Source organism: Microbacterium sp. ZXT2-5 (assembly GCF_055329545.1).
In genome coordinates this window covers 687,942-744,766 of sequence record NZ_JBUZWD010000001.1, presented here as the reverse complement: position 1 = coordinate 744,766, position 56,825 = coordinate 687,942, and the positions used below count along the sequence as shown (strand labels likewise).

Annotated in this window: 51 protein-coding genes (2 of these 51 cut by a window edge); 31 read left to right on the top strand and 20 right to left on the bottom strand. The window is 72.0% G+C overall.

Annotated features, from left to right (window positions below):
• On the top strand, positions 1-450 hold the 3' portion of the coding sequence (gene rarD, locus ACZBH1_RS03260) for an EamA family transporter RarD (protein ID WP_336398333.1). The gene continues 432 nt to the left of window position 1, outside the view; the window shows 450 of its 882 coding nt (coding positions 433-882); the start codon falls outside the window, past its left edge; it ends in the stop codon at positions 448-450.
• 16 nt (positions 451-466) lie between these two features.
• Here rarD and ACZBH1_RS03255 read toward each other — a convergent pair whose 3' ends face one another.
• From ACZBH1_RS03255 to ACZBH1_RS03245, 3 genes are read right to left on the bottom strand one after another with little or no spacing between them, the layout of a single operon-like run.
• A complete protein-coding gene (locus ACZBH1_RS03255; protein WP_336398163.1) occupies positions 467-790 on the bottom strand; it encodes a metal-sensitive transcriptional regulator in 324 nt (107 codons plus the stop codon).
• A gap of 11 nt (positions 791-801) precedes the next feature.
• The gene (locus ACZBH1_RS03250) at positions 802-3,093 is read right to left on the bottom strand and encodes a heavy metal translocating P-type ATPase (protein ID WP_463645496.1); all 2,292 of its coding nucleotides are present in this window, start codon (positions 3,091-3,093) and stop codon (positions 802-804) included.
• The gene (locus ACZBH1_RS03245; RefSeq protein WP_336398165.1) at positions 3,093-3,302 is read right to left on the bottom strand and encodes a heavy-metal-associated domain-containing protein; all 210 of its coding nucleotides are present in this window, start codon (positions 3,300-3,302) and stop codon (positions 3,093-3,095) included. Before ACZBH1_RS03245 ends, ACZBH1_RS03250 begins: the two co-directional genes overlap by 1 nt.
• A gap of 234 nt (positions 3,303-3,536) precedes the next feature.
• Here ACZBH1_RS03245 and ACZBH1_RS03240 point away from each other — a divergent pair, with 234 nt between their 5' ends.
• Complete coding sequence (locus tag ACZBH1_RS03240) at positions 3,537-4,802, top strand: ABC transporter substrate-binding protein (protein ID WP_336398166.1); 1,266 nt, start codon at positions 3,537-3,539, stop codon at positions 4,800-4,802.
• Between the two features lie 150 nt (positions 4,803-4,952).
• Here ACZBH1_RS03240 and ACZBH1_RS03235 read toward each other — a convergent pair whose 3' ends face one another.
• The 4 genes from ACZBH1_RS03235 to ACZBH1_RS03220 form a co-directional block, all read right to left on the bottom strand.
• Complete coding sequence (locus ACZBH1_RS03235) at positions 4,953-5,675, bottom strand: ABC transporter ATP-binding protein (RefSeq protein WP_336398334.1); 723 nt, start codon at positions 5,673-5,675, stop codon at positions 4,953-4,955.
• A 68-nt stretch (positions 5,676-5,743) separates the two neighbouring features.
• Entirely contained in the window at positions 5,744-6,691 is a 948-nt protein-coding gene (locus ACZBH1_RS03230; protein ID WP_336398335.1) for an ABC transporter ATP-binding protein, read from the bottom strand.
• A gap of 97 nt (positions 6,692-6,788) precedes the next feature.
• Positions 6,789-7,766 (bottom strand): branched-chain amino acid ABC transporter permease, encoded by a 978-nt coding sequence (locus tag ACZBH1_RS03225; protein ID WP_336398167.1) that lies wholly within the window; start codon positions 7,764-7,766, stop codon positions 6,789-6,791.
• Between the two features lie 10 nt (positions 7,767-7,776).
• Positions 7,777-9,060, bottom strand: a complete 1,284-nt coding sequence (locus ACZBH1_RS03220) for an ABC transporter permease subunit (protein ID WP_463646651.1) — start codon at positions 9,058-9,060, stop codon at positions 7,777-7,779.
• 378 nt (positions 9,061-9,438) lie between these two features.
• On the opposite strand from ACZBH1_RS03220, the gene guaB reads away from it, so the two are divergent.
• The 12 genes from guaB to ACZBH1_RS03160 all read left to right on the top strand — a co-directional run bounded on the left by guaB (position 9,439) and on the right by ACZBH1_RS03160 (position 22,709).
• Entirely contained in the window at positions 9,439-10,941 is a 1,503-nt protein-coding gene (guaB, locus tag ACZBH1_RS03215) for an IMP dehydrogenase (RefSeq protein WP_378884119.1), read from the top strand.
• Positions 10,942-10,993: 52 nt separating this feature from the next.
• Positions 10,994-11,614 carry a TMEM175 family protein gene (locus ACZBH1_RS03210; RefSeq protein WP_336398170.1) on the top strand — a complete coding sequence of 207 codons (621 nt, stop codon included), beginning with the start codon at positions 10,994-10,996 and terminating at the stop codon, positions 11,612-11,614.
• Between the two features lie 283 nt (positions 11,615-11,897).
• A complete protein-coding gene (locus ACZBH1_RS03205; protein WP_336398171.1) occupies positions 11,898-12,182 on the top strand; it encodes a DUF2277 domain-containing protein in 285 nt (94 codons plus the stop codon).
• Positions 12,183-12,347: 165 nt separating this feature from the next.
• Positions 12,348-14,036 carry an ABC-F family ATP-binding cassette domain-containing protein gene (locus ACZBH1_RS03200; protein WP_336398172.1) on the top strand — a complete coding sequence of 563 codons (1,689 nt, stop codon included), beginning with the start codon at positions 12,348-12,350 and terminating at the stop codon, positions 14,034-14,036.
• A gap of 727 nt (positions 14,037-14,763) precedes the next feature.
• Entirely contained in the window at positions 14,764-15,882 is a 1,119-nt protein-coding gene (locus ACZBH1_RS03195; RefSeq protein ID WP_336398336.1) for a GuaB3 family IMP dehydrogenase-related protein, read from the top strand.
• Between the two features lie 8 nt (positions 15,883-15,890).
• A complete protein-coding gene (locus tag ACZBH1_RS03190; protein WP_463645495.1) occupies positions 15,891-16,925 on the top strand; it encodes an SURF1 family protein in 1,035 nt (344 codons plus the stop codon).
• A 9-nt stretch (positions 16,926-16,934) separates the two neighbouring features.
• Complete coding sequence (locus ACZBH1_RS03185) at positions 16,935-17,456, top strand: DUF3817 domain-containing protein (RefSeq protein ID WP_463645494.1); 522 nt, start codon at positions 16,935-16,937, stop codon at positions 17,454-17,456.
• The gene (gene guaA / locus ACZBH1_RS03180) at positions 17,453-19,036 is read left to right on the top strand and encodes a glutamine-hydrolyzing GMP synthase (RefSeq protein WP_452324135.1); all 1,584 of its coding nucleotides are present in this window, start codon (positions 17,453-17,455) and stop codon (positions 19,034-19,036) included. The genes ACZBH1_RS03185 and guaA overlap by 4 nt, the downstream gene beginning before the upstream one ends.
• 98 nt (positions 19,037-19,134) lie before the next feature.
• Positions 19,135-20,529: a glycosyltransferase gene (locus ACZBH1_RS03175; protein ID WP_463645493.1), complete on the top strand. Its 1,395-nt coding sequence runs from the start codon at positions 19,135-19,137 to the stop codon at positions 20,527-20,529.
• Between the two features lie 146 nt (positions 20,530-20,675).
• Positions 20,676-21,257 (top strand): GNAT family N-acetyltransferase, encoded by a 582-nt coding sequence (locus ACZBH1_RS03170; protein WP_463645492.1) that lies wholly within the window; start codon positions 20,676-20,678, stop codon positions 21,255-21,257.
• Positions 21,258-21,495: 238 nt separating this feature from the next.
• Complete coding sequence (locus ACZBH1_RS03165) at positions 21,496-22,125, top strand: ClpP family protease (RefSeq protein WP_452324138.1); 630 nt, start codon at positions 21,496-21,498, stop codon at positions 22,123-22,125.
• Complete coding sequence (locus tag ACZBH1_RS03160; protein ID WP_336398178.1) at positions 22,122-22,709, top strand: ClpP family protease; 588 nt, start codon at positions 22,122-22,124, stop codon at positions 22,707-22,709. Before ACZBH1_RS03165 ends, ACZBH1_RS03160 begins: the two co-directional genes overlap by 4 nt.
• A gap of 22 nt (positions 22,710-22,731) precedes the next feature.
• Here the strand turns inward: ACZBH1_RS03160 and ligD are convergent, their stop codons facing one another.
• The 4 genes from ligD to ACZBH1_RS03140 form a co-directional block, all read right to left on the bottom strand.
• Positions 22,732-23,976, bottom strand: a complete 1,245-nt coding sequence (ligD, locus tag ACZBH1_RS03155; protein WP_463645491.1) for a non-homologous end-joining DNA ligase — start codon at positions 23,974-23,976, stop codon at positions 22,732-22,734.
• Between the two features lie 73 nt (positions 23,977-24,049).
• Entirely contained in the window at positions 24,050-24,394 is a 345-nt protein-coding gene (locus ACZBH1_RS03150) for a helix-turn-helix domain-containing protein (RefSeq protein WP_463645490.1), read from the bottom strand.
• Positions 24,395-24,545: 151 nt separating this feature from the next.
• Positions 24,546-26,558 (bottom strand): alpha/beta hydrolase, encoded by a 2,013-nt coding sequence (locus ACZBH1_RS03145; protein WP_463645489.1) that lies wholly within the window; start codon positions 26,556-26,558, stop codon positions 24,546-24,548.
• 100 nt (positions 26,559-26,658) lie between these two features.
• Positions 26,659-27,576 carry a Bax inhibitor-1/YccA family protein gene (locus ACZBH1_RS03140; RefSeq protein ID WP_336398182.1) on the bottom strand — a complete coding sequence of 306 codons (918 nt, stop codon included), beginning with the start codon at positions 27,574-27,576 and terminating at the stop codon, positions 26,659-26,661.
• 166 nt (positions 27,577-27,742) lie between these two features.
• Between ACZBH1_RS03140 and ACZBH1_RS03135 the strand changes: the two genes are divergently transcribed.
• On the top strand, positions 27,743-28,753 hold the full coding sequence (locus tag ACZBH1_RS03135; RefSeq protein ID WP_336398183.1) for a glycerophosphodiester phosphodiesterase family protein: 1,011 nt from the start codon (positions 27,743-27,745) through the stop codon (positions 28,751-28,753).
• A 27-nt stretch (positions 28,754-28,780) separates the two neighbouring features.
• Here ACZBH1_RS03135 and ACZBH1_RS03130 read toward each other — a convergent pair whose 3' ends face one another.
• The 3 genes from ACZBH1_RS03130 to ACZBH1_RS03120 form a co-directional block, all read right to left on the bottom strand.
• Positions 28,781-29,557, bottom strand: coding sequence for an alpha/beta fold hydrolase (locus tag ACZBH1_RS03130; RefSeq protein ID WP_463645488.1), 777 nt, complete (start codon positions 29,555-29,557; stop codon positions 28,781-28,783).
• Positions 29,558-29,640: 83 nt separating this feature from the next.
• Positions 29,641-30,807 carry a fatty acid desaturase family protein gene (locus tag ACZBH1_RS03125; protein ID WP_378884148.1) on the bottom strand — a complete coding sequence of 389 codons (1,167 nt, stop codon included), beginning with the start codon at positions 30,805-30,807 and terminating at the stop codon, positions 29,641-29,643.
• Between the two features lie 198 nt (positions 30,808-31,005).
• Positions 31,006-31,209, bottom strand: a complete 204-nt coding sequence (locus tag ACZBH1_RS03120) for a cold-shock protein (protein ID WP_336398338.1) — start codon at positions 31,207-31,209, stop codon at positions 31,006-31,008.
• A 581-nt stretch (positions 31,210-31,790) separates the two neighbouring features.
• On the opposite strand from ACZBH1_RS03120, the gene ACZBH1_RS03115 reads away from it, so the two are divergent.
• Positions 31,791-34,151, top strand: a complete 2,361-nt coding sequence (locus ACZBH1_RS03115; RefSeq protein ID WP_463645487.1) for a glycoside hydrolase family 65 protein — start codon at positions 31,791-31,793, stop codon at positions 34,149-34,151.
• Positions 34,152-34,370: 219 nt separating this feature from the next.
• Complete coding sequence (locus ACZBH1_RS03110; protein WP_463645485.1) at positions 34,371-36,773, top strand: beta-galactosidase; 2,403 nt, start codon at positions 34,371-34,373, stop codon at positions 36,771-36,773.
• A gap of 78 nt (positions 36,774-36,851) precedes the next feature.
• Here the strand turns inward: ACZBH1_RS03110 and ACZBH1_RS03105 are convergent, their stop codons facing one another.
• A complete protein-coding gene (locus ACZBH1_RS03105) occupies positions 36,852-37,868 on the bottom strand; it encodes a LacI family DNA-binding transcriptional regulator (RefSeq protein WP_463645484.1) in 1,017 nt (338 codons plus the stop codon).
• 179 nt (positions 37,869-38,047) lie between these two features.
• Here ACZBH1_RS03105 and ACZBH1_RS03100 point away from each other — a divergent pair, with 179 nt between their 5' ends.
• From ACZBH1_RS03100 to ACZBH1_RS03065, 8 genes are all read left to right on the top strand, one after another.
• Positions 38,048-39,352 carry an ABC transporter substrate-binding protein gene (locus tag ACZBH1_RS03100; RefSeq protein ID WP_463645483.1) on the top strand — a complete coding sequence of 435 codons (1,305 nt, stop codon included), beginning with the start codon at positions 38,048-38,050 and terminating at the stop codon, positions 39,350-39,352.
• Positions 39,353-39,537: 185 nt separating this feature from the next.
• Entirely contained in the window at positions 39,538-40,941 is a 1,404-nt protein-coding gene (locus ACZBH1_RS03095) for a serine/threonine-protein kinase (protein ID WP_463645482.1), read from the top strand.
• A gap of 51 nt (positions 40,942-40,992) precedes the next feature.
• Complete coding sequence (locus tag ACZBH1_RS03090) at positions 40,993-41,670, top strand: response regulator transcription factor (RefSeq protein WP_336398191.1); 678 nt, start codon at positions 40,993-40,995, stop codon at positions 41,668-41,670.
• Positions 41,663-42,964 carry a sensor histidine kinase gene (locus ACZBH1_RS03085; RefSeq protein WP_463645480.1) on the top strand — a complete coding sequence of 434 codons (1,302 nt, stop codon included), beginning with the start codon at positions 41,663-41,665 and terminating at the stop codon, positions 42,962-42,964. The genes ACZBH1_RS03090 and ACZBH1_RS03085 overlap by 8 nt, the downstream gene beginning before the upstream one ends.
• A 56-nt stretch (positions 42,965-43,020) precedes the next feature.
• Positions 43,021-43,833, top strand: a complete 813-nt coding sequence (locus ACZBH1_RS03080; RefSeq protein WP_463645479.1) for a PepSY domain-containing protein — start codon at positions 43,021-43,023, stop codon at positions 43,831-43,833.
• 155 nt (positions 43,834-43,988) lie between these two features.
• A complete protein-coding gene (locus ACZBH1_RS03075; RefSeq protein WP_463645478.1) occupies positions 43,989-44,657 on the top strand; it encodes a hypothetical protein in 669 nt (222 codons plus the stop codon).
• A gap of 83 nt (positions 44,658-44,740) precedes the next feature.
• On the top strand, positions 44,741-45,466 hold the full coding sequence (locus ACZBH1_RS03070; protein WP_463645477.1) for a histidine phosphatase family protein: 726 nt from the start codon (positions 44,741-44,743) through the stop codon (positions 45,464-45,466).
• The gene (locus ACZBH1_RS03065; RefSeq protein ID WP_463645476.1) at positions 45,450-46,289 is read left to right on the top strand and encodes an ADP-dependent NAD(P)H-hydrate dehydratase; all 840 of its coding nucleotides are present in this window, start codon (positions 45,450-45,452) and stop codon (positions 46,287-46,289) included. Before ACZBH1_RS03070 ends, ACZBH1_RS03065 begins: the two co-directional genes overlap by 17 nt.
• A 1-nt stretch (position 46,290) precedes the next feature.
• Here the strand turns inward: ACZBH1_RS03065 and ACZBH1_RS03060 are convergent, their stop codons facing one another.
• Genes ACZBH1_RS03060 through ACZBH1_RS03045 form a run of 4 tightly spaced genes read right to left on the bottom strand, consistent with a single transcriptional unit; the run spans position 46,291 to position 51,473 of the window.
• Positions 46,291-47,733 (bottom strand): MFS transporter, encoded by a 1,443-nt coding sequence (locus ACZBH1_RS03060; RefSeq protein ID WP_463645475.1) that lies wholly within the window; start codon positions 47,731-47,733, stop codon positions 46,291-46,293.
• Entirely contained in the window at positions 47,726-50,239 is a 2,514-nt protein-coding gene (locus ACZBH1_RS03055; RefSeq protein WP_378884183.1) for an ABC transporter permease, read from the bottom strand. The genes ACZBH1_RS03060 and ACZBH1_RS03055 overlap by 8 nt, the downstream gene beginning before the upstream one ends.
• Entirely contained in the window at positions 50,236-50,982 is a 747-nt protein-coding gene (locus tag ACZBH1_RS03050) for an ABC transporter ATP-binding protein (protein ID WP_463645474.1), read from the bottom strand. Before ACZBH1_RS03050 ends, ACZBH1_RS03055 begins: the two co-directional genes overlap by 4 nt.
• A gap of 17 nt (positions 50,983-50,999) precedes the next feature.
• Entirely contained in the window at positions 51,000-51,473 is a 474-nt protein-coding gene (locus tag ACZBH1_RS03045; protein ID WP_463645473.1) for a GNAT family N-acetyltransferase, read from the bottom strand.
• 98 nt (positions 51,474-51,571) lie between these two features.
• Here ACZBH1_RS03045 and ACZBH1_RS03040 point away from each other — a divergent pair, with 98 nt between their 5' ends.
• The 6 genes from ACZBH1_RS03040 to ACZBH1_RS03015 all read left to right on the top strand — a co-directional run bounded on the left by ACZBH1_RS03040 (position 51,572) and on the right by ACZBH1_RS03015 (position 56,450).
• The gene (locus tag ACZBH1_RS03040; protein ID WP_463645472.1) at positions 51,572-52,225 is read left to right on the top strand and encodes a TetR/AcrR family transcriptional regulator; all 654 of its coding nucleotides are present in this window, start codon (positions 51,572-51,574) and stop codon (positions 52,223-52,225) included.
• A 42-nt stretch (positions 52,226-52,267) separates the two neighbouring features.
• A complete protein-coding gene (locus ACZBH1_RS03035; protein WP_463645471.1) occupies positions 52,268-53,296 on the top strand; it encodes an NADPH:quinone reductase in 1,029 nt (342 codons plus the stop codon).
• A 272-nt stretch (positions 53,297-53,568) separates the two neighbouring features.
• On the top strand, positions 53,569-54,141 hold the full coding sequence (locus ACZBH1_RS03030; protein ID WP_463645470.1) for an alternate-type signal peptide domain-containing protein: 573 nt from the start codon (positions 53,569-53,571) through the stop codon (positions 54,139-54,141).
• Between the two features lie 96 nt (positions 54,142-54,237).
• On the top strand, positions 54,238-54,834 hold the full coding sequence (locus ACZBH1_RS03025) for a hypothetical protein (RefSeq protein WP_463645469.1): 597 nt from the start codon (positions 54,238-54,240) through the stop codon (positions 54,832-54,834).
• Positions 54,831-55,751, top strand: coding sequence for a hypothetical protein (locus ACZBH1_RS03020; RefSeq protein WP_463645468.1), 921 nt, complete (start codon positions 54,831-54,833; stop codon positions 55,749-55,751). Before ACZBH1_RS03025 ends, ACZBH1_RS03020 begins: the two co-directional genes overlap by 4 nt.
• Before the next feature lie 27 nt (positions 55,752-55,778).
• Complete coding sequence (locus ACZBH1_RS03015; RefSeq protein ID WP_463645467.1) at positions 55,779-56,450, top strand: signal peptidase I; 672 nt, start codon at positions 55,779-55,781, stop codon at positions 56,448-56,450.
• Positions 56,451-56,523: 73 nt separating this feature from the next.
• Here the strand turns inward: ACZBH1_RS03015 and ACZBH1_RS03010 are convergent, their stop codons facing one another.
• Positions 56,524-56,825: the 3' portion of an HNH endonuclease signature motif containing protein gene (locus ACZBH1_RS03010; protein WP_452324159.1), read on the bottom strand. It continues 1,192 nt past the right edge of the window; 302 of the gene's 1,494 nt are visible here — the last part of the coding sequence; its start codon lies off the right edge, out of view — the gene reads right to left on this strand; it ends in the stop codon at positions 56,524-56,526.

The following is a 56,825-nucleotide window of genomic DNA, read 5'->3' as shown; positions in this document are numbered from 1 at the left end:
TGGATCGCCCTCACCCTCGCGGCGTCGTTCGGCGTGTACGGCCTGGTCAAGAAGAAGGTCGGGCCGTCGGTGGATGCCGTCAGCGGCCTCACCCTCGAGACGCTGTGGCTGACCCCGATCGCGGTGGCGGTCCTCGTGATCGTCGGCGTGACGGAGGGGCTCACGATGGGCGCCGCCGGCTGGCCGCACGCCGTGCTGCTGAGCCTCGCGGGCATCGTCACCGCGATCCCGCTGCTGCTGTTCGCCGCGGGCGCCCGCCGGGTCTCGCTCACGACGATCGGGCTGCTGCAGTTCGTGGCGCCCATCCTGCAGTTCCTCGTGGGGTGGCTGGTGCTCGGGGAGCCGATGCCGCTGGAGCGGTGGATCGGCTTCGGGCTGGTGTGGCTCGCGCTCTCGGTGCTGACGGTCGACTCGATCCTCCACGCCCGGCGCATGCGCGCGGCCGCGTGAGGCCTCGTCGCTCAGCTCAGCGCACGAGGCGTGCGATGGCCTGCGAGGCCTCGGTGATCTTCGCGTCGGCCTCGGGGCCGCCCAGGCGAGCCGCGTCCACGACGCAGTGGCGCAGGTGGTCGTCGAGGAGCCCGACCGCGACGGCCTCGAGCGCCGAGGTCAGGGCGCTGATCTGCGTGAGGATGTCGATGCAGTACTTCTCGTCCTCCACCATCTTGTGGATGCCGCGGGCCTGACCCTCGATGCGCTTCAGGCGGTTGAGGTACTTGTCCTTGTCGGTGATGTAGCCGTGGTGGGAGTGCTCTCCGGCGGGCGAAGGCGCGAGGGTGGTGTCGGTCATGTCGGACTCCTTCAGCGGTGACGGGTGGAGAGGCTCTGGAACCGGCGCAGCCGCAGGCTGTTGCCCACGACGAAGACGCTCGAGAAGGCCATCGCCGCTCCGGCGATCATAGGGTTCAGCAGCCCGAGGGCCGCGAGGGGGATCGCGGCGACGTTGTACGCGAAGGCCCAGAACAGGTTCACCTTGATGGTGCCGAGCGTGGCCCGCGAGAGCCGGATCGCGTCGGCGGCGCTGCGCAGATCGCCGCGGACGAGCGTGATGTCGGATGCCTCGATCGCGGCATCCGTCCCCGTCCCCATCGCGAGTCCCAGGTCTGCCTGAGCGAGGGCGGCAGCGTCGTTGACGCCGTCGCCGACCATCGCGACCACGCGGCCCTCCGCCTGCAGCGCCTCGATGACGGCGACCTTGTCGTGCGGGAGCACCTCGGCGGTGACGCGCTCGATGCCGACCTCGTCGGCGATCGCGCGCGCCGCGGCGGCGTTGTCTCCGGTGAGCAGCACCGGCGTGAGCCCGAGCGCGCGCAGCTGCGCGACGGCCTCGGCGCTCGTCGGCTTCACCTGGTCGGCCACCACGAGGAGTCCTCGCACGGCGCCGTCCGCGGCGACCAGCACGGCGGTGCGCCCGAGCGCCTCGGCGGATGCCTTGGCCGCGGCGACATCGGCGGGCAGCGCGAGCGACCAGTCGGTGAGGAGCGCTTCGCGTCCGACGAGCACGGCGTGGCCGTCCACGACGCCCGAGACGCCCTTCCCCGGCACGTTCTGGAACGCCTCGACGTCGGCGAGCGGTCCGGTCTCATCGGCGGCCGCGCGGGCGATCGCCTGCGCGATCGGGTGCTCGGACGCGTGCTCGAGCGCACCCGCGAGACGGAGGAGCTGAGAGCGACCGGATGCCGCGGCATCCGTCTGCCCCGTCTGCGACGCGACCACCACGTCGACGAGGGCCATCCGGCCGGTCGTGACCGTGCCGGTCTTGTCGAGCACGACGGTGTCGACGGTGCGCGTGGACTCCAGGACCTCGGGCCCCTTGATGAGGATGCCGAGCTGCGCGCCGCGGCCGGTGCCGACGAGCAGCGCGGTGGGGGTGGCGAGCCCGAGCGCGCAGGGGCACGCGATGATCAGCACCGCGACGGCGGCGGTGAAGGCCATGGATGCCGGGGCGCCGGTGAGCAGCCATGCCACGAGCGTGCCGAGCGCGAGCAGCAGCACGACAGGCACGAAGACCCCGGAGATCCGGTCGGCCAGGCGCTGCACCTGCGCCTTGCCGGACTGGGCCTCCTCGACCAGGCGCGCCATCTGGGCGAGCTGCGTGTCGTCGCCCACGCGGGTCGCGCGCACCACGAGCCGCCCGCCGGCGTTGACGGTGGCGCCGACGACCGCGTCGCCGGGCACGACCTCGACGGGCACGGACTCGCCGGTGACCATCGAGGCGTCGACGGCCGACGTCCCCGATGCCACGACGCCGTCGGTTGCGATCTTCTCGCCGGGCCGCACCACGAACTCGTCGCCGACGCGCAGCTCGGCGATCGGCACGCGCACCTCCGTCGCGCCGGCGGCGGTCGGCCGCAGCACGGCGACGTCCTTCGCGCCGATCTCGAGGAGGGCCCGCAGCGCCGCACCCGCGCGCCGCTTCGAGCGCTGCTCGAAGTACCGGCCCGCCAGCACGAAGGTGGTGACGCCCGCGGCGACCTCGAGATAGATGTCGCCCGCTCCGTCGCTCGGGGTGACGGACCACTCGAACGTGTGCGTCATCCCGGGCATGCCGGCGTGCCCCAGGAACAGCGCGTACACCGACCACAGGAAGGCCGCAGACACCCCGAGCGAGATGAGCGTGTCCATGGTCGCTGCGCCGTGGCGGAGGTTGACCCACGCCGCGCGGTGGAAGGGCCACGCGCCCCACACCACGACCGGGGCGGCCAGGGCGAGCGACGCCCACTGCCAGTACGTGAACTGCAGCGGCGGGATCATCGCCATGAGGATCACCGGCACCGACAGCACGATCGATCCGATCAGCCGCTGCCGCAGCGCGCGCAGCTCGGGATCCGCATCCTCGTGCGCGGTCGCGTCCTCCACAGGGGGAGCGGGCACCGCCGCGGTGTAGCCGGTCTTGACGACCTCGTCGATGAGCGTCTGCGCGTCGAGGCCCGAGGGGCCCCGCACGACCGCCTTCTCGGTGGCGTAGTTGACGGATGCCTCGACCCCGTCGAGCCGGTTGAGCCGCTTCTCGATCCGCGAGGCGCAGGACGCGCACGTCATGCCGCCGATCTCGAGCTCGATCCGGGCGGCCGGGGCCGAGGCGGGGGCCATCAGGCGCGGACCGCGGTGTAGCCGGCCTCGTCGACCGCGGCGATGACCGCCTCGTCGGCGAGCTCGGCGGAGGACACGATCTTCAGGGTGCCGGCGGCGGCGCTGACGTGGACGTCCTCGACGCCGGCGAGCTTGGACACCTCGCCGCGCACGGATGCCTCGCAGTGCCCGCAGCTCATGCCCGTCACCTTGTACTCGGCCTCAGTCATAGCTTCCCTCTCTTGGAACCGGTCGGTGATACCCCTGTGGGGTACCGCGATGGCCAGTCTATACCGCTGGGGGGTATGGTGGCGCCGCGGGCCGTTATCGGAACGGAATGCCCCGGTCACACGCGTTACACATCGTTAACGAATGGCAACACTCCGCGCCCTCCGGCGCGGTTAGGTTTATCGCATTGGGTCGGGCGCCCGAGCCGCGCCCACATACATACAGCAAGGAGCAACATGAGCGTCTTCACCCGCTCGCGCAAGGCCACCGTCCTCGGTGGCATCGCGCTCGCCGGCGCCAGCGCCCTCGTCCTCGCCGGTTGCACCGGCGGCGGTGACACCGGCGGAGGCGAGACCAGTGCCCCCAGCGAGGACCGCGAGGAACTCTCGCTGAACATCGGCACGGTCCTTCCGCAGACCGGAGCCCTGGCGTTCCTCGGCCCGCCCGAGGAGGCCGGTGTCGGCCTCGCCGCGGCCGACATCAACGAGGCCGCCAAGAGCATCACGGTCGACGTGGAGTTCGGCGACTCGGGCGACCCCGACAACAAGGCCTACGAGACCACCGTCCCGCGCCTGCTGGGCAACGACGTTCAGGCGCTCATCGGCGCCGCCTCGTCCGGTGTGACCAAGCTGTTCCTCGACCAGGCGGTCGCCGCGGGCGTCATCACGTTCTCCCCGGCCAACACCTCGCCGGACTTCACCACGTGGGACGACGACAACCTCTACTGGCGCACCGCTCCCAGCGACCTGCTCCAGGGTGAGGTGCTCGGCAACCTGATCGCCGAGGACGGCCACCAGAGCCTCGGCATCATCTACCTCAACGACGCGTACGGCACGGGTCTCGAGGCGGCGCTGACCGAGAACTTCGAGGCCGCCGGTGGAGAGGTCGTCGCCAGCCAGGCGTACAACGCGACCGACACCACGTTCGACGCGCAGGTCAGCGCGGTGCTCGCCGAGAGCCCCGACGCGATCGCCGTGATCGGCTTCGTCGAGACCTCGACGATCGTGCCGGCCATCGTGGCGGAGGGCTTCGACGGAGGCAACTTCTACTTCGTCGACGGCAACACCAGCCAGTGGGGCGACGAGATGCCGGTGAGCATCGAGGGCTCGAAGGGCACGCAGCCCGGACCCGCTCTCGAGGACGACTTCATCGAGCGCCTCAACGAGTGGTGGACCGGCGAGGGCAACGAAGAGCTCGCCGACCTCAACTACGCCGCTGAGTCGTACGACGCCGTCGTGCTCCTGGCGCTGGCCGCACTCGCAGCCAACTCCAACGACCCGGCCGACATCGCCGGCAAGCTGCAGGAGGTCTCGGGCGGCAGCGGCGAGGGTGAGAAGTGCACCTCGTTCGAGGAGTGCGCCGACATCATCCTCGACGGCGGCACCGCCGACTACGACGGCTACTCGGGCAACGTCACGTTCGACGAGAACGGCGACCCGACCGAGGCGTCGATCGGCATCTTCGAGTACGGCGCCGACAACACGCACACCCGCATCAACTGATTCGGGTCAGTCGACACCAGAGGGCCCCGGAGCGATCCGGGGCCCTCTGCCGTTGTCGCCCCAGTGGCCGGGATGCCGCGCGCACACGAAGAAGTGGAGCGGATGCCTCTCTCCGAGGCATCCGCTCCGATTCTTGGTGCAGGTGCGGGGTCAGTGCCCCTCGGTGCCCAGCGTGCCGAGGTAGAGGCCGACGACCTTCGGATCGTTCAGCAGCTCGCGGCCGGTGCCGTGGTACGCGTCGCGGCCCTGGTCGAGGACGTAGCCGCGGTCGCAGATCTGCAGGCAGCGACGGGCGTTCTGCTCGACCATGATGGTCGTCACCCCCGCCTTGTTGATGTCGGAGACGCGGATGAACGCGTCGTCCTGGCGCACGGGCGACAGACCGGCCGACGGCTCGTCCAGCAGCAGCACCGACGGGTCCATCATGAGCGCGCGCGACATCGCGACCATCTGCCGCTCACCGCCGGAGAGCGAGCCGGCCCGCTGCTTGAGGCGCTTGCCCAGCTCGGCGAAGATGCCGGTGACGAACTCCAGGCGCTCGGCGTACACCTTCGGGCGCTGGTACAGGCCCATCTGCAGGTTCTCCTCGATGCTGAGCGAGGGGAAGACGTTGTTGGTCTGCGGCACGAAGCCGACGCCGCGCTGCACGAGCTTGTCGGACTTCAGCCCGACCACGCTCTCACCGTCGACGGTGATGTCTCCGTCGCGCACCTTCACCATGCCGAAGATGGCCTTCAGCAGCGTCGACTTGCCGGCGCCGTTCGGGCCGATGATGCCGATCAGCTCACCCTTGCGGGCGACCAGGTTGGCGCCGTTGATGATGTTGATGCCGGGCAGGTACCCGGCCGTGAGGTCCTTGACCTCCACCACGATGCGGTCGGTCTTGGCCGCCTCCGCGGTGGCGCCCGCGGCGGTCGGCGACCCTGCGCCCGTCGATGCGCTCACTTGGACTCCTCCTCGGCCTCGTGGATCGAGGCCTCCTCGGCCTCGCGGATCTCTTCGAGCAGCTGGACGGCGGAGGTGTCGAGCTCGCCGGCGACGCGGCCGGTGACCACGCCCAGATCGACGTCCTGGTGGCTGCCGAGGTACGCGTCGATCACCGCCTGGTCCTCCATCACCGTGTCGGGCGGTCCCTCGGCGACGACCTTGCCCTCGGCCATCACGACGACCCAGTCGGCGATGTGGCGCACCATGTGCATGTCGTGCTCGACGAAGAGCACCGTCATGCCGAGGTCCTTCAGGTCGAGGATGTGGTCGAGCAGCGACTCCGTCAGCGCGGGGTTCACGCCGGCCATCGGCTCGTCCAGCATCACCAGCGTCGGGTCGCTCATGAGCGCGCGCGCCATCTCGAGCAGCTTGCGCTGACCGCCGGAGAGCGACGCGGCGTAGTCGTCGGCCTTCGCGTCGAGCTTGAAGCGCGCCAGCAGCTCACGCGCCTTCTCTTCGATGCCGTCGTCCTGCTTGCGCCAGAGCGCCGGGACGATGCTGGCCCAGATGTTCTCTCCCTTCTGGGCCGTGGCGCCGAGCTTCATGTTCTCGAGCACGGTGAGCAGCGACAGCGACTTGGTCAGCTGGAACGTGCGCACCTGGCCCATGCGGGCCACCTTGAACGAGGGGATGCCGGCCAGCTGCTTGCCGTCGAACGACCATGCGCCCGAGTTCGGCTTGTCGAAGCCGCACAGCAGGTTGAACAGCGTCGTCTTGCCGGCGCCATTGGGGCCGATGAGCGCCGTGATGGCGTTGCGGGGGATCTCGAGGTGGTCGACGTCGACAGCGGTGAGGCCGCCGAACCGGCGCGTCACGCCGTCGACGATGAGGATCGGGTCGCTCTTGGCGACACCCGGGACGGGGTCGCCCTTGGCGAGTCCGCCGGTCTTCGGGCGCCGGATGGAACCGGTCGCGGTGGGGACCGCGCCGGTGCCGGCCGGGGGGACCGGCGGGACGGCGCCCGGACCCTGCGGCGCCGGCTCGGGCGTGGTGGGCGGGTTACTTGACAAAGGTCAGCTCCCTCTTGTTTCCGAAGATGCCCTGCGGGCGGAAGATCACGATCAGCATCAGCGCGACACCCACGAGGATGAACCGCAGGATGCCGGCCTGGATCGGCGTCATCGGCAGGATGCCCTCGCTGGCCAGTGCCGGCAGGACGTTGTCGAGGAACGCCATGATGACCCAGAAGATGACCGAGCCGACCGCCGGGCCGAAGACCGTCGCCGCGCCGCCGAGGAGCAGGATCGTCCACAGGAAGAACGTCAGCGACGTCGTATAGGTGGCGGGGATCACGGCCGAGGGGAGTGCGAAGACCACACCGCCCAGCGCACCGAAGATGCCGCCGATGATGAGCGCCTGCATCTTGTAGGCGAAGACGTTCTTTCCGAGCGACCGCACCGCGTCCTCGTCCTCGCGGATGCCCTTCAGCACGCGCCCCCACGGGCTGCGCATGAGCGCCCACACCAGGTAGATCGCGATCGCGAGGAGGAGGGCGCCGAACACGCGCACCCACAGCTGGTCGGCCGTCCACGTCCACGGGCCGAAGCCGTAGGTGCCCTCGGGGAACGGGTTCGCGGCCCGGAAGCCGGCGTGGTACCCGCCCAGGCCGTCCGCCGAGTTCGTGTACTCGTCGAACACCGTGGTGGTGAACAGCAGACGCACGATCTCGGCGGCCGCGATCGTCACGATGGCCAGGTAGTCCGCGCGCAGTCGCAGCGTCGGGATACCGAGGATGAAGGCGAACACGACGGCGCCCAGCATCCCGATCAGGATTCCCACCCACCACGGCAGGCCGAAGCTCAGGATCGAGATCGCGTACGAGTACGCCCCGATCGCCATGAACCCCGCCATGCCGAAGTTGAGCAGGCCCGCGTAGCCGAAGTGGACGGCGAGGCCGGTGGCAGCCAGCGCGTACGCGATGGTCGTCGGCTGAAAGAACCAGCTCGCGGTGTTGTTGAAGATCTGTCCCCAATCCATCTCGCGGCCCCTAACCCACTCGTTCCTTGCGACCCAGGATTCCCTGTGGTCTGACCAGCAGCACGAGGATGAGCACGGCCAGCGCGCCCACGTACTTCAGGTCGGGAGGCAGCCACAGCGTGGAGATCTCCACGAGAAGACCCACGATGATCGAGCCGATCAGGGCGCCGAACGCCGTGCCGAGACCGCCGAGGGTGACCGCGGCGAAGATCAGCAGCAGGATCTGCACGCCCATGTCCCACCGGACGCCCGGGCGGAAGTAGGCCCACAGCACGCCGGCGAGGGCGGCCAGCGCCGCCGACATCATCCACACGATGCGGATGACCCCGTCGACGTCGATGCCGGAGGCCGCGGCGAGTCCGGGGTTGTCCGAGATGGCCCGCGTCGCCTTGCCGACGCGCGTGCGCACGAGCCAGAACGCGACGGCGACGATCACCACGATGCTGATGCCCATCGAGGCCATGTCGATCACCGAGAGCGAGACCGGGCCGATGATGCGGATCTTCGCCGCGCCGGCGCCCGGAAGCTGATAGCTCGTGCCGCCGATGAAGAACTGGAAGGTGTAGCGCAGCGCGAGCGACAGGCCGATGCTGACGATCATCAGCTGCACCAGGCCCAGGCCGCGGCGTCGCAGCGGGCGCCACAGTCCCGCGTCCAAGCCCCACCCGAAGGCCGCGCCGAACACGAGCACCAGCGGGATGACGATCCACATCGGCCACGTCAGGAACGTGCCGAAGACGAGCGCCACGATGGCACCGAAGGTGACCATCTCGGCGTGGGCGAAGTTCGTCAGGCCCGTCGTGCCGAAGATCAGCGAGACGCCGATCGATGCGAGCGCGAGGAGGAGGCCGAAGTTCAGGCCGTTGATCACGAGTGCGACGACCCGGTCGAACTGCGTCGCCACGACGCGCTCGCCCTCGCCGAGGAAGAGGTTGAGGATCTTGCTGTTGGTCAGGCCGAACGTCACCTCGAACGATCCGCTCGTGCCCTCGATGGGCTGCGTGCCTTCGGGCAGCTGCTCCGGGTCGACGATGACGCCCTCGGGGAGGGTGTCCTCCTCGATGGTGAGGACGTAGTCGTCCTTCTCGGGGACGTACAGGCGCCAGCGGCCCTCGGCGTTGGTGACGGTCTCGGCGTCGAAACCGCCCCCCTCGATGGACATCGTCACGCCCTCGACGGGCTCGCCCTCGAAGGTGACGACGCCGCCGAAGTAGTAGTCGGTCTGCTCCTGGTCGGCGCCCGGGGTGTCGGGGGCGTCCGCGTGCGCGCCGGTGGGGGTGGACACGAAGACCATGCCCGCCGCCATCAGCAGTCCGAAGAGCAGAACGATCCAGCGGCGGCTGCTGATCGTGATCGCAGTCGAAGGACCCACAAAACCTCCAGTTCGGCACCACGCGGACACCGAAGCTCGGGTCGCATCGGCCGTGATGAACGACGCTACGACTGTAATGTGTCGGCGCTGTTTCGCCTACGGTCACCTGTGGATACGTGACCCGATCGGAACCGAGGCCCGCGGGACGCGCGTGCGCTCGCGCGCGCGGGGCGCGCGTGCCGTTCTCGCGGGGAATGAATCGGTCCCGCGGGACGCTTAGAATCGAAGGCGGAGCGTCACGAGCGCACCGGCCGTCGTCGTCCACACCCGAGAGAACGCGCCGAGCGCGCAGGAGACCCCATGGAGCACAACGACCCCTTCGGCTTCGTCGGACTGACCTACGACGATGTGCTGCTGCTGCCCGGCCACACCGACGTGATCCCGAGCGAGGCCGACACGTCGTCCCGCGTGACGCGTCGCATCACGGTCGCGACGCCGCTGCTCTCGGCCGCGATGGACACGGTCACCGAGGCGCGTCTGGCCATCGCCATCGCCCGCGAGGGCGGGCTCGGCATCATCCACCGCAACCTCTCCATCGAGGAGCAGGCGTCGATGGTCGACCGCGTCAAGCGCAGCGAGTCGGGCATGATCACCGACCCGATCACGACGACCCCGGACGCGACGATCGAAGAGGTCAACACGCTGTGCGCGACCTACCGCATATCGGGTCTCCCGGTGGTCGACGACGGCGGCCGCCTCGTCGGCATCGTCACCAACCGCGACATGCGGTTCGTGTCGGGCTTCGAGCGCCAGACCACCAAGGTGCGCGACGTCATGACGAGCGAGAACCTCGTCACCGGCCGCGTCGGCATCAGCGCCGGCGAGGTCATCGCCCTCTTCGCGCGGCACCGCGTCGAGAAGCTGCCGCTCATCGACGACGACGGCACGCTCGCGGGCCTCATCACCATCAAGGACTTCGACAAGAGCGAGAAGTACCCGCTCGCCACCAAGGACGAGCAGGGCCGCCTCCGGGTCGGCGCGGCGATCGGGTTCTTCGGTGACGCGTGGCAGCGCGCAGAGGCGCTGCGCGACGCGGGTGTGGACGTCATCGTGGTCGACACCGCGAACGGCCAGTCGGCCGGCGTCATCGACATGGTGCGCCGCCTGAAGGGTGACCAGTCGTTCGCCCACATCGACGTGATCGGCGGCAACGTCGCCACGCGCGAGGGCGCGCAGGCGCTCGTCGACGCCGGCGTGGACGCCGTCAAGGTCGGCGTGGGCCCGGGCTCCATCTGCACCACCCGCGTGGTCGCCGGCGTCGGCGTGCCCCAGGTGACCGCGATCTACGAGGCAGCCCTCGCCGCGCGCGAGGCGGGCGTCCCGGTCATCGCCGACGGCGGCCTGCAGTACTCCGGCGACATCGCCAAGGCGCTCGTCGCCGGTGCCGACACCGTCATGCTCGGCTCCCTCCTGGCCGGCACCGACGAGTCGCCGGGCGAGATCGTGTTCCAGGGCGGCAAGCAGTTCAAGCAGTACCGCGGCATGGGATCCCTCGGCGCCCTCCAGACGCGCGGCAAGAAGACGTCCTATTCGAAGGACCGCTACTTCCAGGCCGACGTCCCGAGCGACGACAAGCTGATCCCCGAGGGCATCGAGGGTCAGGTCGCGTACCGCGGCCCGGTCTCGGCGGTCGCCTACCAGCTGGTCGGCGGCCTGCGTCAGTCGATGTTCTACGTCGGCGCCCGCACCGTCGAGGAGCTCAAGGCCAAGGGGAAGTTCGTGCGCATCACGGCCGCGGGCCTCAAGGAGTCCCACCCCCACGACGTCCAGATCGTCGTGGAAGCGCCCAACTACAAGAGGTGACGCCTCTTCGAGGCATCCGTCCGCCGGCCGCCGCAGTCGCTAGCCTGTCGGCATGATCAGACAGCGCGTGCACGCGGCCGCGACGCAGCGCACCACGCGGCTGGAGGCCTTCACCGACGGGGTGTTCGCGATCGCGGCCACGCTGCTCGTCCTCGACCTCACGCAGCACTCGCTCGGCGACGTCGGCTCCGACGCCGAGATGTGGGCGGCCGTCGGCGGCATGTGGGAGCTCTTCCTCAACTTCGCGCTGAGCTTCGTGCTGCTGTGCCTGATGTGGATGGTGCACGTGCAGCAGTTCGAGCACGTCGCGCGCGTGGACGCCACGATGGTGTGGCTCAACAACGCGCGGCTGCTGTTCATCGTGCTCGTGCCGTTCGCGACGAATCTGACGACCGAGTACTCCGAATACCTCGCCGGCAGGCTCGCGATGCCGATCGCCTTCTTCCTCGCGATCCTCTTCAGCTGGCTGCAGTGGGGATGGGCGGTGCGGCGGCACGAGGTCATGCTCCCCGACATGTCGCACGACGAGGCGGTCGCGTGGGGCCGCGGCTCGCTGAGCGCGCTGCTCATCTCGGGCGCCGTCGTGGCGTTGGCGCCCTGGATCGGCTCGGCGGCGTTCCTGCTGTTCCTCGTCGACGGGCCGCTCACCCGCCTGTTGCGCGGAAAGGGTTGACCGAGCACGTCGGGTCGCGGCGGCATCCGTCGACTCTCCGTCGCCGGCCATCCGTCGAGATCGTGCGATCTCGTCGAGCGCACGTCCTGCACGAGCAGGCGGTGTGCGATCTCGGCGAGAGCACGGGTCGAAGCATCCGTCGAGATCGTGTGATCTCGTCGAGAACGCACGTTGTTGGCGCCCGCGACGTGTGATCTCGGCGAGATGGTGCGATCTCGGCGCCGTTTGATCGGGGGATGCCGCCCCTTGGTCGGCGTCCGGGGCGCGGCGTATCGTCGGTGGCATGTGCCGGAACATCCACACGCTCCACAACTTCGAGCCCGCGGCGAGCTCCGACGAGGTGCACGCGGCCGCGCTCCAGTACGTGCGCAAGATCGCGGGCACCACGAAGCCCTCGAAGGCGAACCAAGACGCGTTCGACCGCGCGGTGCACGACATCGCCCACGTGACCCAGCACCTCCTCGACGATCTCGTCGCCACCGCCCCGCCCAAGAATCGCGAGGTCGAAGCGGCCAAGGCCCGCGAGCGGGCGATCAAGTCCGGCCGCTACGCCGCACCCGCGGCCTGAGGCGGCCGTAGTGCTGAGGCGGCCGGGGCCGGCCGGCTTGCTGAGGCGGCCGTGGCCGGCCGGCGTGCTGAGACGGCCGGGGGCCTGAGCCGCACCGGAGTCCTGCGGTAGTCTGGTCGGCTCCCCACCGGAACGCCCGGTCCCGCGGAGCAGTGAAGGAACACCGTGGGGTACATCGACATCGCCGCCGTCTCGTATGCGCTGCCGGACGGCCGGCCGCTCCTCGACGAGGTCTCGTTCCGCGTCGGCGAGGGGTCGACGACCGCGCTCATCGGGCAGAACGGCGTGGGCAAGACCACGCTGCTGCGCATCATCCGCGGCGAGACCCCGGCGCTCTCGGGCGTCGTCTCGATCGACGGCGGGCTCGGCGTCATGGACCAGTTCGTCGGCCACGGCGAGCCGGGGCAGACGGTGCACGATCTGCTGATCGCGGTCGCCCCCGATCGGGTGCGCCGCGCCGCGCGCGAGCTCGAGGACGCCGAGGCGGCGATCATCGAGCAGGACGACCTCGACACGCAGATGCGGTACGCGGGCGCCATCGCCGACTACGCTGAGGCCGGCGGCTACGAGTACGAGACCGTCTGGGACACGTGCACGACGGCGGCCCTCGGCATCCCGTTCTCCCGAGCCCGGTTCCGCGAGCTGGCCACGCTCTCCGGCGGCGAGCAGAAGCGGCTCGCGCTGGAGGCGCTGCTGCGCGGGCCCGACCAGGTCCTGCTGCTGGACGAGCCCGACAACTACCTCGACGTCCCGGGCAAGCGGTGGCTCGAGGAGCGTCTGCGCGAGACCGCGAAGACGGTGCTGCTGGTGTCGCACGACCGGGAGCTGCTCGCGCGTGCCGCCGACCGGATCGTGACGCTCGAGGCGGGCGGCGCCGGGAGCACGGCGTGGGTGCACGGCGGCGGGTTCGGCACCTACCACCGTGCGCGGGAGGACCGGATGGCGCGCCTCGACGAGCTGCGGCGGCGCTGGGACGAGCAGCACGCGAAGCTGAAGGAGCTCGTCGCGACGCTCAAGGTCAAGGCCACCGCCAACGACAGCTTCACCTCCCGCTACCGTGCGGCCCAGACGCGGCTGCGAAAGTTCGAGGAGGCGGGGCCGCCGCAGGAGCGTCCGCGGCAGCAGGAGCTGGACGTCCGCCTGCGAGGGTCGCGCACCGGCCGTCGCGCGGTGGTGGCCGAGCAGCTCGAGCTCACCGGGCTCATGAAGCCGTTCGACCTCGAGGTGTGGTTCGGCGACCGCGTCGCGGTGCTCGGCTCGAACGGCTCGGGCAAGTCGCACTTCCTGCGGCTGCTCGCCCGCGGCGGCACCGACCCCGACGGCCGGCTCGGACACGTGACGACGACCGGCGCCGCGCTCGAGCGGGTCTCGCACACGGGGCGCGCGGTGCTCGGGGCGCGCGTCGTCCCGGGCTGGTTCGCGCAGACGCACAGTCATCCGGAGTTCGAAGGCCGCACGCTGCTGGACATCCTGCACCGCGGCGAGGACGCGCGGTCGGGGCTCCCGCGGGAGGCGGCATCCGGCGCGCTCGACCGCTACGGGCTCGTGGCGCAGGCCGAGCAGGCGTTCGGCAGCCTGTCGGGCGGGCAGCAGGCGCGCTTCCAGATCCTGCTGCTCGAGCTGTCCGGCGCGACGCTGCTGCTGCTGGACGAGCCGACCGACAACCTCGACCTCGTCTCGGCCGAGGCGCTGCAGGATGCGCTCGCCCGCTTCGAGGGGACCGTCCTCGCGGTGACGCACGACCGGTGGCTGGCGAAGTCGTTCGACCGCTTCCTGGTCTTCGGGGCGGACGGCCGGGTGTTCGAGTCCGGCGAGCCGGTGTGGGACGAGGCGCGCGTCGCGCGTGCGCGGTGACGGATGCCTCGGGTCGCGGCATCCGTCACCCGCCTCCGTCGTCGCCCCGACCTCAGCTCTCCCGGGTTTGGGGCGCGTTCCGTCCGGTCGGGGCGCACCGCGTACGCCCCAGATGCGCGCGGCGCGCCCCAAACCCCGGGAATGGTTGCGAGAGCCCGGCGGGTCCCGACCGGGGCAAGGGGCTGGTGGACGGTCCTCTCGCCTGATTATCGGATCCGGAATTCGGACTTCCGGCCGTTTTCCGGATCCGCGGGGGCCGTGCGCTCCGGAAACGGGGCACAACTCCGGTTTCCGGATCCGCGCGCGAGTGACGGATGCCTCGCGCCGCGGTATCCGTCATCCCGCATTGCAGGGCGGCGGACCTGGCCGCCCTCCACTCGCTCGGTTCCCGGATCCGGAATTCGGACTTCCGGCCGCTTTCCGGATCGGACGCGGCCGTGCGCTCCGGAAACGGTGCACAACTCCGGTTTCCGGATCCGCGCGCGAGTGACGGATGCCTCGCCCCGCGGCATCCGTCATCCGCGCCAGTCCCGGCCCCGACCTCACCCCGCCGGGTTTGGGGCGCCTCACGCCCGTTCGGGGCGCACCGCGTACGCCCCGAACGCGCGCGGCGCGCCCCAAACCTGGGGTGAACGCGCGCGGCGCGCCCCAAACCCGGATGGAAGGCCGGCCGCGGACGGGGGCTTCGGGCGGCGGGAAGCCCGCCCGGTAGGCTGGTCGGGTGAGCATGGACATGGAGCTCGGCCGGGCCAAGCGCGCACGCCGCGCCTACACGTTCGACGACATCGCGGTGGTGCCCTCGCGGCGCACCCGCAACCCCGAGGACGTCTCGACCGCGTGGACGATCGATGCCTTCAGCTTCGACATCCCGGTGCTGGGCGCCCCGATGGACTCGGTCGTGAGCCCGCGCACGGCCATCATGCTCGGCCAGCTCGGCGGCCTGGGCGTGCTCGACCTCGAGGGCCTGTGGACCCGCTACGACGACCCCGAGCCGCTGCTGGCCGAGATCGCCGGCCTCGAGAAGGCCGCCGCGACCCGCCGCATGCAGGAGCTGTACGCCGAGCCCATCAAGCCCGAGCTGGTGCGCGACCGGCTCGCCGAGATCCGCGCCGCGGGCGTCACCGTCGCCGGCGCGCTCACCCCCCAGCGCACCCAGGAGCTCTACGAGACCGTCGTCGCCGCCGGTGTCGACCTCTTCGTCATCCGCGGCACCACGGTGTCGGCCGAGCACGTCTCGTCGGTCGACCAGCCGCTCAACCTCAAGAAGTTCATCTACGACCTCGACGTCCCCGTCATCGTGGGCGGCGCGTCGACGTACACCGCGGCTCTGCACCTCATGCGCACCGGCGCGGCGGGCGTCCTCGTCGGCTTCGGCGGCGGCGCCGCGTCGACCACGCGCGTCACACTCGGGCTGCACGCCCCCATGGCCACGGCGGTCGCCGACGTCGCCGGGGCGCGGCGCGACTACCTCGACGAGTCGGGCGGGCGCTACGTGCACGTCATCGCCGACGGCGGCGTGGGCACGTCGGGCGACATCGTCAAGGCGATCGCGATGGGCGCCGACGCCGTCATGCTCGGGGTGGCGCTGGCGCGGGCGACGGATGCCCCGGGCCGGGGCTTCCACTGGGGCCCCGAGGCGCACCACGCCAAGCTGCCGCGCGGCCGCCGAGTGAAGGTGGACCAGGTCGCCTCGCTCGAGGAGATCCTCTACGGCCCGGCGCCCGTCGCCGACGGCACCGCGAACCTCATCGGGGCCCTCCGCAAGTCGATGGCCACCACCGGATACTCCGACCTCAAGGAGTTCCAGCGCGTCGAGGTGGTCGTCGCCCCGTACGCCGCGGGATGACGGATGCCATGACCGACCCTTCGACGGGCCCCGCGGCCGGCGGAGCCGGGGAGCCGGGTCGACCGGCTGCCGAGCGGCCGCAACCCGACGCCGAGCCCGCCGGACCAGTCGACCCCGCCGATCCCTCCGAGCCCGGAGGACCCGACGCCGACCCCGCGCACCCCGACCCCGCCGCCCCCGCCGACCCCCCAGAGGCGTTCCCTCCGACGCTGCGGGAGGTCATGCTCCGACCGGCGTGGATCGGAATGCTGCTGCTGTGCCTGGTCGTGGCCGGCGTCTTCGCGTGGCTCGGGCAGTGGCAGCTCGGACGCGCCATCGACACCGACCCGCTGCCGCCCGGCGTCACGGAGGACGTCCGCCCGCTCTCGGACGTCGCCCAGCCGGGGGAGTACCTCCCCGAGCCGCTCGTCGGGCAGCGCGTCGTGACCTCCGGCAGGCTCGCGCCCGGTGATTTCCTGATCGTCCAGTCGCGATTCAACGACGGCGTCGAGGGGTACTGGGTCACCGGTCAGCTGCGGCTGGACGAGACCGAGACGGAGGCGGGCGAGCCGACCTCCATCGCGGTGGCGCTCGGCTGGGCGGCGTCGGAGGACGACGCGCTCGCCGCCGTCGAAAGGCTGGACGACGAGGCATCCGCCCTCGGCTCCGTCGCCGTCACCGGACGCCTCATCTCGGACGAGGGCCCCGTGCCGCCGCCCGCCGGGGCCGACCCGCAGACGATGACGCGCATGTCGCCGGCGATGCTCCTCGGCCAGTGGAACGACGTCGAGGAGCTGTTCGTCTACCGGCCCTACCTGACCTCCGACGAGCCGTTCGGCGGACTCGAGGCGATCTCGTCGCCGGCGCCGGCCGAGACCTCCAGCGTCAACTGGCTCAACATCTTCTACGCGGTCGAGTGGGCCGTGTTCGCCGGCTTCGCGTTCTACCTCTGGTATCGCCTCGCCAAGGACGCGTGGGAGCGGGAGCTCGAGGACTTCGAGGACGACGACGAGGCGGATGCCACGGCCACAGGCCCCGACGGGCGCACGGAATCCCGCGGGTAGACTGGGGCCATGCCCCGCGCCCCGAAGCTCGCTTCCTTTCCGGCGATCCGCGGAGCCCTGAGGTTCTACCAGGTCTGCTCGGTCATCACGGGCACCATGCTGCTGCTGCTGGTCGCCGAGATGATCGCCAAGTACGCGCTCGGCTACGAGCTGTTCCTCGGCGGATCGGGCGGCCTCCTGTGGTTCGCGCCGGTCGTCGAGACCGCTGCCGGTCTCGAGTCGACCGGCGACGGGTTCAACCTGTCGCTGGGCATCCTCGTCGCCCACGGCTGGTTCTACGTCGTCTACCTCATCTCGTGCTTCCGCGTGTGGAGCCTCATGCGCTGGAACCTGTGGCGCCTGGCGATGCTCGCCGCCGGCGGTATCGTGCCGCTGCTGTCGTTCTTCATGGAGGCCCGCGTCGGCCGTGACGTGAAGGCCTATCTCGCCGAGCGCGATGCGGCGGAGCTGCACGCGGGCACCGAGCGCTCGACCGCCGCCGACTCACTTGCGACCCCCGCCCCCGCGATCCCCACGGAGAACCAGCGTTGACCGAACAGACCGAGACCTCCCAGCGTCCCGTCCTCGTCGTCGATTTCGGTGCGCAGTACGCGCAGCTGATCGCCCGCCGCGTGCGCGAGGCGGGCGTCTACAGCGAGATCGTGCCGCACACCGCGACCGCCCAGGACATCGCGGCGAAGAACCCGGTGGGCATCATCCTCTCGGGCGGGCCGTCCTCGGTGTACGAGGAGGGGGCGCCGTCGCTGGACACCGGCGTGTTCGACCTCGGCGTGCCGACGCTGGGCATCTGCTACGGCTTCCAGGTCATGGCGCAGGCGCTCGGCGGCGAGGTCGCGCACACCGGCCTGCGCGAGTACGGGGCGACGGATGCCGCGGTCAGCGGTGACGGCGGCGTGCTGCTGGCCGGTCAGCCCACCGAGCAGAACGTGTGGATGAGCCACGGCGACCAGGTGTCGCGCGCGCCGGAGGGCTTCGACGTGCTCGCGTCGACGGATGCCACGCCCGTCGCCGCGTTCGGCAGCGACGAGCGCCGCTTCTACGGCGTGCAGTGGCATCCCGAGGTCAAGCACACCGACTACGGGCAGAACGTCATCGAGAACTTCCTGCACAAGGCGGCGGGGCTCCCGGCCGACTGGAACAGCGGCAACGTCATCGCCGAGCAGGTGGAGAAGATCCGGGCGCAGGTCGGCTCGGGCCGCGTGCTGTCGGCTCTGTCGGGCGGCGTCGACTCGGCCGTCTCGACGGCCCTCGTGCACGAGGCCGTCGGCGACCAGCTCGTCGCCGTGTTCGTCGACCACGGTCTCCTCCGCAAGGGCGAGCGCGAGCAGGTCGAGCAGGACTACGTCGCCTCCACGGGCGTGCGCCTGGTGACCGTCGACGCGCGCGAGCAGTTCCTGTCGGCGCTCGCCGGCGTCAGCGACCCGGAGCAGAAGCGCAAGATCATCGGCCGCGAGTTCATCCGCGCCTTCGAGAAGGTGCAGGCCGACCTCGTCGCCGAGGCCGCGGCCGAGGGCGAGCCCATCCGCTTCCTCGTGCAGGGCACCCTGTACCCCGACGTGGTCGAGTCCGGCGGCGGCACGGGCACGGCGAACATCAAGTCCCACCACAACGTCGGCGGCCTCCCCGAGGACCTGCAGTTCGAGCTCGTCGAGCCGCTGCGCACCCTCTTCAAGGACGAGGTGCGCGCGATCGGGCGCGAACTCGGCCTCCCGGAGGCGATCGTCGCGCGACAGCCCTTTCCGGGCCCCGGCCTCGGCATCCGGATCGTGGGTGAGGTCACCGCTGACCGTCTCGAGATCCTGCGTGACGCCGACGCCATCGCCCGCGAGGAGCTGACCAGGGCGGGGCTGGACGGCGAGATCTGGCAGTGCCCCGTCGTGCTCCTGGCCGACGTCCGCTCGGTGGGCGTGCAGGGTGACGGCCGCACCTACGGCCACCCGATCGTGCTGCGACCGGTGTCGTCCGAGGACGCGATGACCGCGGACTGGACGCGCCTGCCCTACGACGTGCTCTCCCGCATCTCCAACCGCATCACGAACGAGGTGCGCGAGGTCAACCGCGTCGTGCTCGACGTCACGTCGAAGCCGCCGGGGACCATCGAGTGGGAGTGACGTGAACGGATGCCTCGAACCTCGCCGGTTCGGGGCATCCGCCGTTTCCGTCGCCTGATCGTGCCGGCGTCCCCGCCCCCGTGCGGGAGGATGGACGCGTGACTGCGGCCCCCGACGACGCCCTTCCCGACGCCGACTACGTGCTGCTCGGCAGCCGCGTGGCTCTCGGCCTGGACGGCGGCTTCGCCGTGGCGGTGCCGACCCGCCTGCGGCTGCTGGCATCTGCCGGCGCACCCGACCCGCTGCTGCTGAGCGTCGACGGAGCGTCGCCCGCGGCGCACGCCGCACAGCGGCAGGCGTTCGTCGACGCCGGCCTGCTCGAGCGCACCGCGTCGGCGCGGAATCTCTTCGACGAGATCGTGACCGACCCGTCGTGGCTCTTCGCGGCCGGGGAGCCGGCGACGGACACGGCGGATCCCGGCATCGAGTACCGGGTGGTGACGGATGCCTCGGGCCGGCCGATCGTGTCGCTGCCGGTGTTCCGCGACGACCCGACCTGGCATCTCTCGGATGCCGCGATCATCGTTCACGCCCCGGACGGCGACCGCGTGCTCCGCGGATTCCGCAGCCTGTACGCCGCATGGCTGACGGCCATCGCCGACGAGCGGCGGGCGGCGGCCGGCGATGCCGACCGGATGCTGGTCGTGATCCTCGAGTCGCGACAGATCGGTGAGGCGCTGGTCGAGTGGGACGACCCGCGCGTGCGGCTCGTGCACACCGTCCACAACTCGCACCTGCCGGCGCCGCACGACGATCCCGACGCCCCCGTGACCGGCATGTGGCAGCGGTGGCTGTCGACAATCGACCGCTATGACGCCGTGCTGTTCCCCACGGCCGCGCAGCGCGACGAGATCGCCGCCCGGTTCGGCGACCCGGGCACCTTGAACGTCGTGCCCAACACGATCGAGCTCGGCGCGGAGCCTCCGGGCGCGGCATCCCGCGACCCGCTCCGGGTCGTGATGCTCAACCGGCTGGCACCGCAGAAGCGCGTCGACCTCGCGATCCGCGCCTGGGCGCGGGTGGCGGCGGAACTGCCCGCAGCGCGCCTCGACATCTACGGCGAGGGCCCGCTGCGGGACGAGCTTCAGGAGCTGATCGAGGAGCTGGGGGTGGCGGCATCCGTCACCCTCCGCGGCTCGACGAGCGACCGGGACGCGATCTTCGACCGGTCGGCGCTGTTCGTCACGTCCACCGCGTTCGAGGGACAGGGTCTGTCGATCGCCGAGGCCCTCGCCCGTGGGCTTCCGGTGGTGTCGACCGACGTCCGGTACGGCCCCCGCGAAGCGGTCGGGGACGCGGGGGTGATGGTGCCGCCCGGCGACGTCGACGCGCTGGCGACCGCGATCGTCGAGCTGCTGCGAGACGACGCCCGGCGCGCCGAGCTGTCATCCCGGGCGCGTGCCGCGGCCGCTGCCTTCACAGCCGACGCCGTGCGTCCCGCCCTCGTCGCCGCCCTCCGCACCGCCGTCGAACGCCCCCCGCGCCGCCCCTGACCCGACGCTCCCGTCGCCCCTTTCCCCTGGTTCACTTGGGCTGTATGTACGCCGTTTCCGGTTTTCTCGTGCATACAGCGCAAGTGAGCCGGCCGAGCCGCGCTCCGACGCTCGGCGATGTCGGTGGGGGGTCGTACCGTCGGGCCATGGACGTACGGGTGCTCCCGGCGACGGAGGCGGGATGGGATGCCGTCGACACCGTGATGCAGGCCGACGCCTCGTCGCGCAACTGCCTGTGCCAGTTCCACATCCTCGAGAATGCGGACGCGCGCCGCACCACCCGTCAATCCCGGCGAGACCTCCTGCGCGAGCAGGTGCGCAGTCTCGATCCGCCGCGAGGTCTCGTCGCCTTCGGCGCGGACGCGCCCGTCGGCTGGTGCGGCGTCGAGCCGCGCGTGCGGGTGCGGCACGTCCTGGCGAGCCGACTCGTACGCGCTCACAGCCCGTACGCGGCGGACGACCCGGGTGTGTGGGCGATCTACTGCATCCTCGTGCCGCCCGCGCGACGCCGCGCGGGCGTCGGCGCGGCGCTCCTGACGGCGGCCCTCGACCACGCCCTCGAGCACGGAGCGACCGCTCTCGAGGCCTACCCCGTCGACACCTCGAGACGAGGCGGCGAGCTGCCCGCCGGGTTCTCCACCGGCACCGTCGCCATGTTCGACCGGCACGGCTTCGCAGCGGTCGCGGCGCTTCCCTCCGCGCGCACGCTGATGCATCGGCTCGCCTGAGCAGCGTCTTCGACAGCCCCGGCGCGACGCCTTCGCCGCCCTGACCGTCGCCCGTCGCCCCTTGCGCGCCACGCCGCCCCTTCGCCTGGGTTCGCTTGCGCTGTATGTACGCCGTTCCCGGGTTTTCTCGCGTACATACAGCGCAAGTGAACGGGGTTGAGCGGGCGCTCGGCTGAGGGCAGAGCGGCCGGGAGCGGAAACGGATGCCGCGGCGGCCGGCGCGGCGCAGGCTGGGGGCATGACAGACGAAGGCAGAATCCCCCGGTTCGGGGCCGAGGCGCGGCGCGAGCTGCTCCACCAGCGCGTGCTCGTGCTCGACGGCCCCCTCGACGACGACAACGGCACGCTGCTGGCGACGCAGCTCCTCGCGCTCGCGGCGGAGGACGAGGCATCCGACATCGCGCTGTGGATCCACTCGCCCGGCGGGTCGGTGCCCTCGATGCTCGCGATCCGCGACGTCATGAACCTCATCCCCAACGACGTCGCGACGCTCGCCCTCGGGCTGGCGTGCAGCGCCGGGCAGTTCCTGCTGTCGGCGGGCGCGAAGGGCAAGCGGCGCGCCCTGCCGCACGCGCGGATCCTCATGCACCAGGGCTCGGCGGGGATCGGGGGCTCGGCGGTGGAGGTCGAGGTGCAGGCCGACGACCTGCGCCACATGCGCGACACCGTGCTCGGCCTCATCGCACACGACACCGGCCAGAGCGTCGAGCGCATCTTCGACGACTCGCTGCACGACCGCTGGTACACCGCCGCCGAGGCGCAGGACTACGGATTCATCGACGGCGTCGTCGCGGACTTCGCGCAGGTCGTCCCGCGCCGGCGGCGTCCGGCCGGGCTCGGCCTCGGCCCGGCGGAGGTGGCGGCATGAGCTCGTACGCGATCCCCAACGTCGTGGCGCAGCATCCGCGCGGCGATCGCATCATGGACGTCTACTCGCACCTGCTCGCGGAGCGCGTCGTCTACCTCGGCACCGGGATCGACGCCGGCGTCGCGAACGCGCTCATCGCGCAGCTGCTGCACCTCGACGCGGACTCCCCGGAGCGTGACATCCAGCTCTACATCAACTGCGAGGGCGGCGACCCGTCGGCGATGCTCGCGGTGTACGACACGATGCAGCACGTGCGGCCGGATGTCGCCACCACGGTCGTGGGGCAGGCGATCGGCGTGGGCGCGGTGATGCTGGCCGCGGGTGCGCCGGGCAAGCGCTCGGTGCTGCCCCACGCGCGCGTCGTGCTGCATCAGCCGGCCGGCCAGGGGAGGGGCGCGATCCCCGACCTCATCCTGCAGGCCGACGAGCTCGTGCGCGTGCGGGGCGAGGTCGAGCAGATCCTCGCGCGGCACACCGGGCAGGATGCCGCGAAGCTCCGAGCCGACACCGACCGCGACCGCGTCTTCACCGCGGCCGACGCCGTGGCCTACGGGCTCGCCGACCACGTGCTCGCGGAGCGGTGAGCCCGCCCGCCCGCCGGCAGACTCACTCCCCGGTCGCGCCCGGCCAGACCTTGCCCTCCCAGGGGTCGTAGTCGGCGATGAGGTCCTCCTGCGGCGGGCGCTCGGACTCGGGCACGTGCTGCAGGTTCACCCGCACGCGGTACCAGAGCGAGCTCGACCCGCGCATCCCGTCGACCATCACGTCGGCGGGGTGCAGCTGCGCGGCGACCGACGGATGCCGCTTCGTCCACTCGTCGAGCGCGGCGGTGGCCTCGGGCTTCGTCTTGGTGCGGGCGACCTCGATGAGCGGCATCGTGGACTGCCGCCGGCCAGAGCCGTCACCGCCTCGCGGCGGCTTCTCGGCGGGTCCCAGCTCCTCGGCCAGGCTCAGCAGGCCGTCGAGGGTGCCGACGGCGTCGTCGATGCCGGCGTGCGGGTCGCCGAGGTCGGCGTAGCGCTGCGGCACGGTGAGCACCGTGAACTCCTCGGGGCGACGCGCCCGCACCTCGTCCCAGTCGAGCGGTGTCGACACGCGCGCGTCGGGAAGCGGCCGGATGGAGTACGCGGATGCCACGGTGCGGTCCTTCGCGTTCTGGTTGAAGTCGACGAACACGCTCTCGCCGCGCTCCTCCTTCCACCAGCGGGCCGTCGCAAGGCCGGGTGCGCGGTTCTCGACCTCGCGCGCGAGCGTCTCGGCGGCCAGGCGCACCTGCTTGTAGTCCCACTGGGGCGCGATCCGCACCAGGATGTGCAGGCCGCGCGACCCGCTCGTCTTCGGCCATCCCACCAGGCCCACGTCGTCGAGCACGTCGCGGGCGACGAAGGCCACGTCGACGATCTGCGACCAGTCGACGCCGGGCATCGGGTCGAGGTCGATGCGCAGCTCGTCGGGATGGTCGAGGTCCTCCGCGCGCACGGGGTGCGGGTTGAGGTCGAGGCACCCGAGGTTGACGACCCACGCCAGGCCCGCGGCATCCCGGATCACCGCCTCTTCGGCCGAGGTGCCCCGGGCGTACTGCAGCGTCGCGGTGTCGACGAAGTCGGGGTGGTTCTCGGGCACGCGCTTCTGGAAGAACGGCTCGGCGTCGATGCCCTTCGGGAAGCGCTTGAGCACCATGGGGCGTCCGCCCGCGCCGCGCAGGGCGCCCTCGGCCACCGCGAGGTAGTACCGCACCACGTCGAGCTTGGTGATGCCGGGATCCGGGAACACGATCTTGCCGGGGCTCGAGATGCGCACCTCGTGCCCGTCGATCTGGAGGAGCTCGGCTTCCGTCTTGGCAGGCGTCACCCGGCCCACGCTAGCGACGCCCCGCGACATCGGCCAGGGGTTGACGCCCCGCCCGGCCGGGGCGCCGGTCGGCTCAGGCGGCCAGCGAGTACGCGGCGCGGCATCCGGCCACCGCGCGCTCGGTCGCCCGCATCCGGAGGTCGTCGACGACGCCGGCGGTGAGCTCGATCAGCGTGACTTCGAGCGCTCCGGCGACGGCGGCGATCATCTCGCTCGAGGGCTCCTTGATGCCGCGCTCGATCTCGGACAGGTACTGCGGCGAGACGCCGGCGCGGTCGGCGGTGTCGGCGAGCCGTTCGCCGCGCTCGTGGCGGAGCCGGCGCAGGCGGTCGCCGAGGGCGTCTCGCCAGAGCGGCTCGGGGTCGCGCGGCGCGGTCCTCGAGACGGGCGCGGTCGGCAGCGGGATGATCTCGGCCATGGCGTCACGATAAGACGCCGGCGGCGCAGGTCGCGAGCCGTTCCGCCCACAGCAGAACGTGCGCAGGATCGGATGCCTCGGCCGACACGCCGCCGCCCGGCCGCCACGGGCGGCGGGTCGGCCAGAACCTCCGATCCTGTGCGCGCGGCCGTCAGAAGACGACGAGCCCGCGCACCAGGACCCAGACGGCGAACACGACGAGGACGGCCGCGGCGATCCACAGCGCCACGACGTGGCCGACGGCGCCTTCGCGCGTGACGCCGGCCCGCACGAGGAGCACGCCGAGCATGACGGTGAACACCATGCCGACGAGCGGCAGCAGCACGATCGGCCAGGTGCCGGTGGGGAGCCCGAAGCCGAGGACGAGCGGCTCGGTGCGCAGCAGGATGAGCGCGAGGGCTCCCACGAACGCCAGATTCGCCCCGGCGGCGATCCCCGCCGTGAGCACGGCGCCGTCCGGTGCCTCGCCGTGGCGCCGCACGAGACGGTGGACGCCGTAGCCGAGCGCGTAGAGGAGGATCAGGCCGAGGCCGATCACCGTGACCCCCGCGATGCCGATCTGCCACGGGTTCGGGCTCCGGACGAGATCCGCGTCGAGCCGGTAGACCGCGGTGGTGGGACGGATGTCGGTGGCGGTGAGGAAGTCGATCGGGTCGGCGTCGCCGATGCACGAGGTGTCGGGCTCGACCGACGGGTCGCGGAGGAACGCGGTGGCGACGGATGCCGCGCAGGGCTCATACCAGTTGCCCCACACCGCTCCGTGCCCCATGCCCGGGAACTCGTAGCGGTAGGCCGCCGTCAGACCCGCGGCGGCGGGTTCGCTCCACGCGCTCGGCGTCACCGGGTCGAACCGGCCGCTCGTGATGAGCGTGGGGATGGCGCTGGAGACCGGGTCGTTCTCGCTCGCGGGGAGCGCGGGCACGTTCCAGACCGCGCAGTCCTCGCTGACCGGTGCGAAGCCCGCGTAGTGGGTGAGCAGCGGGTCGGCGGACGTCGTCTCCTCGATGAGCGCCGGGTCGTTGAACGGGACCTCCTCGGCGCACTCGATGGACAGGTTAAGCCCTTCGCTGAGCGAATCCGCGTTGTCGATGGAACGCTGCGCGAGTGGAACGACGACGCCGTCATCGCCGCGGTCCAGGCGATCGATGACGAAGGGGAGCACCCGCACCGTCGCGGCGTCGTAGAAGGCGTCGAACAGGCCGCCCATGATGTCGTCGTCCGCGATCTCGAGCTGCAGCGTGCCGCCCGTCGCGGGGTCCCGCACCGCCACGGTGATCGGTTCGCGGGCGGTGCGCTCGAGCACCCGCTCGAGGGAGCCCTCTACGTCGGGGTACCGCTCGTGGCAGTCCGCGTCCGCGGCGCACGCCGCCAGCAACCAGTCGATGGAGGCCCGCAGCGCTTGCGGGGTCAGCTCGAAGCGGTCGATGTTCGGGGGGTATACGCCGTCCAGCACGACCGCGCGCAGGCCGTCGGGCCGGTCGCGCATCACCGTCATCGCCAGTCGCGACCCGTACGAGACGCCGTACAGGTTCCACTGGTCGTAGCCGAGCGCGGCTCGCAGATCCGCGAGGTCGGCCACGCTCGCCGCGCTCGTGTAGGCGGCGAGATCCATGCCGTCGGCGACGAGGCGCTCGCGGCACTCCGAGAGGAGCGCGGCGCGCCGCTCGGCGAGCGCGGCTCCCGTAGGCAGCCGCCCGTCCTCGGCCAGGGCGCTCGTGTCGAGCTCCGGGCAGTCGAGCGTGGGTTCGGCATCGACGTCGCCGCGCTGCTCGACGATGATCACGTCGCGGTCGTCGGTGGCCCACTGCGCGTGGTCGAGGAAGTACCAGAGCGCCGACACGCTGCCGCCGCCGGGGCCCCCGGTCGTGGGGAAGATCAGCGGGTCGGCGGCCGGCGCGTCCGAGGTGCTCTTCACCCTGACCACCGGGAGCTGCAGCTCGCGCGCCGGGTCGCCGGCGCCGCCCCGGCCCTCCGGCACGGTCAGGATGCCGCACGTGACCCGGTGGGCGTGCTGCTCGGGGACGTCGACGGAGCACTCGGCCGGCGCGTACCCGAGCTCGGCCATGGCCGACGTCGCGCCGAGCAACGGGGACGCCAGGCCGAGGAGGACCGCCCACAGGGCGATGACGCCTGCTCTCGTGCGAGCCCGCCTCGGTGCGGTCATGGCGCCACTATAGGCGACCCTCCTCGCTGCGGCGGGAGGCCGTCGCCGCAACGACGGAGGGCCGCCCCTTCCGGGACGGCCCTCCGTGATCAGCTGCGGGTCACTCGCTCCCGCGCAGGATGGCGAGGATGCGAAGGATCTCGACGTACAGCCAGACGACGGTCACCATGATGCCGAACGCGCCGAGCCAGGCGTACTGACGCGGGGCGCCGTTGCGCACGCCCTGCTGCACCTGGTCGAAGTCCAGCACCAGCGAGTACGCGGCCATGATGACCACGAGCACGCCGATGATGAGGCCGAGCGGGATGCCCATGAACTCCTGGCTCAGCAGGCCGAAGGCGCCGCCGGCGATCGGGACGTTGAAGAGCATGAGGCCGACGTTGATCAGCGAGAACACGAGGTAGCCGATCATCGCGATCATGAAGATCTTCGTCGCGCGCTTGGAGGCGCGGACCTTGCCGCTGGCGAAGAGCGCGAGCGTCACGCCCACGACCGACAGCGTGGCCAGCGTCGCCTGCACGACGATGCCGGGCCAGATGAACTCGAAGAACGCCGAGATGCCGCCGACGAACAGACCCTCGAACGCGGCGTACGCGATGATGAGGCCCGGCCGCACCTTCTTGCGCGAGCCGAAGATCACGACGAGCGACAGCACGAAGCCGCCGAGGGCGCCGAGCATCCAGGGCAGGATCGACGGGTTCGGGTTGGCGGGGGTGACGCCGGCCATGGTCCACACCCAGCCGACCGTGGCGGTGACCAGGAGGACGGCGAAGAGGCCGAGCGTCTTCCAGACGGTGTCCTCGATCGTCATCCGACCGGTCTCGACGGCACCGGCGGACGGGGCCGCGTACATGCCCTCGAGGTGCGCCTGGGCCGCGGCATCCGTTCCCGCATGCTGCGCCGTCGCGTACTGCGTGGGCCCGCCGAGGTTCGCCGCCTGCGGACCGCCGGGGTAGGTCTGAACGGCCTTCGGGTCCTGGAAGGCCGGGTTGTTGAACGCGGGGTTGTTGAGGGCCACTGCTCTCACACTCCAATGTCAAGGGAATCCCAGCACGATGCTGTTGATCCACACTATCCGACGGCCGCCCCGCCGGGCACGGACCCGCGCTGTGAGAGGGCTATGAACGGATGCCTCGACCGCCGGTCCCGGCGCCGGTCGAGGGCGCCGCGGCTAGGGTGGGACGGTGCCGCGCCGGACCCCGCTCGTCATCGGGCACCGCGGCGCGCCCGGCTACCGTCCCGAGCACTCCCGCTCGTCCTACGCGCTCGCCTTCGCCATGGGCGTCGATGCGGTGGAGCCCGACGTGGTCGTCTCGAGGGACGGTGTGCTGGTCGTCCGGCACGAGAACGAGATCTCGGGCACGACGGATGTCGCCGACCGCCCCGAGTTCGCCGGTCGCCGCACGACGAAGACCGTCGACGGCAGCTCGCTGACCGGCTGGTTCACCGAGGACTTCACCTGGGACGAGCTCTCGACACTGCGCTGCCGAGAGCGCATCCCCGACCTCCGGCCGGCCAGCGCCAGCTTCGACGGCGAGCAGCCGGTGCTGCGGCTGCGCGATGTGCTCGACGCGGCGCGGGAGGCGTCGCTCGAGCACGGCCGCGAGATCGGCGTCGTGCTCGAGATCAAGCACGCCACGTACTTCGCGTCGGTCGGCTGGGACATCGCCGCGCTGGTCGACGCAGAGCTCCGGGACGCGGGCTGGGCGACCGGGGTGCTGCCGCTCACGATCGAGGCGTTCGAGTCGAGCGTGCTGTTCGCGCTCCAGGCGCGCGGCATCCCGGCGACGTACGTGTATCTGCTGGAGGCCGCGGGACGCCCGTTCGACCTCTATGCCGCGCACGGCACGGCCGCCCTGACGTATGCCCAGACCGCGGCGCCCGCCGGGCTGGACACCCTCGCCGGCCGGGTCGACGGCATCAGCGTCGACAAGCGCATGATCCTGGCGCCCGACAAGCTGGGCCGCACCAGTGGCGCGTCCCGCGTGGTCGGCGACGCCCACGAGCGGGGTCTGCGCGTGTACACGTGGACCTGCCGACCCGAGAACCGATTCCTCATCGGGCAGTTCCGCACGCGGGGCGGCCCGTCGTCGTTCGGGGACTGGGAGTCGGAGTGGGGCGTCATCCGCGACGCGGGCGTCGACGGGGTGTTCGTCGACCACCCCGACCTCGGCGTGGGGTTCTTCCGGGCCTGACGGCGTCGTCGCCGGGGTCGCGGCCGATCAGGACATGCGCTCGCGCACGACGCGCGCGGTCGCCACGGGGTCGGGGCGATGCATGACGGACTCGGGCACGACGACCAGCTCGGCCCCGTCGACAGCCTCCGCAAGGCGGTCGGCCGCTGTCAGCAGGAGGGGGAACGTCTGCTCGCCGCGGAGCACGGTGACGGGAGCGCGGACCGACAGCATCGCATCGCTCGGCGTCGAGGCCTCGCGCACGAGGTTGGTGTCGTAGACCGTCGACTGCGCGAGGGGGAGGAGAGCGGCGAACTGGTCGCTCGCCCGGATGCACTCGACCATGTCGCGGGGCAGGCCCACGCCTTCGAGCTGGAAGGTCACGACCGCCTCGTCGGGCCGGCCCTCGTCGACGAGTCGCTGCAGCCGCTCGGCGAGGGCGTCGTCGGGCTCGTCGACACCGAAGCGCAGCGGCGGCTCCGACAGGAACAGCGCCCGGACCGGCACTCCGCGCGCTGCCGCGAAGAGGGCCAGCACGGCGCCGGACGAATGCCCGAGCACGGCCGCGTGGCCGCCGACGGCGTCGATCACCGCCGCGAGATCCTCGGCCTCCCGCTCGGGCGTGGAGCCCGGTGCGTCGCCGCTCGAGCCTCGCGCGCGGCGGTCCCACGTGACGGCCAGGAATCCGGCATCCGCCAGCGCGCTCGCCAGCCCTGCGGCGTCGGCGGCGGTGGAGAACGCCCCGCCCACGATGACGACCACCGGGCCGGCGCCCGTCCGCTCGTACGCGATCGGGGTGCCGTCGGCGGAGGTCACGGTGTCCATGAGCTCAGCCAAGCACGGGCATCCGACACCGCACCCCCGTGCAGGGGGTCACGACACCGAGGCGCCCGTCCGGTGCCGCCGGCTCAGGCCCGGCGGTAGGTGCCGACGACGGGGCAGTCGAACGGATCGCGGGCGGCGAGCCCGACGCGGTTGAGGTAGTCGATCACGATGCCGTACGAGCGCCACAGCGTCGTCTCGGTGTACGGGACGCCCAGCGTGCGGCAGTGGTCGCGCACGATCTCGCGGGCCTTGGCGAGGTGCGGGCGCGGCATGTTCGGGAACAGGTGGTGCTCGACCTGGTAGTTCAGCCCGCCCATGAGCCACGTCGCCCACCAGCCGCCCGACACGTTGCGCGACGTGCGGACCTGCTTGCTGAAGAAGTCGAGCTTCGCGTCGGGGGCGATGACCGGCATCCCCTTGTGGTTCGGGGCGAACGAGGCGCCCATGTACACGCCGAAGACGGCGAGCTGCACGCCCAGGAACGCGAACGCCATGCCCAGCGGCAGGAAGACGAAGACCGGCGTCCAGACGACGGCGAACCGCGCCGCGAGCATGCCGAGCTCGATCCAGCGGCCCTTGACCTCTCCGCGTCCGACGAGGTGGCGGATGGCGATGAAGTGCAGGTTGAGGCCCTCCAGCGTCAGCAGCGGGAAGAACAGCCAGCCCTGGCGCCGGGTGATCAGGCGACGGATGCCGCGGGCCTGGGCCGCGTCCTCGTCGAGGAAGGAGATCGTGTCGACGTCGATGTCGGGGTCCTTGCCGACCCGATTCGGGTTGGCGTGGTGGCGGGTGTGCTTCGTCGCCCACCACGAGTAGCTCATGCCGACGACCCCGTTGCCGAGGATGCGCGCGAGCCGGTCGTTCGCCGGCCCGGACGCGAGGATCTGCCGGTGCGCGGCCTCGTGGGAGAGGAATGCGACCTGCGTGAACAGGATGCCGAGCGCTGCGGCGATGAGCAGCTGGTACCAGCTGTCGCCGAGCAGGATGAAGCCGGTGACCGCGCCGCCGAAGGCGAGCGTGATGGCCACGCCGACCATGGCGTAGAACCACGGCGTGCGCCGGAGGAGGCCGCTCTCGCGCACCACCTGCGACACCTCGGTGTAGGCGCGGGCGACGGGCGGGAACTCGTCGGTGCCGGCGTAGGTCTGGCGGATGGGGCCGAGCCGGGACTCGAGGACGGATGTGGAGATGATGACACCGTTTCGATGGGGGACCGCTATGGCCGTCGGAAGCCAAAGGCGGTTGCCCATCGCTGTGCCCAGGCTACGGGGATGCGTATGAGGCGGGGGGAATATGCGCCGACTCACGGGCGATCGTCAGGTCCGCGACGGGCGGGCCGCGGCCGCTCCCCGGCATGCGGAAGCGCCCGCCTCGCTGAAGCGAGACGGGCGCCGGAGTCCGATCCGCCGGTTCGTTCGTGACGAGAGCCCGGCGGCGCGGATGAGGGATCAGAGCGGGCGGATGTTCGCCGCCTGCATGCCCTTGGGGCCCTGCTCGGCGTCGAATTCGACCTTCTGGTCGTCGCGGAGCTCCTTGAACCCATTGCCGGTGATCGCGCTGAAGTGCGCGAAGAGGTCGGCCGAGCCGTCATCGGGTGCGATGAAGCCGTAGCCCTTCTCGGAGTTGAACCATTTCACGGTGCCAGTGGCCATCGTGTCTTTCCTTTTACTTTTCGGGCCGCCGGAGCGACCGGGGGTGCCGCGCCGAAACATTCGGAGCGGACGATGGAGGCGAGCGGGCGGCGATGCCGGCTCGAAGTGGGAGGCCGCGACCGCCGCGCGGGCGGCGTCGACGGCGTCGTGGCGGCCGAGGTGGACGGCTCGGCTGCTGTAGGCGTCCGCGCCGTCCGAGCCGACGTCGACGAAACCGGCGTATTCGCCGGCGAGGGTCGCCACGAAGACGCCGTCGTCGGCTTGGCGCCAGTCGAGCGCAGGCAGGGAGGTGCTGATCATCAGTGGGAATCCGAGCTCACGACGATGCGGAGCTCTGCGGAGAAGAGGGGCGGCGGCGAGCAGATGGCCGCTGAGGGTTGTGCGGTGAGCGTCTGAATCTGCTTCTCCACGTTGAGGCAGAGGGGGAGCGACACTCATTTCCCCGGACAGGGAACGTTCCACGGTAGCACATCCGCCGGAGGGCCGCTTCCGGCGGCGATGCGACGCGGCGGCCGATAGCCCGGCCGCGTCGCGAACGCAAGGGCTTCGGACCCTGTCGGCCGCCATCCGAGAATGGCGGCATGCGCCACAGCTCCCGCTTCGACGTGTCCGCCTGGGGCATCGGCTGGACGGGATGGGACCCCGAGCGCCAGGCGCGACGGGAGTCGGTGTTCTCGCTGTCGAACGGGCACATCGGCTGGCGCGGCACCCTCGACGAGGGCGACCCGTGCGAGGTGTCCGGCGCGTACCTCAACGGGCTCTTCGAGGAGCACCCGATGCCGTACGCGGAGGACGGCTACGGCTACCCCGACGTCGGCGAGAGCCTGATCAACGCGCCGGACGGCAAGGTGATCCGGCTGCTGGTGGGCGACGAGCCCTTCGACATCCGCGAGGGTCGCCTGACGACCCACACCCAGTTCCTGGACTTCCGCGCCGGCACGCTCACGCGCGAGGTGGAGTGGACCTCGCCCGCCGGCCGGTCGGTCCGCGTCCAATCGACGAGGCTCGTCTCGCTCACCCACCGCGCGGTCGCCGCGATCGACTACCGCGTGACGGCCGTGTCGGGCCCCGTCGAGATCACCGTGCTCTCCGAGATCGTCGCGAACGAGCCGCTTCCGCCCGTCCACCCCGACGACCGGGTGATGGAACCGCTCGAGAGGCCCTTCGAGCCGGTGGACCACACGGTATCGAGGACCGGCGCGACGATGCTGCACCGCACCCGTCGCAGCGGCATCCACGTCGCGGTCGCGATGGAGCACGACATCAGCGGGGCGGATGCCTCGTGCGGCACGGACGCGGACGACGACATCGCACGCACGACGGTGACCGCGCGCCTGGCGGCGGGTGACAGCATCCGCATCGTGAAGTTCGTGGCGCACGAGTGGTCGGACGCGGTGACGGATGCCGCGCTCCGCGACCGCGCCGAGGCCGCCGTGTCGACCGCCGCCCGGCTCGGCTGGGACGCTCTGGCGACGCAGCAGCGGGCATGCCTCGACGAGTACTGGGACGCCGCCGACGTGCGGATCGACGGCTCGGCGCGGCTGCAGCAGGCCGCGCGGTTCGCGCAGTTCCAGGTGGTCCAGGCGGCGGCACGCGCCGAGGTGCGCTCGATCCCCGGCAAGGGGCTCACCGGGCCGGGCTACGAGGGGCACACCTTCTGGGACGCCGAGGCCTTCGTCCTCCCCGTGCTCACGTACACGCTTCCCGACGCGGCGGCCGACGCGCTGCGCTGGCGCCGGTCGACCCTCGACCATGCGCGCCATCGCGCGAAGCAGCTGCATCTGGCCGGTGCCGCGTTCCCGTGGCGGACGATCAGCGGCCGCGAGTGCTCGGGGTACTGGCCGGCCGGCACCGTCGCGTTCCACATCAACGCCGACATCGCCGCGGCGGTGATCCGGCACGTCCGGGCGACGGGCGACGTCGACTTCGAAGGCGAGGTCGGGGTGGAGATCCTCGTCGAGACCGCGCGCCTGTGGGTCTCGCTCGGCCGGTGGGACGACGCCGGCGTCTTCCACATCGACGGGATCACCGGCCCCGACGAGTACTCGGCGCTGGTCGACGACAACACGTTCACGAATCTCGCCGCGCAGAGCAACCTGCGGGGCGCGGCCGAGGCGGCGCGGCGGCATCCCGGCGAAGCACGGCGCCTGCGGGTGACCGATGAGGAGATCGGCGCGTGGGAGGTGACCGCCGACGCGATGGCCGTGCCGTTCGACGCGCAGCGGAACGTGCACGAGCAGTCCGCCGGCTTCACCCGCCGCGAGCGCTGGGACTTCGAAGCCACGTCGAAAGACCAGTACCCGCTGCAGGACCACTTCCCCTACTTCGACCTCTACCGCAAGCAGGTGCTCAAGCAGGCCGACCTGGTGCTGGCGCTGCAGTTCCACCACGAGTGCTTCACCGAGGACGAGACGGCGCGCGCCTTCGCGTACTACGAGGAGCTCACGGTGCGCGACTCGTCGCTGTCGTCGGCGACGCAGTCGGTGGTGGCGGCGTGGGTGGGCCACCTGGGACTGGCGATCGACTACCTCACCGAGGCGGCGACGATCGACCTCGACGATCTGCGCGACGACATCGACGACGGGCTGCACGTCGCTGCGCTGGCGGGGGTCTGGACGGCGGTGGTCTCGGGCCTGGGCGGCATGAAGGACGGGCCCGACGGGCTCGCGTTCTCGCCCCGGCTGGCGGAGCCGATCACCGGTCTCGGCTTCGGGATCCGCGTCGCGGGCGCGGTGCTGCGCGTGGCCGTCGAGGCCGACGCCGCGACGTATACCCTGACCGCGACGGAGCAGCCGCTGCGCCTGCGTCACTTCGGCGAGGAGGTGGAGGTGCGGCCGGGCGCGCCGCTCACGCTCCCCACGCCGCCGCTCGCGGACCCCGGCCCCGCGCCGACGCAGCCGCGCGGGCGCTCGCCGCGGGAGGTCCTGGAGTCCGGCGCCTGAGCCTCGCACCGGCACGATCTCACGACACTCCGATCCGCCGTCTCCACCCTGCGCGGCCGCGCGACCGCGCACCCGCGGCACACTGTCTGGAAGGCATCGCTGGCCGACCTGCGCTGCAGTTAGTGGCACCAGCATCCGCAGCCCTGATCGCGCGGTTCGTCCAGGGTCTCCGTCGGATCGTCATGGGGCCGGGCTCGGGCATCCGCGTAGGTTCGATGGGTGCCCACTCCGTTCGACGGCGTCCCGCCGCAGCAGTCCACCGCCGACGCCGAGACCGCGACGTGGCCCCGTCCCGGCCCGCACCGCATCCGCGTGACGGATCCGGCACCCGTCACGCCGGCGCCGCTCGACATGGGCGACGACGCGACCGCCGCCGGCGTCCGGCTGACCAGTCGTTTCGTCACGCGCGACGGACGGCCGTGGATCCCGGTCATGGGGGAGTACCACTTCAGCCGTGACCGTCCCGAGCGGTGGGAGCGGGAGCTGCGCAAGATGAAGGCGGGGGGCATCGACGTCGTCGCGACGTATCTGCTCTGGATCGTCCACGAGGAGATCGAGGGCGCGCTCCGATGGGACGGGCCCTGCGACATCCGACGGTTCGTCGAGCTCGCCGACGCCGTGGGGCTGACGGTGATGCTGCGGATCGGCCCGTGGGCGCACGGCGAGGCGCGCAACGGCGGGTTCCCCGACTGGCTGCAGGCGCTGCCCCTCGCGCACCGCTCGAACGACCCGTCCTACCTCGAGCACGTTCGCCGCTGGTACGCGGCGATCGAGGAGCAGGTGCGCGGGCTGTTCCGCACACCGGAACATCCGGACCGCCCGATCGTCGGCATCCAGGTCGACAACGAGCTCTACGACGACGGCCCCCATCTGGCGACGCTGCGGGACCTCGCGGAGGACGTCGGCATGCGCGCGAGCCTGTGGACGGCGACCGGGTGGGGCGGGGCGCAGCTCCCGCGCGGACGCGTGCTCCCGGTCTATGCCGGCTACTCCGACGGGTTCTGGGAGGAGTCCGACACCGGCTGGCCGGCGTTCGGCGTCATGCACTTCACGTACAGCACGGTGCGCGACGACCTCACGGTCGGCGCCGATCTGCGCGACGCCCCCGCCGACGCACGCCCCGGTGCGTCGCTCGGCGGCGACGACCCCTGGCCGTTCGTCACGTGCGAGCTCGGCGGCGGCATGACGGTGGCGTACCACCGACGCCCCCTCGTGGATCCGGACGACGTCGCGGCGCTGGCCCTCACCAAGGTCGGAAGCGGCTCGGCGTGGCAGGGCTACTACATGTTCCACGGCGGCACTCAGGTGCAGGGCGAGCTCTCGTCGACGCAGGAGTCGCAGGCGACCGGCTACCCCAACGACGTGCCCGTGCGCGACTACGACTTCTTCGCGCCGCTGGGGACGGTCGGCTCGCAGCGTCCGCACTTCCACAAACTGCGTCAGCAGCACCTGATGCTGAGCGCGTTCGCGACCGAGCTCGCGTCGGCACCGGCCGTCATCCCGGTGCAGCGCGACGGCGCGCCACGCTGGGCCGTCCGCGGCGACGGGCGTCGCGGGTTCCTGTTCGCGAACAACCACCAGCCGGCGATCGCGGCCCTGCCCCCGGTCGCCCACGTGCAGTTCGAGGTCGCCTTCGACGATCGCGCCGTCACGGTGCCGTCGCAGCCGGTGACGCTGCCGACCGGCGCGTACGTCGCCTGGCCGCTGCGTCAGCGGTACGGCGGGATCCGGGCGCTGACCGCGACCGCCCAGCCCATCACCCGCTTCGAGACCGCAGTCGGCACGGTCGTGCTCTTCGCCGCCGCCGACGGCATCGACCTCGAGCTGCAGTTCGAGGGCGTCGACCCCTCGCAGATCCGCGGTGCGCGGGTGCGGGTGGACGACGGCATCGTCCATGCGACTCCGGATGCCGCGCCCGGCGTCGGCTGCGAGGTGATCGTCGGCGACACCACGCTCGTGTTCCTCGACCGCGAGACCGCCGAGTCGGTGTGGCGCGGGGTGATCGACGGGCGCGACACGATCGTGCTGTGGCCAGGGAGCGGCTGGTTCGAGGACGGCTTCCGCGCCGTCCGCGGCGCGGCGGATGCTGTCGTCCACGCGGTGCCGCCGCTGCGCGACGCGCCGCCCGCCGAGGTGGCGGCCGAGGGCACCGTCTTCACCCGGTACGCCCTGCCAGGCGGTGCGCACCCGATCCGGCTCGACGTGCCGGGCTTCGCCGCCGCCCCGATCGCCCCCGTGCGACGCGGCGGCCCGGCCGGTCGCCTCTCGGCGCCGACCGACCAGGACTTCGAGCATTCCGCCGTCGTCGACGTGCCGCTGCCGGCGGAGGCGTGGGACGCCGAGCAGTCGATCCTCGAGCTGGAGTGGACCGGTGACGTCGTCCGCGCCTACGTGGGGGAAGAGCTGATCGCCGACCAGTTCTGGTCCGGCCGCCCGTGGGAGATCGATCTGACGCCGTACCGGTCGCGGCTGTCCTCGGCGCCGCTGACGCTGCGGGCGTTCGCCTGGTCGCCGACGTCGGGCGTCTACGTCGATCCGCGGGTGCGTCCGACCGGCGACGTGCCCGTGCTCGAGATCCGCTCGGCGGTCGTCCGGCGGGTGCGCACCGCGACGCTCCGCTGAGGACCGGCGCGCGCGCTCAGCGCGTGCGCGTCCGCGCGACGGGTCCGCCGCGCGGACGGCGGGCACCCGCCGAACCCCTCAGCCCGCGGTCGGCGCAGGTCCCGTCGACTCGCGCCACACGACGCGGGCGATCGGGTCGTCGGCGATCCGCGGCTCCTCGCCGCGGAGCCGGGCGATGAGCCGCGCCATGGCGTTCTCGCCGATGCGCTCGTGGTTGACGTCGACGGTGGTCAGCGACGGGACGAGCACGGCGCTGCCGGGGGTGTCGTCCCAGCCGGTCACGCTGACGTCACCCGGAACGCTCCAGCCGCGCTGGTGAGCACCGCGGAGCACCCCCATCGCCACGAGGTCGTTGGCGGCGATGATGGCGGTCGGCTCCTCGCCCGCGCGGATGGACTCCACCGCGGCGATCCCCGATTCGCCCGACCAGTCGCCGTCGAACACGCCGGCGGACTGCAGCCCCAGGCGGTCGAGCGTCGCGGTGAACGTCGCGGCGCGCGCACGGGCCGACGCGAACAGCGACGACCCGGCGACATGGAGGAAGCGGCGGTGGCCGAGCCCGGCGAGGTGCTCGATGATCTCCTCCAGGGGGGAGGCGTCGACGAGCTCGCCCATGCCGCGCATCTCGTCGTCGAACGCCGCTGCCACGACGAGCACCGCGTCGGCCGGGAGATCGCGCGTGGGCAGGTCGACCGTCGACAGCGCCAGGATGCCGTCGACCTGGCGTGAGTCCGCCAGCTCGAGCACGCGCTCCGCGCGCGCCGCGGCCCCGCCCTCGGGGCTGATGACCTCGACCTGGTAGCCGGCCTCATGCGCGGCGTGCGTCGCCCCCGCGAGCATGCGCGTGGGGTTGTAGGCGAGCGCCGGCATCACCACGGCGACGCGACCCGTCACGCGCGTGCGCATCGAACGGGCCGCGAGGTTCGGCCGGTAGTGCAGCTGCGCGATCGCCTCGGCGACGCTGTCGCGCGTGCGGGGTTTGAGTCCCTCGCCGCCGAAGCGGAGATACCGCGACACGGTCTGGTGCGAGACGCCCGCGAGGCGGGCGACCTCCATGATCGTCGGACGCCGCGACCCGGTCGGCTGGGTGGTCATCGGCGTCTCCCTCCGCGCTGTCGTCCGTCGCGCTGCGTCTCACGGTACGCCACCGCGCGCGAGTGAACGATCATGGCCGACGTCCGGCATGCGTGCTGAGGCCTCCTTGACAGCAAAGGTGATCGTTCACTACGGTGGCGGCACCACCAATAGTGAACGAACACTTTCTTGAGAGGACGATGATGTTCCGCAGTAGGAGACTGGCGGCCGGGATCGCGCTGACCGCGTCGCTCGGCCTGCTCGCCGGGTGTGCGAGCGATGCCCCCGAGGGTGCCGGCACGCCGGACCCGGATGAGGAGGTCACCCTCGACTTCGCGTTCTGGGGGAACGACGTCCGTGCCGAGATGTACGACGAGGCGATCGCCGCCTTCAACGAGGAGCACCCGAACATCACGGTGAACTCGACGTTCCTCGCCTGGGACGAGTACTGGGAGAAGCGGCAGACCGAGGCCGCCGGGCGCGATCTTCCCGACGTGTTCCAGATGGACATGACGTACGTCCGTCAGTACTCCGAGAACGGGCTGCTCCTGGACCTCACCCCGTACCTCGGCGGGGTCATCGCGACCGACGGGTACGAGCAGAACGTGCTCGACATCGCGAAGGTCGGCGACGCGACGGCCGGCATGCCGATCTCGACAAACGCGCTCGGCATGTTCCAGAACCCGATGCTCGCCGACGAGCTCGGGGCGGAGCTGTTCCCCGGCGGCGACTGGGACGACTACGACCAGTGGCTCTCGGACGTGCGCGATGCGGCGAACGAGGCGGGCGTCCAGGCGTGGGGTGGGAGCAATCCCACCGGCTTCATCCAGACGTTCGAGCTCGCGCTGCGCTCGGAGGGCAAGTCCGTCTTCACCGAGGACGGCGAGGTCGGGTTCACGAAGGAGGAGCTCGCCGACTTCTGGAACCGCGGCGTCACGCTGCGCGACGACGACGTCGTCACGCCGCAGCAGCGGCTCGAGGAGCTTTCGCCGATGTCGGGCTTCGACGCGGCCGAGCAGCTCTCCGAGATCACGTGGGACAACTTCGGTGCGGGCTACCTCGCCAACCTCGGTGAGCCGTACACCAAGCTCGAGCTCGTGGCGCCTCCCGTCACCGACGAGGGGGCGAAGGATCTGTACATGAAGGCCGGCATGCTGATGTCGGCGGCGCAGACGACCGACCACCCCGAGGCGGCGGCCGCGTTCATCGATTTCATGGTCAACAGCCCCGAGGCGGGGGCGATCTTCGGCACGAACCGCGGCATGCCGGCATCCGAGACGCAGCGGGACGGCATCGAGCTCGATGCGATCGCCCAGCAGATCCTCGACTACGAGGCCTCCATCGCCGACCGGCTCGGCGACCCGCCGCCGGTGCCCATCGTCGGCTACGGGTCGGTCGAGGCGAAGTTCAAGGCGTTGGGTCAGGAGCTCGGCTTCGGGACCATCACGGTGGATGCCGCCGTCGATCAGCTCTTCGCCGAGATCGAGGTGATCGTCGGGCAGTGACCCGGCCCTGCCGGCGCGGCTCTTGCGGTGGGCCGCGCCGGCAGCTGTTCTCTCCGCGGCCGGTCACCGACTCTCCTGGGGCCGGATCGCCTGAGCGCCGCGTCGTCAAGAGGCGGCGCGATCGCAGCGCGCCGACTAGCGTCGACAGTGCCCCGGCGCGGCTGCGCCCCGGACAGGGAGAGCGGATGACACCTGCGAAGGCCGACGAGACCGCTGCGCTGCTGGACGGTCGCTATCGACTGGACGAGTGCGTCGGCGAAGGCGGCATGGCGCGCGTCTACCGCGCCGAGGACGTGATGCTCGGGCGTACCGTCGCGATCAAGATCATGCGGCCCGGTGTCGACGGCTCCTCCTCCGAGCGCGCCCACAGCGAGATGACGGTCCTCGCCTCGCTCAACCACCCGTCGCTCGTCACGCTCTACGACGCCCGCCTGGTCCCCGGCCGGCCCGAGTACCTGGCCATGGAGTTCGTGGCCGGTCCGACGCTCGCGGCACGACTCGCGGCGGGCGCCCTGCCCCCCGACATCGTGGCGCATCTGGCGACCGAGCTGGCGGAGGCGCTGCACGTCGTGCACAAGGCCGGCGTCGTGCACCGCGACATCAAGCCCTCCAACGTGCTGCTGAGCCCGCCCCAGATCCCCGGCGCCCGGCCGCGCGCGAAGCTCGCGGACTTCGGCATCGCGTACCTCCTCGATACCTCGCGACTCACATCGCCCGGCCTGGTCATCGGCACCGTCGCCTACCTCGCACCCGAGCAGCTCCGCGGCGGCGATCCGGCCCCCGCCTCCGACATCTACTCGCTCGGCCTCGTGCTGCTGGAGGCGCTCACCGGCGACCGCGCCCACCCGCACGGCGGCGGCATGGCTGCGGCGCTGGCGCGTCTGGAGAACCCGCCCGTCGTGCCCGCCTCGCTGGGCCCGGGGTGGACGCAGCTGCTCACGCGCATGCTCGACACCGAGCCGGGCGCGCGCCCGACGGCTGCCGAGGTCGCGACGGCCGCCCGCGGACTGACGGAGCGGATGCCGACGGCCGGGGCCGCCGTGGATCCGACCGCTGCGACCGCTGCGACTGTTCCGTTGACCGGACCGACGCTCGTCGCGCCGCTCGCGGGCATCGCGGGCGCGGGAGGGGGTGCCGCTGCTGCCGGCCCGGCCGACTTCGCCTCGACCCCCGGCTCCGCTGCGGCAGCGGACCCGGCGCGCTCGAACGACGTCGGTCGGACCCGTCGGCGCCCGCGTCCCGTCGCCCTCATCGGGGCCGGGCTCGGTGCTGCCCTGGTCGGGCTCGCGGCCGTGCTCGGCATCTCGGCGCTGAACGCCCCCAGTCCCTCGCCCGAGCCGGCGCTGACCGTCCCCGCCGACCCCGCACCCTCCGCGCCGCCGGCCGACGACTCCGGCAACGACGTCGTCGTCGATCCCGGCATGACCGACGAGGAGCGCAAGGCGGCCGAGGAGGCCCAGAAGAGAGCCGAAGAGGCCCAGAAGAAGGCCGAGCAGGAGCAGAAGAAGCTCGAAGAGGAGCAGCGCAAGCAGGCCGAGGAGGAGCAGAAGCGGCTCGAGGACCAGGGCGACGACGACGGCGACGACTGAGCGTCGCGCGCTTCAGGCGGGATTCAGCCGCCGAGCGCCAGACTGGAGCGGATGCGGATTCTGGTGGTGGATGACGAGGTGCGCCTGGCCGACGGCATCCGTCGCGGATTGGAAGCCGAAGGCTTCGGCGTGGATGTCGCTCACAACGGCGTGGACGGACTGTGGCGAGCCCGCGAGACCGCGTACGACGCGATCGTGCTCGACCTCATGATGCCGGGCATGAGCGGCTGGCGGGTCTGCGAGGCGCTGCGCGCGGAGGAGAACTGGACGCCCGTGCTGATGCTCACCGCGAAGGACGGCGAGTGGGACCAGGTCGAGGCGCTCGAGACGGGCGCCGACGACTACGTCACCAAGCCCTTCTCGTTCGCCGTGCTCGTCGCGCGGCTGCGTGCTCTCATCCGCCGTGGCGGGGTCGAGCGGCCGACAGTGCTCGAGGCGGGCGACCTGCGACTCGATCCGGGAGCCCGCAGGGCGTGGCGCGGGGACGCCGAGATCGACCTCACGTCGCGGGAGTTCTCGGTGCTCGAGCACCTCATGCGCCACCGCGGGCAGGTGCTCTCCAAGCGCGACCTCATCGCCGGCGTGTGGAACGACGACTTCGAGGGCGACCCCAACATCGTCGAGGTGTACGTCGGGCACCTGCGGCGCAAGGTCGACCGGCCGTTCGGTCGCGCGGCGATCGAGACCGTCCGCGGCGCGGGGTACCGTCTGGCGGCCGACGGTGGCTGAGCGACGCCGCCGGTCGCTGCGGACCCGCATCTCCGCGGCCGCGACGCTGGTCGTCGCCGCCGCGCTCGTGGCCGGGGCGCTGGCGTTCTACGGCATCCTCTCCTCCAGCATCCGCGATGCCGCCGTCCGCGGCGCCGAGGCGCGCGCCGAGCAGCTGGCCGCACGGGTCGACACGGAGGGGCTCTCGGCGGTGACCGAGCTGGAGGACGACATCGTGCAGGTCCTCGACGACGACGGCCGCGTCGTGGCGGCGTCGGAAGAGGCCGACGGCGGCGACCTGCCAGACGGCGAGGGCGCGAGCGTCGCCACGTTCGACGGCGAGCCGATGCTCGTCGTGCGGGAGGACCTCGATGACGGCGCCCTCCTGCTCGCCGTCTCGGTCGAGGACGACCAGGGCACGCTCGCGACGGTGGCGCTGCTGCTCGCGGTCGCCGTCGCAGGCGTCACGGGGCTGGTCGCGGCGATCACGTGGTGGGTGGTCGGGCGCGCCCTCCGCCCGGTCGCGCGCATCCGCGCGGAGGTCGACGACATCACCGCCGACCGCCTCGACCGCCGTGTCGCGGTGCCGGCCTCGGGTGATGAGATCGCCGCGCTCGCCGGCACGATGAACCGCATGCTGGACCGGTTGGATGCCGCGGCCACCGCGCAGCGGCGGTTCGTGTCGGATGCCTCGCACGAGCTGCGCTCCCCGCTCGCGACGATCCGCCAGCACGCCGAGCTGGCCCAGCTGCATCCGGACGCGACCTCCGTCGACGACCTCGCCGGGGTGGTCCACGACGAGGGGCTGCGCATGCAGGAGCTCGTGGATGCGCTGCTGCTGCTGACGCGGCTCGACGAGCAGGCGGCGCTCCGCGAGGACCTGGTCGACCTCGACGACCTCGCGCTCGCCGAGGTGCGGAGGCTGCGCGCGGGCGGCGCCACCGTGGACGGGTCGGGCATCCGCGCGGCGCGGGTGCGCGGCGAGGCCAGGCTGCTGGGGCAGCTGGTGCGGAACCTCGCCGACAACGCCGCCCGCCACGCACGATCCGCGGTTGCTATCGGGGTGACAGGGCGTGGCGCGGAGGTGGTGCTGACCGTCGACGACGACGGCGCCGGTGTGCCGCCCGACGAGCGCGATCGCATCTTCGAGCGCTTCGTGCGGCTCGACGAGGCGCGCGCCCGCGACGCGGGCGGCAGCGGCCTGGGGCTCGCGATCGTCCGCGCGATCGCGGAGGCCGAAGGCGGCGGCGTGCGCGTCGAGGACTCGCCGCTCGGCGGGGCGCGGTTCTCGGTCGTGCTGCCCGCCGCATCCTGAAGACGCCTTCAGGACGCTTCAGGCGTGCTTCAGCGGCCGGCCTGCACCATCGAATCATGGACGACAAGAACAGCACCCCCGAGACTTCCCCCACCACGCCCCAGCCCGTCGACGCCGGCCGGGAAGAGGCCGCCCAGGCAGACGCCGCCCGGACCGACGCGACCACGGCCACGGTGACGCCGACTCCCGCTCCCGCAGCCCCGAAGCGCCGCCGCACCCGCGGCCTGCTGATCGCCGGCGGGGCGGTGCTCACCGCCGCGATCCTCGCCGGCGGCGGCATCGCCATCGGCTCGGCGATCGCCGACGAGGCCGACGACGCCGGCGACGCCATCGCCTCGGCGGTGTCGGACGACGGCGCCGATGACGCGACCGACGACGGCTCCGCCGACGACGGCTCTGCCGACGACGACGCGTCCGACGACCGCGCGTCCGGCGACCTGTCGAACCTCGGCACCGACTCCGCCGACGACCTCGTCGCCATGGTCGAGGCCGCGTCCGGCGCCGGCGAGGGCGAGCCGGTGTCGATCGACCTGAAGCGCGACGGCGGCGCCGAGGTGTCGCTCGAGACCGAGGACGGCACCGAGACCGAGGTGCGGGTCGACGCCGCCGGGGAGACATCCGTCACCTCCACCGAGGAAGCCGACGCGGACGACACCGCGCCCCAGAACGTGCTCGACGCCGACGCGATCGCGGCGATCGTCGACGCGGCGCTCGCCGAGGCCGACGGGCGCATCGTCGAGATCGAGGCCGACGACGACAGCACCTCGCCGTGGGACGTCACGGTGCTCACGGCGGGCGGCGAGTTCATCGAGATCGACCTCGACGCGGAGTTCGCCGTCGTGGCGACCGGCGCGGACAGCGACGACTGAGCGCAGCGGGCGGCGGTCACCCGGATCGGGTGGCCGCCGCGTCGCGTCGTGACCGGTCCGGAGGCATCCGAATCGGTCCGAGCTCCGAATCACCCGCGACAGCCTTTCCGCTGTCGCGGGCGCGGCCGACGCCGCGAGACGAAGGAGTCCATCCCATGAGAATCTCAAGAGCCGTCGCGGCCGCCGCGGCGGGAGTGGCCCTGGTCCTGGGGACCGCAGGAGCGGCATCCGCTGCTCACGACGACAACCCGTCGGCGACCGTGGCCAGTTACAGCTACGACCTCGAGTCGATCCAGCCGGCCGACGTGCCCGGCGGCCAGGCCAGCGGGACCACACGGGTCAAGGCGCTGCCCAACGGCAAGCTGCAGGTGACGGTGGAGGCGTGGGGCCTCTCGCCGAACCTGCCCCACGCGATGCATCTCCACGGCGTGCCGGGGAATGCCGCGGACCTCGGCTGCCCGGGTCCCGATGCGGCCGGCCCGGACGGAGTGGTGACGGTGGTCGACGGCGTGCCGTTCTACGGCGGCATCCTCACCTCGCTCACCTCGACCGGAGACGTCTCGCCCAGCAGCGCCCTCGCGCTGGATCGGTTCGCGGTCGCCGACGCCAGCGGATACCTCTTCTACCAGCGCACGCTCACGAGCGTCCCGGGGTACGCGGACGCCGGGACGGTGCAGGTCATCGTGCACGGCATCGACTTCGACGGCAACGGCCAGTACGCGTTCAACCCGGACGACCCGTTCGCCAGCCGCTCGTCGTCGCTGGGTGCGGCCATCCCGCTCGAGGCGACGGTTCCGGTGCTGTGCGGGGGCATCGCAAACTGACGTCGGACGGCGGTCGTCTGCCCGGTGCGGGCACCTCGTGTCAACGGGGTGCCCGCACAGGGCGTTCTGCCTAGCCTGAGGTGATGGCGGTCAGAGAGCTGTGGTTGGTGCGGCACGGGGAGAGCATCGGCAACGTCGCGGCGACGAGAGCCGAGATCGACGGGCTCGAGGTCATCCCCCTCGACGAGCGCGACGCCGACGTCCCGCTGTCCGATACGGGTCGCGAGCAGGCGACGGCGCTCGGCGCATGGCTGCACGACCGGCGGGCGACGATCGACGCCTTCTGGGCATCGCCGTATCTGCGGGCTCGTGAGACGCTCGCACTCGCCCTCGACGCGTCCGGCGCGGACGCCGCGGTGGTGGTGGACGAGCGGTTGCGCGACCGCGAGCTCGGCATCCTGGATCTGCTCACCCGGACCGGTGTCGCGCGCCGCCACCCCGACGAGATGGCCCGGCGCAGGCACCTCGGCAAGTTCTACCACCGCCCGCCCGGCGGGGAGTCATGGGCCGACGTGGCGCTGCGGCTGCGCTCGTTCCTGCGTGAGGCGCTCGAGGGTCCGGGCGAGAGCGTGCTGATGGTGGCCCACGACGCGGTGGTGATGCTCCTGCTGTACGTGCTGCTGCCCCTCCGCGAAGACGAGCTGCTGGCGTTCGCCGAAGACCACACCGTGCTCAACGGGTCGGTCACCCACCTGGTTCGCAGCGACCGCGGCTGGGAGCTCGTCGACTTCTCCGACGTCGCGCACCTGCGGCGAGAGGGCGCCGACGTCACCGCGCACCCGGGGAGCCCCGATGTCGAGCCGGCCTGAGCGCGTCACCGAGTCGCTGCTGCGCGGCTGGGGCCTGCCCGACCCCGGCGACTCGAAGAAGTCGCGCGGAGACGTCGTGGTGGTCGGCGGCTCGAGGACGTCGCCCGGTGCGGTGCTGCTGGCGGGCGAGGCCGCGCTCCGCGTCGGCGCCGGACGCGTCGCGCTCGCCGTGCCCCAGTCCATCGACGCCCACGTCGGCATCGCGCTGCCCGAAGCCGGCATCCTCGCGCTCCCCGATGATGCCGAGACGCCCCTCGGCGGCGCGCTGCGGGAGCAGCTCGAGTCGGCGGACGCCGTGCTCGTCGGACCCGGATTCTCCGACGCCGGCGAGACCCGGGCCACGCTGCTCGCCGTCGCGGACGTGGGCCCCGAGGTGCTCGTGCTCGACGCGTTCGCCCTCGGTGTGCTCGGCGATGTGGACCGCGGCGCCCTGCCGGCGCGGCTCGTGCTGAACCCGAACAAGGAGGAGGCCGGGATCCTGCTGGGGCGCGACCTCGACGACCACGTGGACGACGTGCGCGAGATCGCACGCCGCTTCGACGCGGTGGTGAACTGCTACGGCGTGGTCGCGGACCCGTCCGGCCGCGCCTGGCGCGTCGACGAGGGCGACGCCGGGCTGGGCACATCGGGGAGCGGGGACGTGCTCGCCGGCGCGATCGCCGGGTTCGCCGCGCGCGGGCTCGAGCCGTCGCGGGCCGCGGTCTGGGCGGCGTGGACGCACGGCCGCGCGGGGCGGCTGCTGGGCGCGCGCCTCGGACTCGGCTTCCTCGCGGGGGAGCTGGCGCGGGAGCTCCCCGTCGCGATGCGGGACGTCGGGGTCTGACTCAGCGCGGATCGGCGGGGCGGGCCTGCCCCGCCCGGCGCCGCGCCGCGCCGGTGATCCGCAGGGCCGGGAAGGTCAGCATCGCAATGAGGATGGCTGCGGCGGCACTGCCGGCGGCGGCGAGGTGCGCGGCCGCGAGGCCCGCATCAACGGCGGCCGCGCTCGTACCGCCGGCGTCGACCGTCGCCGCGTACACCGCCGCGTTGGCGGCGCCGAAGACGGCGATGCCGATGGCGCCCCCGATCTGCGCGGTGGCCGATGCCAGCCCCGAGCTCACTCCGGCGTTGCGCGCGGCCATGCCGTCGGCGATGACGAGGGTGGTCGGCGTGAAGCTGAACGCGACGCCCGTGGCCGCGAGGATCAGCACCGGCAGCACGCGCCAGATGTACGGCGCGCCGGCGTCGATCGACGCGAACAGCAGGTGCGCGACCACGAGCATCCCGAGCCCCGCGAGCACGACCTTCTCGGGTCCGAAGCGACGGAGGACGCGCGGCAGCACGAGGGTGCTGACCGCGAACCCGGCGAGAGACGTCGGCAGCATCGCGAGTCCGGCGACGGCGGGCGCGTAAAGGAGGACCTGCTGGATGAGGAGGGCGACGAGCACGAAGCACGCGATGCGCGCCGCACCCCCGAGCATGTTCACGACGATGCCACCGGAGACCCGCGCGTCGCGGAGCGCGGACGGGGAGAGGATCGGGTCGGACGCGCGCCGCTCCACGAGCGCGAACGCGAGTCCGGCACCGACCGCGGCGAGGGTCGCGACGATGACCTCGGGAGAGACGAGGCCGGCGTGCGGCGCGGCGAGGACCGCGTAGACGACCGCGACCGCGGCGACGGTGACCAGGGAGGCGCCCGTCGCATCGAACGAGCGCCGCGATCCCTTCTCGTCGACCGGGAGCATCGCCCAGCCCGCCAGGAGGATGGCGGCGGAGAACGCGGCGGTGACCACCATCACGCTGTTCCACCCGAACGAGCCGGTGAGGATGCCGCCGACGGTGACGCCGAGCGCCCCGCCGACGGTGGATGCCGCCCCCCACCAGCTCATGGTCCGGGTGCGGTCCTCGCCGGTGAAACGCGCGAGGATCACCGACATGGCCGCCGGGCTCAGCATGGCCGCCCCTGCTCCCTGGAGCAGCCGCGCGCAGATGAGCGTCACCTCGTCGGCCGCCAGGGCGCCGACGACGGATCCGATGGTCAGGACGGCGGCGCCGGCGAGGAACATCCGCCGGCGCCCCACGATGTCGGCGGCGCGGCCCGAGACGAGCAGCAGCCCTCCGAACGTCAGGAAGTAGGCGTTGAGCACCCAGGCGGTGGCGGTGGCCGAGAGGTCCAGGTCCTCCGCGATGGAGGGCAGCGCGACGTTCAGGATGCTGGAGTCCATCATCACGACCAGCTGGGCGGCGACCAGCGTGAGCACGAGGGACAGCCGGCGGTGCTCAGACATGGGCGATCGCCTCCAGAACGGGGAGCCGCGCCGCGCGGCGGGCGGGGGCGAGGCCCGCGACGAGCCCGGCGACGGCGACGACGACGACGAGCGCGACGAGTTGGTCGATGGGGATCACGATCCCCAACGGCGCGATCGTCGACAACGCGCCGACCGCGGCGAACGCGGCGCCGATACCGAGGGCGAGCCCGGTGACGAGCGCGACCACCGCGACCATCACCGCTTCAGTCTGCACCATCAGCGCCACCGCGCCACGGGACATCCCCACGGAGCGGAGCAGTCCGATCTCGCGCGTGCGTTCGACGATGGACAGGGCGAGCGTGTTGGCGATCCCGAGCACAGCGATGACCATCGCGAAACCGAGGAGCACCGTGACCAGGCCGAAGATCTGGTCCACGGTCTGCGTGCGGCCGGCGATGACGGCGGCCTGGTCGCGGACCTGCACCGTCGGGTGGTCGTCGAGCGCCGCTGTCAGCGCCGTTGTCAGCTCCGCGGGGGTCGTGCCGTCGGCGGCGGTGACGAAGATGCTCGCGTCCATGTCTTCGGTGAACAGCCCGGCGTAGGTGTCGAGCGACACGAAGTAGTCGGTCTGCAGCGCCTGGGCGGGGCCGTCGGCGATGACGCCGACGATGGGGAGCGAGCGCTCGCCGGTGCGGGCGAAGGTCATCGGCAGTTCGTCGCCCACGCCGAGCTCTCGGTCGGCGGCCACGCGCTCGGCGATGACGACGCCGCCTCCCGTCAGGGCAGCGAGGCTGCCGTCCACCATCCGGATGCCGGCGACGTCGGCGATGCGCTCCGGGTCGAAGGCGGTCAGTGCCGACGTCGACTCGCCGTCCTTCCAGTGCCCGTACTTCAGTCGCGTCGCGGTGCCGACCTCCGCAACGTCGAGGACCTCGTCGTACACGGACGCGTGCACCCCGCCGAGCATCTCCTGGCCGGCGCTCTCGATGACGACGTCGGCCGAGATCACCTCGCGGTACTGCGCGCCTGTCGCCGCCTTCACGGATGCTCCGACGACCGAGACGAACGCCATCAGCGCCAGGCCGAACGCGAGCGCCATCACGGTCGCTGACGTCCGCCGGGGCGCGCGCAGGGCGGCGTCCCGGGCGAGTCGCCCCGGCACCGTGCCGGCGCCGGCGCGACCGACCGCCGCGACCAGCGGCCGCAGCGCAGCGGGACCCGCCATGACGACCCCGACGAGGGCGATGATGAGACCCGCGCCCAGCAGCACGACGGGGGCTCCGAACGTGGGCAGCGCGGCGACCACCGCACCGACGGCGAGCAGCGCCGCACCGGTGATGGTCCGTCCGCGACCCACGCTGCGCGCCTCCGCGGCACCGGCGCGCATGACGGCCAGCGGCGACACGGTCGCGGCGCGCCGCGCCGGGCCCACAGCCGACGCGACCGTCACCACGGTGCCGACCGCGAGCGCGATGAGGACGGTGCGCGGCTGGACGACGAGGTCGCCGTCGGGGATGCTGACGCCGAAGGTGCGCGACAGGCCGCGGAGGCCGTACGTGCTGGCGATGCCGAGCACCACACCGGCTGCGGCGGCGACGGCTCCCACGACCAGGGCCTCGACGAGCACCGACCCCGCGACCTGCGCGCCGGTGGCGCCGGCGGCGCGTGCCACCGCCAGTTCGCGCGTGCGCTGCGAGATGACGATGCCGAACGTGTTCGCGATGAGGAAGGCGCCGATGACGAGCGCGGCGACGCTCATCGCCACGAGCACGATCTGCAGCATCTCGAGGTTCGAGGCGGCCTGCTCGGCGCCGGCGGCGGCGAGGTCCTGCGCGGTGGCGACCTGGACGTCGCCGCCGAGCTCGTCGGCCAGGAGCGGCTGGAGATCGCCGACGGGGAGGTCGGAGGTGATGAGGAGCTCGCTCAGCCCGTCGCCGAGACCGAGCGCGGACTGTGCGCCGGCGAGCGTCGCGAGGGCGACGGCACCCACTGGCGGACCGTCGGTTTCGCCGAATCCGACCAATCCGACGATGCGGGCGTCGACGCGCTGCTCGCCGACGACGGTCACGCGATCGCCGACGCCGAGGCCGAGCGCATCCGCGGTGGCCTTGTCGAGGGCGACCTCACCCGGGCCCGACGGGGAATCGCCGTCGAGCAGGGGATAGGAGCCGATGGGCGGCGCGACCCAGGTGGAGAGCTGGACGCCTCCGAGGTCGGTGGCATCCCGCTCCAGACGGGCGGCGCCCTTGGCGACAGGCACTGCGGCGGTGACGTCCTGGACCGCGGCGACCTTCTCGAGGACGCCGGCGGCGAGCGGGTCCCGTTCGACCTCCACGCCCATGCCCGAATCGAACGCGGTCGCGGTGCGGACCGTCACGTCGGCACCGGCGGTCGCCGCGGCGAACTGGTCGTCGAAGAGCTTCTGAGCGGTGTCGTTGAGGATGAGGCTGCCAGAGACGAAGGCGACCCCCAGCATGACGGCGATCACCGTCAGGGCGAGGCGAAGGCGGTGCGCGACGAGCTGCGCGAGGGCGAAGCGGATCATGCCGCCACCTCCACTCCGGCGTCGAAGCGAGCCATCCGGTCGAGCACGCGCGCGGCGGTGGGGTCGTCGAACCCGTCCACCACGGCGCCGTCCGACAGGAACTCGACCCGGTCGGCGAACCCGGCGGCCGAGGGGTCGTGCGTGACCATCACGATGGTCTGTCCGAACTCGCGCGCTGCGCGGCGCAGGAAGGTCAGGAGCGCCTGAGAGGCGCGGGAGTCCAGGGCCCCCGTGGGCTCATCGGCGAACACGACCTCCGGGCGGGCGGCCAGGGCGCGGGCGACGGCCACCCGCTGCTGCTGACCGCCGGAGAGCTCGGCCGGTCGGTGGGTGAGGCGGTCGGCGATGCCGAGCGTGTCGGCGAGGTCGTTCACCCAGTCACTGTCGGCCCGCGTCCCGGCGAGCCGGAGGGGCAGCTCGATGTTCTCCCGCGCCGTCAGCGCGGGAACGAGGTTGTACGACTGGAAGATGAACCCGATGCGGGTGCGCCGCAGGAGCGTGCGCTGCTTCTCGCCGAGCCCGGTCAGTTCCAGGTCGCCGAGACGGATGCTTCCCGAGTCGACCGTGTCGAGCCCGGCCATGGCGTGCATCATCGTCGACTTGCCGGACCCCGAGGGGCCCATGATGGCGGTGAACCGGCCCCGCGCGATGGCGAGGCTGGCACGGTCGAGGGCGCGGACGGCGGCGGGCCCCGACCCGTAGGTCTTCACGAGGTCGGCTGCCTGAATGGCGATCGTGGTCATGATTCTTGCTCCCGTTGTCAGTGGATGGTCGTTGTCAGGTGTCGGCGGTAGCGGTCGGGCGTCCAGGAGGCCGCCATCTTCGTGCTCAGGGTCGCGCCGAGGCGTGCGTAGAAGCGCTGGCCGGCGTGGTTGTCGAGCCTCACGCCCCACGCGACGAGCAGATCGTCGCGGGAGGCCAGACGCGCGGCCGCGTTCATCAGCCGGCCGCCGACGCCGTTGTCGCGATGGCCCGGCCGGACATAGAGGTCGTCGAGCGCGAGGAGGTCTCGGCCGCTCCACAGGTGCAGGCGGCGCACCATCGACGTGAACCCGACCGCCTCGCCCTCGGCCTCGGCGATCAGCACGGTCACCTCGGGACGCGCCAGCAGGGTGCGCCACTCGGCAGCGCCGACGAGGACGTGCTCCAGCGAATCCTCATGGGCGGCGAGTTCCCGCACCATCTCGTCGAGCGCCGCCGCGTCCTCGGGCGTCGCTTCCCGGATCTCGGACATCTCAGCTCCTTACGGTGTAGTCATATCTCTGTACGGTGTACGGATACGTCGTACATATTGCAGCGTACGATGTACGCTGTCAAGCAGGAGGTTCGGAATTGGCAGAAAAGCTCTCACAGCGCGTGATCGCCGACGCGGCCCTGGCGGCGATCGACGCGAACGGCGTGGACGCCCTGAGCATGCGAAGACTCGCGCAGGATCTGGGCACGTCCGCGATGTCGCTGTACACGTACTTCGCCGACAAGGACGCCCTTCTCGACGCCGTCGCGCAGCTGCTGCTCGCCGAAGTGGACACGCCCCCCGAAGACGTCCACTGGCGCGACGCGATGCGGTTCATCATGCGCTCGGTGCGTCATGTCGCGATGCGCCACCCGAACGCCGCGCGCCTGATCCATAGGTTCCCGCCCCACACCCCCGACGCGCTCGCGTTCGTGGAAGCAGGCTTCCGGTCCTTCCGCCGTGCGGGTTTCGACGCGCTCAGCACCGCGCGCTGCTACCGCGCACTCGCCGCCTACTCGCTCGGCACGCTCGACATCGAGGTCGGCGGCTACTTCTCGCCCGAGGCGAGGGCGATCACCCCGCCCATCCGAGACAGCATGCAGGATGCCAGTGCCGAGAAGCTGCTCCCGCTGGTCACCGAGATCGGCCCGACGCTCGCCGGGCAGGACGACGCCGCCGAGTTCGAGTACGGCCTGGAGCTCCTGCTCGACGGGTTCGCCGACGCCATGAGCCGCGCCGGGCGGCCGGCCTAGCGATCGGAAATGCCCGCGGTCGCCGCCGCGTTGGCCTGTCGCATGCGATCGATCGTCTACTCCCGCACCGGCAGCTCGTCCGTCCTCTCGCTCGCGGAGCGGGAGCCCGCGGAACCCGGGACCGGGGAGGTCCGCGTGAAGGTCGCCGTCTCCGGGGTGAACCCGACGGACTGGAAGGCGCGCGCCGCCGCCGGATCCGCGCCGGCGTTCGACGAGGTCGTGCCGAATCAGGACGGCGCCGGAGTCGTGGACGCCGTCGGTGAGGGCGTGACGGAACTGGCGGTCGGCGACCGTGTGTGGCTGTATCTCGCCCAGCACCAGCGCCCCACCGGCACCGCGCAGGAGTTCGCGGTCATCCCCGCGCAGCGCGCCGTGAAACTGCCCGAGGGGATCGGCTTCGATGTCGCAGCGAGCCTCGGCGTGCCCGCGATGACGGCGCACCGGGCGCTCACGGTGCACGAGTTCGGGCCGGCACGGCTGTCGCCGGGATCGCTCGACGGGCGCGTCGTGCTGGTCGCCGGGGGAGCGGGTGCCGTCGGGCACGCCGCCATCCAGCTCGCGGTGTGGGCGGGGGCGACGGTGATCGCGACGGTCTCGAGCGACGAGAAGGCCGCGCTCGCGCGAGCCGCGGGAGCCGATCACGTCGTGAACTATCGTGACGGCGACGCCGCCGAGCGCATCGCCGCGCTCGCGCGCGGCGGCGTCGACCACATCGTCGAGGTGTCGATCGCGCAGAACGCCGATCTCGACGGGCAGGTCGTCGCCAACCACGGCTCGATCGCGTACTACGCCGACAACGGCGGCGCGGCCGCCACGATCCCGGTGCGGCCCACATTCGCGAAGAACGTGCGGCTCCAGGGTCTGCTGCTCTACACCGTGGGGGATGCCGCGCTCCAGGCCGCCGTGGAGGACATCACCGCTGCGCTGCACGACGGCGCGCTTCCGGTGGGTGAGGCAGCGGGGCTCCCGCTCACGTGGTTCGCGCTCGAGGAGACGTCAGCCGCCCATGACGCCGTCGAGCAGGGGGCGGTGGGCAAGGTGCTGATCGACGTCTCCGGCGACAACCGCTGATCGCCCGGCGGCGATTAGCACACCGAATCCGCGCGAAAAGTCCGATCCGGGTGTTCTTGCGCTGATCTTGCGGTTCGGATGGGATCGCTCCCACGCTCACGCAGATCTTGCGGATGCCTTGCGGGAGCGCTGGCGGTCGCTCGGCGGGACGTTGCGGCGCGGGCTGAAGACTTTCATCGTGCTCGAGGAGCGATCGGGAGACCGGCCGCGCAGGTCCCGGCACCTCTGACTCCGCAGATGAAGAGCGGGTCTTCCCGCGAAAGGACATTCCCATGAAGAAGATCGTCAAGGCCTCCATCGCCACTACCGCCGGCGTCATCCTGCTGCTGGGCGGCGCGGGCACGTTCGCCACCTGGAACTCGTCGGCGTCGGCGCAGGGTGCGTCGATCGTGTCGGGCAACCTGGTCGTCGAGGCCGCGCAGGCCGAGGGAACCTGGACCGCCAACGGCGCGCCGATCACCATCGCCGACTACGCCGTCGCGCCCGGCGACGTGCTCACCTACACGAAGACGATGAAGGTCGGTGCCGAGGGCGACAGCCTGAGCGCAACGCTCGCCCTGACCGATTCGTCGATCGCTCCCGCCGACGCGGGGAACCCCGCTGATGTGGCGCTGGCGGGCTACCTCACCGACTCCGCCGAGCTCACCGCCTCCGGCACCGGCATCAGCGGCACCGGCCCGACGTTCACCGTCACCCCGGGCGCCGGCGTCGTCAGCGAGGACGTCACCGTCACGGTCACCATCGCCTTCCCGTACGGCGAGGTCGTCGGCGGCAACAACGACGCGATGAACGGCGCCGTCACCCTCGACGCGCTGACCGTCAGCCTCACGCAGGACGTCGAGTAATCCGAGAGGGCCCGCCTCCGAAGAGGCGGGCCCTCCGGCGGACGCCGCCCGCTCCGCCCCCTTCTCCCGCTGCGACACCGACCGAGGGACCCCGCCATGACCCGCCGCACCCGCCGCCACGCCGCACAGCGCGACACCCGTCGCGCTACGGCGCCCCGGCGCCTGCTGCTGGGTGCGCTGGGCGCCGCCGGTGCGATCGTCCTCGGCGTCCTGGCCGGCGGGGGAACGTTCGCGATCTGGACGGCGGCGGCGCCGGCGGCATCCGCCGTCACGCTCCGTGCCGGATCGGCGGGCCTCACCGCCACGCCCCTCGAGCTCTCGGCCACCGATCTCTACCCGGGCCGCACCGTCCGGGCACCGACCACCGTGCGCAACACCGGCACCACGGCGCTCGCCCTCGCGATCGACCCGGTGACGAGCTCGGCCGGCGCCACCGCCTTCACGGCGGCGGTCGCCGTCACCGCCGGCACGGCCGCGTCGGCCGCGGACTGCACCGCCGGTCGCGTGCCGGCGACGGTGACCACCCGGGTCGGCGCCGCCACCGGTTCCGACCTGCAGCTCACCCTCGCCCCCGGCGCCTCGCACATCGTGTGCATCGGCGTCGGCCTGCCGCACGATGCACCGGCGGACGCGGCCGGGGGAGCGGCATCCGTCCTCTCGCTCACCGTCTCCGGAACGCAGGTGCACCGATGATCCGCCGTCGCCACCTCGGACCGATCGCCGCGCTCGTCACCCTCGCGGTGCTCGGCGGCGCGGGCGGGGCGACCGCCGCATGGGTCGCGAGCGCGTCGGTGTCGGCGTCCACCTCGTCCGCGACCGTCACCACTACGCTGGCGCAGACGGGTGCGCTGACCACGACGTACCGCTACGCCGGCAGTCGTTCGGCGGCCGTCGTCGGCGAGCTCACGATCACGAACGCCGGCGGTGCGCCGCTGTCGTATGCCCTCGCCAACCGGGTGACCGGCAGCACGACGCTCACCCAGAAGACCACCCTGCGGCTGTGGACCGGCACGTGCGGTGCGACGGCTCCCGTCGGCGCGGTCGTGACGACGCTCGCCGACACTGCTCCCGCGCTGCCCGCGGCGGCACGCACACTCGCCGCCGGTGCGAGCGTCACGATCTGCGTCTCGACGCAGATCGAGGGCGCCACGAACGCGGAGCTGCAGGGGCAGAGCGCGACCGCGACCTTGAGCGTCACCGGCGCGGTCGGCGCGCACTGGACGACGTCGGCGACCGCCGCCTCGATCACGCAGACCGCCTACCGGCTGGCCGCCGCCGGCACACCGACGTGTCTGCGAGAAGGTGGACGCGACATCCGCCTGACGTGGAGCGCCCCCGCTCACCGCACCGACACCGCCGCCATCTCGTACCGCCTGTACGACGTCGCGTCCGGAGCCACCGTTGCGACGGTGACGAGCGCCGATGCGACGGTCTCGGCTGTGTTGAGCGGCACCGCGATCGCCCAGAACGGCACGTACTCCCTCGCCGTCGAGGCGACCGAGACCTCGGCCTCGGGGACGACGGCGCCCGCGAGCGCGCCAGTCGAGGTCACCCGCACCACGAACCCGTCGGAGTCGGCTCAGTCCGGCCCCCGCTACCACTGCTCCTGAACCCCTGCGAGATCGATTCCCATGACGATGACCACCGAAGCTCCGCCGCACACCGCGTCCGTTGAGACGATCGCTGACGCGGTCCCCGCCGGCCGCGCCGCGTCTCGTCGGCCCGACGAGGGCCAGAGCCTGCGGCACTACCTCGCCGTGTCGCTGAGTGCGTCGATCCTCGTGCTGCTGCTCGGCGTAGCCGTCGCGGTGGTCGGTCTGCCGGTCGTGGTCGGGGGCAGCGCGATGACGGTGCTGACGCAGTCGATGGAGCCGGGGCTGCCGCCGGGGACGCTCGTCGTCATCCGGCCGACGCCGGTGGACGACATCCGCGTGGGCGATGTGATCACGTATCAGATCCGGTCGGGCGAGGCGGCTGTCGTGAGTCATCGCGTGGTCTCGAAGACGTATGCGGATGGCGAGCTGACCTTCATCACGAAGGGCGACAACAATGACGCGGTCGATCCGGAGCCGGTGAAGTCCGTGCAGGTCCGCGGCACGCTCTGGTACAGCCTGCCGCTGCTGGGCTGGGTGAACAACGTCCTCAACGGCTCGAACCGCACCATCGTGCTCGCGGTCGTCGCCGGCGGGCTCTTCCTCTACGCCGCGATCTCGATCGTCGGGGCCGCGCGTGATCGACGGAAGAAGGGGACGACGGATGCCGCGACCCGCGGCCCCGCGAAAGATGAGGCCCTCCGCGCCGAAGGTTAGAGGGCGACCCGCTGCGTCGCGGCAACTCCCGTCGCGATGCGAACCGCGCGGCGCACTCGGCGCCGGCACGGCGCTACCCGGCGGGGTGGAGTCTTCGACCTGGAGGAGCGAGGTCGCCGAAGTCGTAGCGTCGAGCGACCCGCATGGGCAGCGGGACGGGCGGAAGACCGGGGCGATGGAGGACGAACTCCTCCGTGCCGTCGCGGGTGATGCGCCACCGATGATGATGCAGGTTCATGTGGTGGAACGCGCAGAGCAGGATGCCCCGATCGACGTCGGTGCGGCCGCCGTGCGCGTACGGGTCGATGTGGTGCGCCTCGCAGTACGAGGCGGGTCGGTCGCAGTCGGGGATGCGGCATCCGCCATCACGGACCG

Bases quoted from the DNA above. Each gene is read 5' to 3' on its own strand.
- ACZBH1_RS03255 (WP_336398163.1), bottom strand. From the start codon at position 790: ATGACCGACACCACCCTCGCGCCTTCGCCCGCCGGAGAGCACTCCCAC.
- ACZBH1_RS03250 (WP_463645496.1), bottom strand. From the start codon at position 3,093: ATGGCCCCCGCCTCGGCCCCGGCCGCCCGGATCGAGCTCGAGATCGGC.
- ACZBH1_RS03245 (WP_336398165.1), bottom strand. From the start codon at position 3,302: ATGACTGAGGCCGAGTACAAGGTGACGGGCATGAGCTGCGGGCACTGC.
- ACZBH1_RS03240 (WP_336398166.1), top strand. From the start codon at position 3,537: ATGAGCGTCTTCACCCGCTCGCGCAAGGCCACCGTCCTCGGTGGCATC.
- ACZBH1_RS03225 (WP_336398167.1), bottom strand. From the start codon at position 7,766: ATGGATTGGGGACAGATCTTCAACAACACCGCGAGCTGGTTCTTTCAG.
- ACZBH1_RS03220 (WP_463646651.1), bottom strand. From the start codon at position 9,060: ATGGTCTTCGTGTCCACCCCCACCGGCGCGCACGCGGACGCCCCCGAC.
- guaB (WP_378884119.1), top strand. From the start codon at position 9,439: ATGGAGCACAACGACCCCTTCGGCTTCGTCGGACTGACCTACGACGAT.
- ACZBH1_RS03210 (WP_336398170.1), top strand. From the start codon at position 10,994: ATGATCAGACAGCGCGTGCACGCGGCCGCGACGCAGCGCACCACGCGG.
- ACZBH1_RS03205 (WP_336398171.1), top strand. From the start codon at position 11,898: ATGTGCCGGAACATCCACACGCTCCACAACTTCGAGCCCGCGGCGAGC.
- ACZBH1_RS03195 (WP_336398336.1), top strand. From the start codon at position 14,764: ATGGACATGGAGCTCGGCCGGGCCAAGCGCGCACGCCGCGCCTACACG.
- ACZBH1_RS03190 (WP_463645495.1), top strand. From the start codon at position 15,891: ATGACCGACCCTTCGACGGGCCCCGCGGCCGGCGGAGCCGGGGAGCCG.
- ACZBH1_RS03185 (WP_463645494.1), top strand. From the start codon at position 16,935: ATGCCCCGCGCCCCGAAGCTCGCTTCCTTTCCGGCGATCCGCGGAGCC.
- ACZBH1_RS03170 (WP_463645492.1), top strand. From the start codon at position 20,676: ATGGACGTACGGGTGCTCCCGGCGACGGAGGCGGGATGGGATGCCGTC.
- ACZBH1_RS03165 (WP_452324138.1), top strand. From the start codon at position 21,496: ATGACAGACGAAGGCAGAATCCCCCGGTTCGGGGCCGAGGCGCGGCGC.
- ACZBH1_RS03160 (WP_336398178.1), top strand. From the start codon at position 22,122: ATGAGCTCGTACGCGATCCCCAACGTCGTGGCGCAGCATCCGCGCGGC.
- ACZBH1_RS03150 (WP_463645490.1), bottom strand. From the start codon at position 24,394: ATGGCCGAGATCATCCCGCTGCCGACCGCGCCCGTCTCGAGGACCGCG.
- ACZBH1_RS03145 (WP_463645489.1), bottom strand. From the start codon at position 26,558: ATGACCGCACCGAGGCGGGCTCGCACGAGAGCAGGCGTCATCGCCCTG.
- ACZBH1_RS03130 (WP_463645488.1), bottom strand. From the start codon at position 29,557: ATGGACACCGTGACCTCCGCCGACGGCACCCCGATCGCGTACGAGCGG.
- ACZBH1_RS03125 (WP_378884148.1), bottom strand. From the start codon at position 30,807: ATGGGCAACCGCCTTTGGCTTCCGACGGCCATAGCGGTCCCCCATCGA.
- ACZBH1_RS03120 (WP_336398338.1), bottom strand. From the start codon at position 31,209: ATGGCCACTGGCACCGTGAAATGGTTCAACTCCGAGAAGGGCTACGGC.
- ACZBH1_RS03115 (WP_463645487.1), top strand. From the start codon at position 31,791: ATGCGCCACAGCTCCCGCTTCGACGTGTCCGCCTGGGGCATCGGCTGG.
- ACZBH1_RS03105 (WP_463645484.1), bottom strand. From the start codon at position 37,868: ATGACCACCCAGCCGACCGGGTCGCGGCGTCCGACGATCATGGAGGTC.
- ACZBH1_RS03100 (WP_463645483.1), top strand. From the start codon at position 38,048: ATGATGTTCCGCAGTAGGAGACTGGCGGCCGGGATCGCGCTGACCGCG.
- ACZBH1_RS03095 (WP_463645482.1), top strand. From the start codon at position 39,538: ATGACACCTGCGAAGGCCGACGAGACCGCTGCGCTGCTGGACGGTCGC.
- ACZBH1_RS03090 (WP_336398191.1), top strand. From the start codon at position 40,993: ATGCGGATTCTGGTGGTGGATGACGAGGTGCGCCTGGCCGACGGCATC.
- ACZBH1_RS03080 (WP_463645479.1), top strand. From the start codon at position 43,021: ATGGACGACAAGAACAGCACCCCCGAGACTTCCCCCACCACGCCCCAG.
- ACZBH1_RS03075 (WP_463645478.1), top strand. From the start codon at position 43,989: ATGAGAATCTCAAGAGCCGTCGCGGCCGCCGCGGCGGGAGTGGCCCTG.
- ACZBH1_RS03070 (WP_463645477.1), top strand. From the start codon at position 44,741: ATGGCGGTCAGAGAGCTGTGGTTGGTGCGGCACGGGGAGAGCATCGGC.
- ACZBH1_RS03065 (WP_463645476.1), top strand. From the start codon at position 45,450: ATGTCGAGCCGGCCTGAGCGCGTCACCGAGTCGCTGCTGCGCGGCTGG.
- ACZBH1_RS03060 (WP_463645475.1), bottom strand. From the start codon at position 47,733: ATGTCTGAGCACCGCCGGCTGTCCCTCGTGCTCACGCTGGTCGCCGCC.
- ACZBH1_RS03055 (WP_378884183.1), bottom strand. From the start codon at position 50,239: ATGATCCGCTTCGCCCTCGCGCAGCTCGTCGCGCACCGCCTTCGCCTC.
- ACZBH1_RS03050 (WP_463645474.1), bottom strand. From the start codon at position 50,982: ATGACCACGATCGCCATTCAGGCAGCCGACCTCGTGAAGACCTACGGG.
- ACZBH1_RS03045 (WP_463645473.1), bottom strand. From the start codon at position 51,473: ATGTCCGAGATCCGGGAAGCGACGCCCGAGGACGCGGCGGCGCTCGAC.
- ACZBH1_RS03035 (WP_463645471.1), top strand. From the start codon at position 52,268: ATGCGATCGATCGTCTACTCCCGCACCGGCAGCTCGTCCGTCCTCTCG.
- ACZBH1_RS03030 (WP_463645470.1), top strand. From the start codon at position 53,569: ATGAAGAAGATCGTCAAGGCCTCCATCGCCACTACCGCCGGCGTCATC.
- ACZBH1_RS03025 (WP_463645469.1), top strand. From the start codon at position 54,238: ATGACCCGCCGCACCCGCCGCCACGCCGCACAGCGCGACACCCGTCGC.
- ACZBH1_RS03020 (WP_463645468.1), top strand. From the start codon at position 54,831: ATGATCCGCCGTCGCCACCTCGGACCGATCGCCGCGCTCGTCACCCTC.
- ACZBH1_RS03015 (WP_463645467.1), top strand. From the start codon at position 55,779: ATGACCACCGAAGCTCCGCCGCACACCGCGTCCGTTGAGACGATCGCT.